The 57,671-nt window shown below is 60.8% G+C and carries 47 protein-coding genes (1 of these 47 cut by a window edge); 26 read left to right on the forward strand and 21 right to left on the reverse strand.

The genetic code is table 11. From position 1 onward, the window contains the following. The 3 genes from VH599_20945 to VH599_20955 all read right to left on the reverse strand — a co-directional run. Nucleotides 1-91: the 5' end (the start) of an ABC transporter substrate-binding protein gene (locus VH599_20945; GenBank protein HEY7350790.1), read on the reverse strand. The gene continues 1,271 nt to the left of window position 1, outside the view; the window shows 91 of its 1,362 coding nt (coding positions 1-91); its start codon is at nucleotides 89-91; the stop codon falls past the left edge of the window. A 177-nt stretch (nucleotides 92-268) separates the two neighbouring features. Next, nucleotides 269-2,731 carry a hypothetical protein gene (locus tag VH599_20950; protein ID HEY7350791.1) on the reverse strand — a complete coding sequence of 821 codons (2,463 nt, stop codon included), beginning with the start codon at nucleotides 2,729-2,731 and terminating at the stop codon, nucleotides 269-271. A gap of 109 nt (nucleotides 2,732-2,840) precedes the next feature. Beyond that, nucleotides 2,841-3,923 (reverse strand): LacI family DNA-binding transcriptional regulator, encoded by a 1,083-nt coding sequence (locus VH599_20955; GenBank protein ID HEY7350792.1) that lies wholly within the window; start codon nucleotides 3,921-3,923, stop codon nucleotides 2,841-2,843. 214 nt (nucleotides 3,924-4,137) lie between these two features. Here VH599_20955 and VH599_20960 point away from each other — a divergent pair, with 214 nt between their 5' ends. From VH599_20960 to VH599_20970, 3 genes are read left to right on the forward strand one after another with little or no spacing between them, the layout of a single operon-like run. Further along, nucleotides 4,138-5,223: a P1 family peptidase gene (locus VH599_20960; GenBank protein ID HEY7350793.1), complete on the forward strand. Its 1,086-nt coding sequence runs from the start codon at nucleotides 4,138-4,140 to the stop codon at nucleotides 5,221-5,223. A 20-nt stretch (nucleotides 5,224-5,243) separates the two neighbouring features. Further along, the gene (locus VH599_20965; GenBank protein ID HEY7350794.1) at nucleotides 5,244-5,834 is read left to right on the forward strand and encodes a nitroreductase family protein; all 591 of its coding nucleotides are present in this window, start codon (nucleotides 5,244-5,246) and stop codon (nucleotides 5,832-5,834) included. An 11-nt stretch (nucleotides 5,835-5,845) separates the two neighbouring features. Beyond that, nucleotides 5,846-6,994 (forward strand): threonine synthase, encoded by a 1,149-nt coding sequence (locus VH599_20970; protein ID HEY7350795.1) that lies wholly within the window; start codon nucleotides 5,846-5,848, stop codon nucleotides 6,992-6,994. A 15-nt stretch (nucleotides 6,995-7,009) separates the two neighbouring features. Here the strand turns inward: VH599_20970 and VH599_20975 are convergent, their stop codons facing one another. Further along, complete coding sequence (locus tag VH599_20975) at nucleotides 7,010-8,056, reverse strand: Glu/Leu/Phe/Val dehydrogenase dimerization domain-containing protein (protein HEY7350796.1); 1,047 nt, start codon at nucleotides 8,054-8,056, stop codon at nucleotides 7,010-7,012. A 158-nt stretch (nucleotides 8,057-8,214) separates the two neighbouring features. Here VH599_20975 and VH599_20980 point away from each other — a divergent pair, with 158 nt between their 5' ends. Together VH599_20980 and VH599_20985 are read left to right on the forward strand one after the other, a co-directional pair. Then, entirely contained in the window at nucleotides 8,215-9,372 is a 1,158-nt protein-coding gene (locus VH599_20980) for an SRPBCC family protein (GenBank protein HEY7350797.1), read from the forward strand. A gap of 28 nt (nucleotides 9,373-9,400) precedes the next feature. Beyond that, complete coding sequence (locus VH599_20985) at nucleotides 9,401-10,276, forward strand: LLM class F420-dependent oxidoreductase (protein ID HEY7350798.1); 876 nt, start codon at nucleotides 9,401-9,403, stop codon at nucleotides 10,274-10,276. Between the two features lie 10 nt (nucleotides 10,277-10,286). Here VH599_20985 and VH599_20990 read toward each other — a convergent pair whose 3' ends face one another. The 4 genes from VH599_20990 to VH599_21005 all read right to left on the reverse strand — a co-directional run bounded on the left by VH599_20990 (nucleotide 10,287) and on the right by VH599_21005 (nucleotide 14,183). Then, on the reverse strand, nucleotides 10,287-10,751 hold the full coding sequence (locus VH599_20990; protein ID HEY7350799.1) for an SRPBCC family protein: 465 nt from the start codon (nucleotides 10,749-10,751) through the stop codon (nucleotides 10,287-10,289). Between the two features lie 190 nt (nucleotides 10,752-10,941). Next, nucleotides 10,942-11,757 carry a PadR family transcriptional regulator gene (locus tag VH599_20995; protein HEY7350800.1) on the reverse strand — a complete coding sequence of 272 codons (816 nt, stop codon included), beginning with the start codon at nucleotides 11,755-11,757 and terminating at the stop codon, nucleotides 10,942-10,944. 299 nt (nucleotides 11,758-12,056) lie between these two features. Beyond that, nucleotides 12,057-13,076, reverse strand: coding sequence for a hypothetical protein (locus VH599_21000; protein ID HEY7350801.1), 1,020 nt, complete (start codon nucleotides 13,074-13,076; stop codon nucleotides 12,057-12,059). Nucleotides 13,077-13,235: 159 nt separating this feature from the next. Continuing rightward, nucleotides 13,236-14,183, reverse strand: a complete 948-nt coding sequence (locus VH599_21005; GenBank protein HEY7350802.1) for a hypothetical protein — start codon at nucleotides 14,181-14,183, stop codon at nucleotides 13,236-13,238. Nucleotides 14,184-14,341: 158 nt separating this feature from the next. Between VH599_21005 and VH599_21010 the strand changes: the two genes are divergently transcribed. Together VH599_21010 and VH599_21015 are read left to right on the forward strand one after the other, a co-directional pair. Then, entirely contained in the window at nucleotides 14,342-16,246 is a 1,905-nt protein-coding gene (locus VH599_21010) for a glycoside hydrolase family 15 protein (GenBank protein HEY7350803.1), read from the forward strand. 350 nt (nucleotides 16,247-16,596) lie between these two features. Next, entirely contained in the window at nucleotides 16,597-17,571 is a 975-nt protein-coding gene (locus VH599_21015; GenBank protein HEY7350804.1) for an alpha/beta hydrolase, read from the forward strand. Here VH599_21015 and VH599_21020 read toward each other — a convergent pair. Genes VH599_21020 through VH599_21030 form a run of 3 tightly spaced genes read right to left on the reverse strand, consistent with a single transcriptional unit; the run spans nucleotide 17,503 to nucleotide 18,732 of the window. Beyond that, complete coding sequence (locus VH599_21020; GenBank protein ID HEY7350805.1) at nucleotides 17,503-18,228, reverse strand: hypothetical protein; 726 nt, start codon at nucleotides 18,226-18,228, stop codon at nucleotides 17,503-17,505. The two genes, VH599_21015 and VH599_21020, sit on opposite strands and share 69 nt — an antisense overlap. Nucleotides 18,229-18,232: 4 nt before the next feature. Further along, nucleotides 18,233-18,478 carry a hypothetical protein gene (locus VH599_21025; GenBank protein ID HEY7350806.1) on the reverse strand — a complete coding sequence of 82 codons (246 nt, stop codon included), beginning with the start codon at nucleotides 18,476-18,478 and terminating at the stop codon, nucleotides 18,233-18,235. A gap of 41 nt (nucleotides 18,479-18,519) precedes the next feature. Next, nucleotides 18,520-18,732, reverse strand: coding sequence for a hypothetical protein (locus VH599_21030; GenBank protein ID HEY7350807.1), 213 nt, complete (start codon nucleotides 18,730-18,732; stop codon nucleotides 18,520-18,522). A gap of 427 nt (nucleotides 18,733-19,159) precedes the next feature. Between VH599_21030 and VH599_21035 the strand changes: the two genes are divergently transcribed. Together VH599_21035 and VH599_21040 are read left to right on the forward strand one after the other, a co-directional pair. Continuing rightward, nucleotides 19,160-19,555, forward strand: coding sequence for a hypothetical protein (locus VH599_21035; GenBank protein HEY7350808.1), 396 nt, complete (start codon nucleotides 19,160-19,162; stop codon nucleotides 19,553-19,555). A gap of 40 nt (nucleotides 19,556-19,595) precedes the next feature. Beyond that, the gene (locus VH599_21040; GenBank protein HEY7350809.1) at nucleotides 19,596-21,590 is read left to right on the forward strand and encodes an AMP-binding protein; all 1,995 of its coding nucleotides are present in this window, start codon (nucleotides 19,596-19,598) and stop codon (nucleotides 21,588-21,590) included. Nucleotides 21,591-21,740: 150 nt separating this feature from the next. Here the strand turns inward: VH599_21040 and VH599_21045 are convergent, their stop codons facing one another. From VH599_21045 to VH599_21060, 4 genes are all read right to left on the reverse strand, one after another. Continuing rightward, on the reverse strand, nucleotides 21,741-22,718 hold the full coding sequence (locus tag VH599_21045) for an SRPBCC family protein (GenBank protein ID HEY7350810.1): 978 nt from the start codon (nucleotides 22,716-22,718) through the stop codon (nucleotides 21,741-21,743). Nucleotides 22,719-22,905: 187 nt separating this feature from the next. Continuing rightward, a complete protein-coding gene (locus VH599_21050; GenBank protein ID HEY7350811.1) occupies nucleotides 22,906-23,976 on the reverse strand; it encodes a hypothetical protein in 1,071 nt (356 codons plus the stop codon). A gap of 149 nt (nucleotides 23,977-24,125) precedes the next feature. Further along, nucleotides 24,126-24,623, reverse strand: a complete 498-nt coding sequence (locus VH599_21055) for a thioredoxin family protein (protein ID HEY7350812.1) — start codon at nucleotides 24,621-24,623, stop codon at nucleotides 24,126-24,128. 1 nt (nucleotide 24,624) lies between these two features. Beyond that, nucleotides 24,625-25,116: a DUF4395 domain-containing protein gene (locus VH599_21060; GenBank protein HEY7350813.1), complete on the reverse strand. Its 492-nt coding sequence runs from the start codon at nucleotides 25,114-25,116 to the stop codon at nucleotides 24,625-24,627. 254 nt (nucleotides 25,117-25,370) lie between these two features. On the opposite strand from VH599_21060, the gene VH599_21065 reads away from it, so the two are divergent. The 6 genes from VH599_21065 (at nucleotide 25,371) to VH599_21090 (ending at nucleotide 32,072) form a co-directional block, all read left to right on the forward strand. Then, nucleotides 25,371-26,321 carry a R2-like ligand-binding oxidase gene (locus VH599_21065; protein HEY7350814.1) on the forward strand — a complete coding sequence of 317 codons (951 nt, stop codon included), beginning with the start codon at nucleotides 25,371-25,373 and terminating at the stop codon, nucleotides 26,319-26,321. 543 nt (nucleotides 26,322-26,864) lie between these two features. Next, nucleotides 26,865-27,656 carry an ABC transporter ATP-binding protein gene (locus VH599_21070; protein HEY7350815.1) on the forward strand — a complete coding sequence of 264 codons (792 nt, stop codon included), beginning with the start codon at nucleotides 26,865-26,867 and terminating at the stop codon, nucleotides 27,654-27,656. Next, the gene (locus VH599_21075) at nucleotides 27,653-28,519 is read left to right on the forward strand and encodes an ABC transporter ATP-binding protein (protein HEY7350816.1); all 867 of its coding nucleotides are present in this window, start codon (nucleotides 27,653-27,655) and stop codon (nucleotides 28,517-28,519) included. Before VH599_21070 ends, VH599_21075 begins: the two co-directional genes overlap by 4 nt. Nucleotides 28,520-28,537: 18 nt before the next feature. Continuing rightward, nucleotides 28,538-29,452, forward strand: a complete 915-nt coding sequence (locus tag VH599_21080) for a branched-chain amino acid ABC transporter permease (GenBank protein HEY7350817.1) — start codon at nucleotides 28,538-28,540, stop codon at nucleotides 29,450-29,452. Beyond that, the gene (locus tag VH599_21085) at nucleotides 29,449-30,696 is read left to right on the forward strand and encodes a branched-chain amino acid ABC transporter permease (GenBank protein HEY7350818.1); all 1,248 of its coding nucleotides are present in this window, start codon (nucleotides 29,449-29,451) and stop codon (nucleotides 30,694-30,696) included. Before VH599_21080 ends, VH599_21085 begins: the two co-directional genes overlap by 4 nt. Nucleotides 30,697-30,797: 101 nt before the next feature. Continuing rightward, nucleotides 30,798-32,072: an ABC transporter substrate-binding protein gene (locus VH599_21090; protein ID HEY7350819.1), complete on the forward strand. Its 1,275-nt coding sequence runs from the start codon at nucleotides 30,798-30,800 to the stop codon at nucleotides 32,070-32,072. A 97-nt stretch (nucleotides 32,073-32,169) separates the two neighbouring features. Here the strand turns inward: VH599_21090 and VH599_21095 are convergent, their stop codons facing one another. Together VH599_21095 and VH599_21100 are read right to left on the reverse strand one after the other, a co-directional pair. Beyond that, complete coding sequence (locus VH599_21095) at nucleotides 32,170-32,733, reverse strand: transglycosylase SLT domain-containing protein (GenBank protein HEY7350820.1); 564 nt, start codon at nucleotides 32,731-32,733, stop codon at nucleotides 32,170-32,172. 416 nt (nucleotides 32,734-33,149) lie between these two features. Further along, a complete protein-coding gene (locus VH599_21100; GenBank protein ID HEY7350821.1) occupies nucleotides 33,150-34,694 on the reverse strand; it encodes an MFS transporter in 1,545 nt (514 codons plus the stop codon). A 604-nt stretch (nucleotides 34,695-35,298) separates the two neighbouring features. Between VH599_21100 and VH599_21105 the strand changes: the two genes are divergently transcribed. The 8 genes from VH599_21105 to VH599_21140 all read left to right on the forward strand — a co-directional run bounded on the left by VH599_21105 (nucleotide 35,299) and on the right by VH599_21140 (nucleotide 49,690). After that, nucleotides 35,299-40,314 (forward strand): AAA domain-containing protein, encoded by a 5,016-nt coding sequence (locus tag VH599_21105; GenBank protein HEY7350822.1) that lies wholly within the window; start codon nucleotides 35,299-35,301, stop codon nucleotides 40,312-40,314. A gap of 161 nt (nucleotides 40,315-40,475) precedes the next feature. Then, nucleotides 40,476-41,306, forward strand: coding sequence for an IclR family transcriptional regulator (locus VH599_21110; protein HEY7350823.1), 831 nt, complete (start codon nucleotides 40,476-40,478; stop codon nucleotides 41,304-41,306). A 34-nt stretch (nucleotides 41,307-41,340) separates the two neighbouring features. Continuing rightward, a complete protein-coding gene (locus VH599_21115; GenBank protein ID HEY7350824.1) occupies nucleotides 41,341-42,660 on the forward strand; it encodes an AMP-binding protein in 1,320 nt (439 codons plus the stop codon). A 62-nt stretch (nucleotides 42,661-42,722) separates the two neighbouring features. Beyond that, nucleotides 42,723-43,235, forward strand: a complete 513-nt coding sequence (locus VH599_21120; GenBank protein ID HEY7350825.1) for a (2Fe-2S)-binding protein — start codon at nucleotides 42,723-42,725, stop codon at nucleotides 43,233-43,235. Between the two features lie 7 nt (nucleotides 43,236-43,242). Beyond that, nucleotides 43,243-45,327: a S9 family peptidase gene (locus VH599_21125; GenBank protein HEY7350826.1), complete on the forward strand. Its 2,085-nt coding sequence runs from the start codon at nucleotides 43,243-43,245 to the stop codon at nucleotides 45,325-45,327. A 10-nt stretch (nucleotides 45,328-45,337) separates the two neighbouring features. Continuing rightward, a complete protein-coding gene (locus VH599_21130) occupies nucleotides 45,338-47,653 on the forward strand; it encodes a molybdopterin cofactor-binding domain-containing protein (protein ID HEY7350827.1) in 2,316 nt (771 codons plus the stop codon). Nucleotides 47,654-47,821: 168 nt separating this feature from the next. Continuing rightward, entirely contained in the window at nucleotides 47,822-48,832 is a 1,011-nt protein-coding gene (locus VH599_21135; protein ID HEY7350828.1) for an FAD binding domain-containing protein, read from the forward strand. Nucleotides 48,833-48,889: 57 nt separating this feature from the next. Next, nucleotides 48,890-49,690: an enoyl-CoA hydratase-related protein gene (locus VH599_21140; protein HEY7350829.1), complete on the forward strand. Its 801-nt coding sequence runs from the start codon at nucleotides 48,890-48,892 to the stop codon at nucleotides 49,688-49,690. A 155-nt stretch (nucleotides 49,691-49,845) separates the two neighbouring features. Here the strand turns inward: VH599_21140 and VH599_21145 are convergent, their stop codons facing one another. Together VH599_21145 and VH599_21150 are read right to left on the reverse strand one after the other, a co-directional pair. Continuing rightward, nucleotides 49,846-50,739 carry a protein kinase gene (locus tag VH599_21145; protein HEY7350830.1) on the reverse strand — a complete coding sequence of 298 codons (894 nt, stop codon included), beginning with the start codon at nucleotides 50,737-50,739 and terminating at the stop codon, nucleotides 49,846-49,848. A gap of 23 nt (nucleotides 50,740-50,762) precedes the next feature. Continuing rightward, nucleotides 50,763-52,604, reverse strand: coding sequence for an ABC transporter ATP-binding protein (locus tag VH599_21150; protein HEY7350831.1), 1,842 nt, complete (start codon nucleotides 52,602-52,604; stop codon nucleotides 50,763-50,765). A 96-nt stretch (nucleotides 52,605-52,700) separates the two neighbouring features. Here VH599_21150 and VH599_21155 point away from each other — a divergent pair, with 96 nt between their 5' ends. From VH599_21155 to VH599_21165, 3 genes are all read left to right on the forward strand, one after another. Further along, complete coding sequence (locus VH599_21155; protein HEY7350832.1) at nucleotides 52,701-52,889, forward strand: hypothetical protein; 189 nt, start codon at nucleotides 52,701-52,703, stop codon at nucleotides 52,887-52,889. A 516-nt stretch (nucleotides 52,890-53,405) separates the two neighbouring features. Continuing rightward, nucleotides 53,406-55,223: a serine/threonine-protein kinase gene (locus VH599_21160; protein ID HEY7350833.1), complete on the forward strand. Its 1,818-nt coding sequence runs from the start codon at nucleotides 53,406-53,408 to the stop codon at nucleotides 55,221-55,223. Between the two features lie 44 nt (nucleotides 55,224-55,267). Then, complete coding sequence (locus tag VH599_21165) at nucleotides 55,268-56,167, forward strand: LLM class flavin-dependent oxidoreductase (protein HEY7350834.1); 900 nt, start codon at nucleotides 55,268-55,270, stop codon at nucleotides 56,165-56,167. Nucleotides 56,168-56,215: 48 nt separating this feature from the next. On the opposite strand, the gene VH599_21170 is transcribed toward VH599_21165, so the two are convergent. Together VH599_21170 and VH599_21175 are read right to left on the reverse strand one after the other, a co-directional pair. Beyond that, nucleotides 56,216-56,797 (reverse strand): hypothetical protein, encoded by a 582-nt coding sequence (locus VH599_21170; GenBank protein ID HEY7350835.1) that lies wholly within the window; start codon nucleotides 56,795-56,797, stop codon nucleotides 56,216-56,218. Nucleotides 56,798-56,880: 83 nt separating this feature from the next. Then, the gene (locus VH599_21175) at nucleotides 56,881-57,657 is read right to left on the reverse strand and encodes an alpha/beta hydrolase (GenBank protein HEY7350836.1); all 777 of its coding nucleotides are present in this window, start codon (nucleotides 57,655-57,657) and stop codon (nucleotides 56,881-56,883) included. Nucleotides 57,658-57,671: the final 14 nt, after the last annotated feature.

Here is a 57,671-nt window from a genome sequence, read left to right on the forward strand (position 1 = left end):
CGCCGCCACATGCTGCCAGCAGAACGACGAGGCTGAGCATGCCAATCATGCTCCATACACGCCAGAAACGCTTTTTCCGAGGCAGTCTCATGTGTTTTGCTCCTTTGTCTGGTGCGCCGCCAGCATCGCCGGGCGCTCCTGCATATGCATGTCCTTGGGATGAGTGCTAGAGCCTTGATCTTTTCGCGTGCATCACCTCTCTTCACCTCGCCCGCCTGGAACGCAGGACACCGGGCGAGCCGCTGTTGCTGGGACGACATCACAACCATCAGGAATATCTACACTGCCCATCCGCAGACCAGGAAACGCGCAGGTCATAATGAGTTGTTCTGCGCCTGGTTGGGGCGAGCCAGGTCTCCCGTCCTTCATATTCCGCCAGCCGCGCTGGCCGCAGGGCTACCGCTTCGCCATTCAACGTGGCATTGATGACAGAGGCTCCAACGGGTAAGACCGCGCCTAGAGAAACCTCCCAATCCGCCGCTCCAATCTCCAGGCGCACACGCAAGCCATCTGGCTCGGCCACAAGCTCAACATCCACCTCTGTATCCCCCAGAGGGACGGCGCTCAAACGCGCTGAGGGCCAGGCGTCCGGCAGTTGTGGTACGCACATGAGATGCCGATTCGCCACATCCGGGCGCAGCCCAAAGAAGTAATGGACAACGGGCCAGACAATACCGTAGTTCGACCAGAGCTGCAAGAAGCAGCCGCCATCGGCCCCAGCGCCCTCGTCGGTGGCATATTCGCTCAGCGTCCCTGGCATCTGCGCGCCAAACGCCGCCATCATCCGCTGCATTGTCACCAGCGCCTCATTCGCCCGCCCATAACGCGCTTCCCCAACGGCAAGCGCGCCGGTTGGCAGGGTCATGACGCGCCGGTTCGCTGCGGCATTCAAGACCACGCCATAGGTCTCTGTCCATTCCGGCGTCTCCAAACGATCAAGCAGTTCTGCGGCCTGCGCTCGATCTGGCAGCCCGGCATCTGCCGCCAGCGCCTGCGTCATATGAAACAGCAGCCAGGGTCGGCGCAGATGCGGATCGGCCTCTGGCTGGCGATCTTCTGCCAGCGCCCGACATAGTAATGCGCTGCTGCTGCGCGCTGATGAATCAAGATTCGGCAGCGACTCAAGCCGCTGCTGAAGTGTTTCTAATTCAATGCGCGAGGCGCGCACGTCGCCAAACAGCCGTTCTGTAGGCAGCAGCCAATCTTCGCGCAGATGCCGACGCAAAGCGTCTGCCTGTGCATGCAGCCGTTTCGCCGTCTCGCTCTGGCTCAGTTCATCGGCAAGTGATCCGAGCAGGTCAAGCGCCTCCACCAGATAGGCAGCCACGTCAAGCGCCTGGAAGCCAGCAGCCATTTCAGGCGTTTCAACAATGCTGGAACCCTGCGGCGCGCGCTCGCCTGGCTCCAGGCACGCGCCTAGCGCCCACTGTTCGATGCCCTGTAAACAGAACGGGAAGAGTTCTTCAAGCAGAGCGCGATTACCAGTCCAGCGGTAGGTATGGTAGAGGGCGCGCACGAAGAGCGGCGTCTCAACCAGATTGCCGCGATGCGCCACCAGCCCATGCGAAACAATCTCATGCGCCACCGCGCCGCTCTTGTTTGCCTGCTGACTGAGCGCGGCAAGCGTGCGCAGGCTGGCGTCCGCTTCGTCGGCCTGCCCGGCGGGCAGCATGGGTAGTACGCCATAGGCCAGGTCACAGCCAAACCACCAGGGAAACTCCGGCAACCCAGCCATCGCCGCGCGGCCCACGCCAGGCACGTCCAGCATCAACATCGAAGCCCAGGCTTTGGCCCAGGCAAACACAGCATTGAGATGCGCGTCGGGGGATTGAAGGAGACAGCGCGTAAAGGGCGCGTGGAAACGCTCTTTTGCTGCGCACTCCGCCTGCCTCAGCGAACGAGCGACGTCAGCGGTATCATCTGCGCTGCCTGAACTGGCAGCATTGCTGCCGGGCCACGCCAGCCTGGCGAAAACCGACGACGCAGAGGTAGTATCATTGGCAGCGCCAGCGATCACAAAACGCATCTGCTTCGGATGCGTCGGCATCATCCGACAGCGATATGAGAGCGACGCGCCAATGCCGCGACCGCTGGTGCGTTCCGGCCCCCACACGTCGGCGCCAGCTCTCCAGGCTATCGGCAGTTGTGTCGCGCCAACGCAGACCTCCCACCTGGGGTGCAGCACGTCAAGCAAGAGAACAGCGCCTGATGACGTATCATAGATCGCGGCATCACCCCCATCCGCCCAACCCAGACGCTCTTCAGCCAGCCAGGCTCCATGCAAGTCGCTGCGCATCGCCAGGCAACAAGTCAGGGTGAGCGTGTCTTTCCAGGTGGCAGTGGGCTGCCGACTCAGAGTGACATCCACGATAAGGGCAGGCTCATCAGGCACAATCCATTCGCGTCGCTCCACTGCAATGCCCAGGGCTGGCAGCGCGTAGCTGAGCGTCACGCCATCCGTAGACATCCGCCAGGTATCAGGAGCCGTGAGCCACTGCACAGTCTGCCCACGCGCCCGCAGCCCCAGCCAGTATCCATCCAGCAGCTTGAGCGGCGGCGACCAGACACCGCCCATCTCCTGGGGCTGATGCGACCCGTGATCGGGAAATCCCCCGGCCAGCGTCGCCACGCTGTACAGGCGTGTGCCGCAGACAGCGTACCAGCGCCGACTATCAACGGGCGTCTCAAGATATGGCTGAGCGGCGTCTCCGCAAAGGGACGTACCGGCCATAGTATCTCCTGCATTACTCAAGGTGCTATCGGCAGAAACAGATCGTTCGTCTTCCGGTTTCGCTGGCCCGCCACAAGGCCAAAGGGTACGCAAGAGTCTGGTTGAGCAGTCAGGAGCCTTGGGTTGAGGCTCGCACCATCAGTTCGGGTTGCAATAAAAGATGCTTTTCTGTCAGCGGCGCTCCTGCCAGCAGGTCTATGAGCAACTGCACTAACAAATGCCCGACGTAATTAATCGGCTGTCGCAAAGTCGTCAGAGGTGGCGTCAGATAGGTTCCCAGGCCCACACCGTCAAAGCCCATCACCGCAAAGTCCCGCCCAATGGTCTGGCCCGCATCGCTGGCCGCGCGCATTGCGCCGACAGCCAGCACATCGCTGATAGCGAAAACGGCTGTGGGAGGCATCTCCTGCCTCAGCAAATGCTGAATAAGCGCGTAGCCATCTTCTTGAGACAGCCCGCCGGGCAGACACAGCCCTGGATCATACGGGATATTCGCTTTTTCGAGGGCATCGCGGTAGCCAGCGCGGCGATCTTGCTCCCAGAAATAGGTATTGCCGCCCCCAATAAACGCGATGCGCCGATGGCCCAGGCTGATCAGATGCTCTGTCCCAATCAGCGCGCCCATGCGGTTATCAACCTCCACCCAGGGATGGGGATAGCGGCGCGCGTCACGCAGTTCTTCAGCAGGCCGCCCGAACAAGACATGCGGATAGCGGCGCGCGCTCAGATAGTCCAGGCGTGGGTCGCTAGGGCGCAGATCGGTCAGGATAAAGCCGTCGGCGTGATGCCCACCTAGAATGCGCTTGTAGACGTTGAGTTCAAACTCACCCTCTTCAGCGCGCGCCAGCAGCACATCATAATGGCGGCTGGCCGCCTCACTGGTAATACCTGCCAGCAGTTCAACAAGAAAAGGGTCGGTTCCCCCAGCACTCAAATTGAGGGCGCGCAAGGAAAGAGCAATGGTATCGGTCTGCGCTCGATTCAATCGCCTGGCGCTGGCATTAGGTACGTAGTTGAGCTGCGCAGCCAGCCGCTGAATGCGCTGGCTGGTCACGCTGCCGATGGCTGGATCGCCACGCAAAGCGCGAGAAGCAGTTGATTTATTCACGCCAGCGGCGTGCGCAATTTGCGCCAGGGTTGGTCGTGCAACCAGTTGCTTTGCATCTGGTGGGCTGGAGACCTTGTTTGTCATGGCGTCGCTCCTGCAAAAATGAGGGTCGCAGGGAATGACAGGGCGCATTCGTTTGTTACGGTACTTATGCAACCGGTTGCACTATTTATAACATGGCAGAGTCGTTCTGTCAAGGGGTCTTCAATCCACATGATGGCCTGGATATGGTAGGCTGATGATGCTCCTCATCCAGAAGCGAACACACACACCTGATAAGAGGAACCAGGAGGCGCCTATGGCGGAAACGCTGCGACTACGGGACATGGGCGTGAGTATTGGAAGTCTGCCAATCGGCCCATCAAACACCTTGACCGACGTGCCGGGCGTGCGCGTTGGACATCGGACACTGATCCAGGGCCAGAATGTGCGCACTGGCGTCACAGCTATCTGGCCCCATGATGGCAACTCGCTCTCTGAGAGAGTCTATGCAGGTATTCACGCGCTCAATGGCTATGGTGAAATGACCTGCCGCTCGGTCATCGAGGAATGGGGATTGCTCTCCACGCCTATTGTCCTGACCGGCACATCTGGCGTGGGCATGGCTCAGCACGCCACAACCCGCTACCTCGCGCAACGCTATCCAGAGCAAGCGCGAGATGAAATCCCTCTGGCCGTTGTGGCCGAGTGCGACGATGGCTTTCTGCATGACCACCTGACCTTCGCCGTCAGCGAAGCCGATGTCTGGTCCGCGCTGGATGAGGCCAGTACCGCTCCAGTGGTTGAGGGCTGTGTCGGCGCGGGTACGGGCATGCAGCTTTTCCAGTTCAAGGGCGGCATCGGCTCTTCTTCGCGGGTCGTCGTCACTGCGGCGGGAACGTTTACCGTTGGCGTGCTGGTGGAAACCAACTTCGGCACACGCCCGCGCCTGACTGTCGCTGGTGTGCGCGTCGGGCCGACACTCACCGATATGCTGCCAGAAACGCCAGAGGCCGATGGCTCCTGTATCGTCATTGTTGCCACCGACGCGCCCCTGCACGCCCACACGCTGCGCCGCATGGCCCAGCGCGCTGGCCTGGGTCTGGCGCGCACCGGATCGGTGGCAGGCGATGGCAGCGGCGAAATCATCCTGGCCTTCTCAACGGCCCAGCGCATCCCATACCACGTACCAGAAGGCCGCCTTCAGATCAGCGTCCTGGCCGAAGGAAGCTATGGTAACATCGGGCTGAATACTCTCTTCGGCGCGGTGGTTGATGCCACCGAGGAGGCGGTTCTCAACGCGCTGCTCATGGCAACCACCATGACCGGGCGCAGCGACCATATCGTTCACGCCGTCCCCCATGACCGTCTGCGAGGGTTGCTCAAAGGTATCACCCAGGCATAATCTTATTTTAGGAGCAAGATATGGAATTAAGTGAAGTAGTGCGCAAGCGGCGCATGGTGCGCCATTTCACCCCTGAGCCTGTCACGCCTGAAGTCATCGAGCGCATGCTCGATCTGGCGCGGCATGCTCCCAGCGCCGGGTTCACGCAAGGCCAATCGTTCATCATCGTCACGCGCCCCGAATTGAAACGCGAGATCGCCCGGCTCTGTGGCGAGGAGGGATATGTCGCGGGCGGCTTCCACCCGTTCATCTCCGAAGCGCCGGTGCTGGTGATCGCCTGCACCAGCGAGGCCACCTATCATCGGCGCTATCAGGCCGCTGATAAGCTCCAAGAGGATGGCACAGAGATCGAATGGCCTGTACCCTACTGGCATATGGACATTGGCTGCGCCGTCATGATTCTGCTGCTGGCAGCCGTCAATGAAGGGCTGGCGGCAGGCTTTGCGGGCAGCCACGACCTGGATGCCCTGCGCCGCCTGCTGGATATGCCCGCCGCAGTCACGCCAGTAGGCGTCATTCCCATCGGCCATCGCGCGCCGGATGTGCCTTCGCCCTCGCTCAAACGAGGCCGCACTCCCGACGCCGACTACATCCACCGCGAGCAGTGGTGATTGCTTGTACCATGCGTGTTCACCTGCTTTGCAGCGCCTGCGGGCGCGAACATGATCCCGCCAGCCTGATCTGGCGCTGCCCCTGCGGCGGTCTGCTCGACCTGCCGGAGTTTGAGGCGCGTTTCCTACTGGAGCGCATCCAATCGCGCCCGCCGAGCTTGTGGCGCTATCGTGAAGCCCTCCCGTTCGCGCCTGACTCTACCGGCTGGCAAGATGTAACGATGGGCGAAGGCTTCACGCCGCTGATCCCCATGACGCCCGAAACGCCAGGCGTCCTCCTGAAAGTGGAATATCAGATGCCGACGCTCTCATTCAAGGATCGCGGCGCGGCGGTGCTGGTCGCCAGAGCCAGAGAGCTAGGGGTGAAGCGGATGATAGCCGACAGCAGCGGCAACGCTGGAACCGCTATCGCCGCCTATGCTGCCCGCGCCGGAATTGCCTGCGACGTGTACGTGCCTGCCAGCGCCTCAACCAAAAAGCTCCGACAGATCGCGGCGCATGGCGCTGCCGTTCATGCCATCCCCGGTAGCCGCGAAGATACCGCAGCGGCGGCCATCGCGGCAGTGGAACGCGAGCAGGTCTTTTACGCCAGCCACGTCTATCAGCCCTTCTTCTTCCAGGGCACGAAAACCTACGCCTTCGAGATTTGGGAGCAGCTTGGCGGCAGCGCCCCCGATACGCTGGTCCTGCCAGTGGGCAACGGCACGCTCGTCCTGGGGGTGTATTACGGTTTCAGAGACTTGTTGCGCGCCGGGCTGATCGAGCGCCTGCCGCGCATTCTCGCTGTTCAGGCGGCTGGCTGCGCGCCGCTGGCGCAAGCCTTTGCGCGAGGCGAAGACACAGCCGCGCCGGTCATCAATACCGGAACCGAAGCCGAGGGCATCGCCATTGCCGCGCCCGCTCGCAGCCGCCAGATTCTGGCCGCCGTCCGCGAGACGCGCGGCCTCATCATCACCGTTTCAGACGCCGCTATCGAACAGGCCAGAAGCGCCCTGGCGCTGCGCGGCTTCTACGTCGAGCCAACCGCCGCCGCGCCCTACGCGGGCCTGGTGGAATATATCAGCAGCAATCTGCTCAGCGTGGCATCCAGCAGCAGCCTGCTCCCCAAAGGGGAGCAGGTGATCGTTCCGCTCTGCGGCGCAGGGCTGAAGACTGGTTGATATACTCAAGCGGCCTTAGCGCAGCCGGGCCTCAGCAACGCTGCGCGCAGCAGCGGCAGTACTAATGTTCTGTTCCGCTGCCAAAGCAAAGATCTGACGCAGGGCTTGCTCGATGCCCTGAATCACGCGGTCGTTGGCTTCGGCCTCGGACCAGCCCATCGTTTCCATGCCGACAATCGCCAGCGCGCCGCCCACGTTCACAACAAAATCAGGCGCGTAGAGAATCTGCCGCTCCCGCAGCAGTTCGCCGTCTTCCGGGCGGGCAAGCTGATTATTGGCCGAGCCAACCACCGCCCCACACTTCAGGCGCGGAATCGTCTGCTGATTCAGGATGCCGCCCAACGCGCAGGGGGCAAAAATATCGCAGGGCGTCTCATAGGCCGCGTCAGCAGGAACATAGGGGATATTCACCTCATCGCGGAAATGGCGAATGGCTGTCTCGTCTACATCGCTGAACAGCGCCTCTGCTCCAGCCTCGCGCAGCAGATGAATCAGCCGCCCGCCGACGCTCCCCGCGCCCTGCACCAACACGCGCCTGCCCGCCAGCGAAGCATTGCCGAAGAGCCGCTCGCAGACGACACCCATACCATGCAGCACGCCAAGGGCCGTTGCCGGTCCAGAATCGCCAGCGCCGCCTGCCTGAACAGTCCTCCCGAACACGTAGGGCGCGCCAGTTTCGGCGATGATGTCCATATCGGCTGATGATGTGCCGACATCCGGCCCTGTTACGAACATCCCTCCAAGCTGAGAAATGAGCGTTCCATAGCGCCGCAGCAGGTCTGCTCGCGCCTGCGGGGCAAGGCCCGGCGGGACAGCGATCACCGCTTTGCCGCCGCCACGCGACATATCGGCGCAGGCAAACTTGTAGCTCATCCCCCTGGCAAGCTCCAGCGCGTCAGCCAGCGCAGCTTCCATCGTGGGATACGACTTCATGCGCGTTCCGCCGCCCGCTGGCCCTCGGCGCGTCGAGTGAATCGCAATCATCATCCAGGCTCCCGTAGGCTGGTCAAACTCGATAATGACCCGCTCGCCATCCCAGGCTTTGAGCAAAGCTTCCATCATTACCTCCTATATTACTTGCTCTGTGTCGCAGAACAGGTTATATTCCCGCTGCCGCTTCAGGCAGAGCCAACCCTGTATCCGGCCCATGCTTGCCCTTGCAAGAGCCGCCAGAAAAAGATACCATACACCATAACCGGACTTTATTGGAAGGGGGAGACATGGGCCGCACACACCCTCTCATCACCAACGGCGCTCATTTACACGCCGCGCTTGAGCAAGGCTACACCCTTCCCGGCGCGTGGTATACCGACCCGAAAGTCTTCAAGCGCGAGCAGAAGCGCATCTTTCGCCGCACCTGGCAATACGTCGGGCTGGCCGAGCAGGTCGCCCGGCCAGGCGATTTCTTCACTTGTAGTATTGACGCCGTTCCGCTCGTCATCGTGCGCGACGAAGACGGCCAGCTACATGCCCATGTGAATGTCTGCCGCCATCGCGGCTCCCAGCTCGTACCCGATGGCTGCGGCAACCGCAAAACGCTGCAATGCCTCTATCACGCCTGGACCTATAATCTCGATGGCTCGCTGCGCGCCGCCCCTGGCTCCAAAGATGAGCCAGGCTTCAAGCACGATGAGCTTGGGCTGCTGCCCGTTCAGATTGAGTGTTGGGGGCCGTTCATTTTTGTCAACCTGGACCCGCAAGCCCCCCCGCTCAAAGAAATACTGGGCGAACTCCCGCAGCTTGTCGAGGCAACTGGCCTACCCCTCAACGCCATCACGCGCCGCGTCAGCCGCACCTATGACATCAAAGCTAACTGGAAGGTCGTCGTTGACAACTACCTGGAATGCTACCACTGCCCCATCGCGCACAAAGCCTTCAGCGACCTGATCGATCTAAATAACTATCAGGTAACTGAGTACGAATATTTCTCGGCCCAAACCGGGCCGGTGCGCGACTCCGCCAAAGCGGGCAAAGAGAACCTTTATGAGATCGGCGCGGGCGTGCAGGCGGGCTTTTACGCCTATCTCTGGCCGAACTTCACGCTCAACATCTATCCGGGGCCGGGCAACGTCTCGCTTAACCTCTTCATCCCCATAGACCCGCAGCGCACGCTCGCCATCTATGAATACTGCTTTGTTGATGCCGTTGGCGAAGAGGAAGAGCGCGACTTTGTGAAGTTTATCGATCAGGTACAGGAAGAAGATGTCATTCTCTGCGAATCGGTGCAGCGCGGTCTGCGCTCCGGCTATTTCAATCAGGGCAAGCTGATGCTCAGCCGCGAAAACGCGCTGCGCCACTTCCAAAAACTGGTGCATCGCTTTCTTGCCGATGACATTCATCCCAACGTATCTGCCCAGCAGCGCACAGAACGCACATAGCGTAGATGATGCAGAGTAAGGAGCATTCATGCGTATTGGAGCTATCTTTCCCCAGACAGAGTTTGGCAACGACCCCATTGCTATCCGCGACTACGCTCAGGCCGTCGAAGAGATGGGCTATCAGCACATCCTGGTCTATGACCATGTGCTGGGCGCGAGTACCGCCACGCGCCCCGACTGGCGCGGCCCCTACACCAGTGAGACGCCCTTCCACGAGCCATTCATCCTCTTTGGCTATCTGGCGGGCCTCACGCGCCAGGTTGAACTGGTCACAGGCGTCATCATCCTGCCGCAGCGGCAGACGGCGCTGGTCGCCAAGCAGACCGCTGAAGTAGATGTCCTCAGCGGCGGGCGGCTGCGCCTGGGCATTGGCGTGGGCTGGAACGAGGTTGAGTTTGAGGGGCTGAACGAAGATTTTCATAATCGCGGCGCGCGCAGCGAAGAACAGGTGGCCGTCTTGCGCGCGCTATGGACCGAGCCAGTCGTCACCTTCCAGGGGCGCTGGCATCATCTCGACGCGGCGGGCATCAATCCGCTGCCCGTCCAGCGGCCCATCCCCATCTGGTTTGGCGGCAACCCCACCGAGCAAATCCTCCGGCGCATCAGCCGCCTTGGCGATGGCTGGCTGCCCCAATTTCCCGACCCACGCAAAGACGAGCCGCGCCAGGCCATCGAACACCTGCGCGCCTATACCCAGGAGGCCGGGCGTCCACTCGAAGCCGTTGGCATCGAGGCGCGCCTGACTATCAGCCGTGCCTCCCAGGATTTGTGGGCGCCCTTCGCGGAAGGCTGGCGAAATCTCGGCGCGACACATCTCGGCGTCAACACCATGAGCGCCGGTCTGGACTCGCCCCAGGCGCACATAGATATGCTGCGCCGCGTCAAAGAAACGCTGGGATTCTAGCGGCCAGGCTTTAGCTTCTGGCCGCCGCTGTGCCGGTGAGCGCCTGCGCAAGCCGGTTCAGCATCTCGGTATAGATGCCGCGCAGCCCCATAGGCGCAAACGTGCGCTCAAAGAAGCCGCCCATACCGCTCCCGCCTTCCCAGTCGCTTGTCACCACGACCTTGCTTTGCTCAGGATTCGCCCCCTGATTCACCGTCCAGACCGTCACAAGCGATGAGTTGGCGTCGCGCTCGCGCAGCGCCCTGCCCTTCTCAGGCTCGTCAATCTCCATCTGATAGGGGCGCTCGCGCCCGCCCGCGTGCAGCCGATAGTGCATCACCGTCCCCGTGCCGACCCCTCCTTGTTCGACAGCGTAACCAAGAAAGTTTGGGGTCAGGATGATCGGGCGTTTCTCCCGATAATCCGCCAGAAACTGATACACCTCGGCTGGCGGAGCGTCAACGACACGCTCAACTTCAACATGAATATGGCTCATACTGCGCTATCCCTCCTCTTCCGGCGAACTGACTTGATCGGCGCGAGGAAGGATAACAGCAAGAGCTATTCCAGGTTTTTGACCATTCGCTGGAGGACATCCAGAACCGTCGTGTGCTCCTGTTCGCCGCTACCTTGCAGCGCCCGTCTTCTTACCGCGCTTTGCAGATTGAAGATGGTTCAGAGGCCGATCAGCCTTCTTCCACCGTTCCACCTGTGGGGGCAGCCGTTCCCCCGCCTGGGCCTGACGGAGCCTGGCCCAGAAACTCTTGCAGGTTGTTGCGCGTCCCCTCGATAATCGCCCGCAGACGCGCCAGCTTCTCAGGATCGCCGCCCGACGCCCGCACCGAAGCCATCAACAGCCGCGCTACCTCCATGCCTTCCCGCCGCAGCGCCGCCAGTTCCGGCTGCGCCTGGCGCCCGAAGGGGCCGCCGTGACCATGATGAAGGCCGCCCCAGCCGAATGGCCCACCGAACGACTGAGCGCGCTGGTTCTGCGCCTCAAGCTCCTGACGGCCCGCGTCGGTAATGGTATAAATCTTTTTCCCATCCACGACCTGGCTCGTCACCCAGCCGCGATCTTCCATCAACTGCAAGGTTGGATAGATCGCGCCAGCACTGGGGGTGTAAAACCCGCTGGCCTGCTCTTCCAACTGCTTCATCATCTCGTAGCCGTGCATAGGTCGCTCTCGCAGCAGCGAGAGCAGCACGTACTTGAGATCACCACGCCCCATAAAGCGCTCCCCCAGTGCCCCCCGACCAGGGCCAAAGGGGAAATGGCGGGCCATCCGCCAGATACCCCGGCCAAACGGCGGGCCAAAGGGGGGATGTCCATGCCCTTCCCAGGATGGGCCAAAGGGAAAATGCCCATGCCGCGCCCAGGGCGGGGCAAACGGCGGGCGCTCATGCCGCGCCCACGGCTGCCAGCCCTCTTCCGAGCCATACTGGTATCCGCTGCCCCAGGCAAACGCCGGACGCTCATCTCTAAAATGCCATCGGCCAAACATGCTGCTCACATCCTTTCAGCAGAAGCCTCTCCCGAAGCGCCGAGCCATCCTCGGCCTCTCCCTCGAAACCAGCCTCTGCATTTCGATATAATTCGATATAACAAGATATATCGTATTTTCAGAAAAATGTCAAGAGGGAATATGTGAAATGAACATCAGGATTGGGAGAGGAACGGTGGCGCATCCCGGCGAACGTCATATCACTCACCGTGAATGACGGCCACTATGGGAAACAGGCCAGACTGTTTGCTACCGTTGATCGTGGCAGCGCCAGAGTTTAACAGTGCTGGTATTGCATACTATCCGTATACCTGCTTGAGGACCGTACAGGCGCGCAGAGTCACCCACTTGCTCAGGCTCCCTTGCGGCTCAATATCGCCCCAGGTTTTGCCATTATAGGCAAACTCATTCCTCCAGCGACCAGAGGCGTCTTGCTGGCTGAGCAGCCAGGTTATGGCAGAGTGAAGACGGGCATCTTTGGCGAAGCCTAACTCGCAGAGGACACTCAGATTCTGGAGGACATCGGCGCTATAGCTTATAGGAAAGCCGGGTCTGAACCAGATTGGGCTGGGTTCTGTGTTGCCCCATCCCATCGGATAGGCAGCCGTGGCCGGGTCGCAACTGAAGAGGAAGGCCACCCCCTGCTGAATGGCGCGTTCCACCTGGGGCGTTCGCCGCTCTGGAGGAACACGCGCGAGGGCCAGCAGCGCCTTGATGGCACCCCAGGCGCAGGGAAGATGATCGTTTGACACACAACAAAATCCAGGCCCACTCGTCCCTGAGCGATAATACCGGATGCCCTTTTCTCCGGTGATCGAGCGAGCTTGCCAGTCAATCGCATGCTGCACACGCTCATCCTCCAGCCAGCCAAAACCAATCAGCGCCCGGAGCAGATTGCCATTGAGACAATGGATTACGAGAGATGGAGGCGGGGGAGCTTCTTCCCTGCTCCCTCCCTCCCAGGAGGCAAATCCCCCGGTCCTGGCCTGGCTGTGGGACAATACGTAGGCGCATGCCGCTTGTATCCTGGGGTCTTTCCCATCGGCTCCAAGCTGGTCGAGAAATGTCACCTGCCAGACTGTTCCACGAAACTTGGGAGTATATCCTGGGCCTGGCTTCACCCAGAACCCCTGGGGGTCTTGCGCGTTGAGCAGCGTAGCAATGGGGGCAGCCTGCATTGCAGCATCACAAGCCTGCCGCACCTCTGGCGCATCTGCTGGCAGATCGAGAAGCTGGCGCAAGGCCAGATGACGAACCGCAGGGGTGTTCTCTTCAAGCAACCAGGGAATCGGATCGCCCTTGAGCTGGCTGTTCCACATGGGCAAGACCCTTCCTTTCCTGCATGTGTTCCTGGCACTGGTCAATGACAGCTCTTGAAAAATGAAGAGGTTTTTCTTCCAGTATACCAGCCCATGCGGTCAGGATGCGTCCTGATTTCAGAGAAGCCGATAAGGCCCTTTAAGGTGAGGCTCCGCTGGTCAACTATCTCTCCCCAACCTCTGACGCAGCGCCAGGAGCGGCTTAGAGGCGTCGGATGCGTTGTCGGCAGGCTTTCGCTTATTGTGCCGAAGCGCCCTGGCCCGCGCGCCGAGCCTATCCAGCTCTGCCCTGCGCTCCTCTTCCTCCTCGTCAGCCAGTCTTGCCGTTGGCAACAGTTTCGTATGGGCCGATTCGATATAGAAGCTGGCAGATAACTTGCGGGCCAGCCCGGTCATGCTGACGGCGAAGAGCAGCAGGGACGGCATGATAATGAGCCGGTGCAGAATAGCCAGCGTATCGCCAGAGAGAGAAGTTTCATCGTAGAGCCAGGCTTGCAGGGGATGGGCCAGGCTGAAGATCAGCAGCCCCAGCATCGCCAGCCACAAGGAGTGCCCGACTACGCCGCCAATGCGCGCCCGCGCCAGCAGCAGGATGCACAGACCGGCAGTGATGGTAATGCTGCCATCCAGCCCAAAGAAGGCGGCGACTTCGGCCTGTGGGCTGAAGCCATAGAGAATGAAACTAAACGCGCCAATCATGACCACCACTGTCACAGCAATGGGCCAGAAGCGGGGAGTGGGGGCCACACGCCCGGAGGACGGAAGCGTCGGCAAGACATCGGCCAGGCCCGCCAGGCCAGGGATAAAGAGGACCATCGAGATCAGCACCGTCCCTTGCGTGAGGAGCAAGTTTGCTCCGGCGCTCATTAATTGCAGGCCCACAATCAACGACTCGATCAGGTGGGAGGCAGCAAAGGCCAGCGCGCCCAACCCGATCAGCCGGAAGGCGCGGTGGAGATTACCACCAAGCGGCAGCGAAATTGAGGACCAGATGGTCCAGATGCCGATAGCCAGACCCATCAGGTCCAGTGCTCCGGCCACTTGCTGGGCGATCAAGGCGGAATTGAACCCTTCGGCCAGCGGGATCAGGGTCAGCAGGTTTGGCATTGCGTTCTTTTCCTCATCGCAAGCGGTAGGCGTTCTCACTACAGCACACACAACAACGGCCAAATCCAGCAGGAAGCCCGCATAAACGATGCCAACTCTGCAAAAAGCGTGGCCTCTGGTTTGCAAAGAGATGCAATAAATCACAGAGGAGGACCGCTATGACCACACTCCCTACCACCAATCCGCCGATTGGCCGTCATACCATACGATTGCAGGGCGAGCCGCGCCTGTTCGTGTTGGACGCCGGGGCGCTGCTGGACAGCGGCCCGCGAGCCGCAGGCGAGCATGCGCTGCGTAAGCTGGCCCTGCTGGCCGAAAGCGAATCAGCGCAGGTCGTGATACGCGGCGCGAGCACCAGTGTGCAGCAGAGCCTGGCTCAGACGCTGGCCGCGCAGGGTTCGCGCCTCTCGCCGCGCTACGCCGCGCCAGAAGAGCCGCTGGAGACGCTGCTGGCGCGCCTGGGCGTCTCCGCGAACGAAACGCTGTTCTTTCTGGCGACAGACACGCCGCCGCCTGCCGGAAGCCACGCCTTTTATGTAGGCAGCGGCGAGCCACCCTCCGCAGGGGCAGTAGCCTCGCGTATGCCGGGGCCGCAAGGCACAGACGCGCTGCTGGCGCTCTATGGAACCGCGCTAACCCAGGAGAAAGCCGGAATGGCCTTTCGTGCCGCGTCCCAAGGGGCATCGGGACCGCTCACGGGCATGTTTGATGATGGCCTGTTCCGGGGGCTGATCAAGTCCTATGGACGGGCTGCTGGCGAGGCGCGAACCACCATGCCAGCACCAGAACTGGACGGCGAACTGCTGCGCGGCCTGGCGAGCAAAACAGATGCCCGCGTGCTGCGCAATACCCTGCCCAATGGGGCCATTGTCGCTTCGCCCGCGAAAGGCGAACAGCCCGGTGAGCCGAACTACTGGTTTGTCTGGCAGCGCGACGCCGGACATACCCTGCGGAGTCTGATCGCGTGGTCACGCACTTCGCCGTTTGGCCTGCCGCCAGAGCCGACACAGCGGGCTATCCAGGGCTATCTCAGCTTTCTCGCTCGCTGCCAGGCATCAGGTGATCTGGGCGCCAGCCGCTATACCGTCGAGGGGCAGCCCATCACCGGCTATGGCAACCCGCAGCTAGACGGCCCGGCCATTGGCGTGCTGGCAATGACCAGTCTGCCAGATCCCCGGCCCGTCTACGCGCAGATTCGCGCCGCGCTCATCTATCTGCTGACACCGGAGGGCCAGGGGCCATGTTATGACGCCTGGGAGTTCGTGTATGGGCGCATCTTGAACGCTCTACTGCTCAAGCGCAAAGCGTTTCGTGCGGGGGCGCGGCTGGCAATGGTTCTCACCGAGCAAGCGGATATGCGCCGCTACCAAGAGGAACAGGCGCGCCTCGAAGCGGAGATCGAAGGGTTTCTCGACCCGCAGCGCGGCTATCTGGTTAGCAGCCGCGATCCTGCCGACCCCTGGCTGGCGGAGTTGAGCGGGCTGGACGCGGCAACCCTGGGCGCTCTGCTGACCTGCTGGGACGCTAACGACGATTTCTTGAACCTGACGCATCCGGCGGTGATGGGGACGGCGCTGGCGTTAGAAGACGCCTTCGCCCCGCTGTACGCGGTCAATCGGGCCTGGCTGGCGGCTGGGCATCAGGGTATGGGCTGGGGCCGCTTCCCGGAGGATGCCAACGATGGGCTAGGTTCCACGGGCGGCAACCCCTGGCCGCTGACGACGCTCTGGGCGGCGCAGTATTGCTATCTGCTGGCAGAAAAGCTGGCGACAGGCGGGCCTTTCATCGTGACGGATGAGCGCCAGGTACGGTATTTCAATCGCCTGGTCGGCGATGAGTCTGCCCGGGTGGGCGAGCAGCTTCCCCAGGAGGCGATACTAACAGATATGCTTCCGGCGCTGCGCAGGCGCGGCGATGGGTACGCGCAGTTCGTGCTGGCGCATCAGCCATCAGACGGCTCCGTCACCGAGCAAATCAACCGCGACAGCGGCCAGCCCCAGGGCGCGCGCGATCTGACCTGGGCCATGTCCGAACTGCTCAACACACTGGCGATGAGAGGGTGATAGCTTGTCCGTTATGCTCGCTCGAAGACCCCTTCAATAACGAGCAGCGGTTGCTCTTTCAGGTTCACCAGCACATTGCGGAGTGCCTCAGCGAACCCTGGCCCGAACACACATGCTGGCCGAGCGCGGGCAATGGCTTGCCCTGCGCTGCGTAGAGCCGGGCTTTGTCGGCGATATTCATGGAACAGTGAACCACATCATAGATTACAGAACGGTCCTATGAGCTATAATACACATACGCGTGTAATACGCAGTGGTTGCATTATCCCTTTGCACAGAATGCAAGCATCGGGCTGCCTGGGGTCAGATTGAGGCGCTTCGAGAGAAGATGAAAGAGACAAAAGAAACATATGCTTGAGACGCTTCCCCCTGGCGAAGTGTCAGGCAATTTTCCCGCCGCGCCCGCGTTGCAAGAGGGCGTGGTTTCGGTTCGCGGCTATCGGATGGCCTACGTAGTGGGCGGCGCGGGCGAGCCAATCGTCTTTTTACACGGGCTGGGCCATGCCTCCAGCGTCTGGTCTGGCGTTTTGCCGCATCTGGCGCGGCGCTTTCGCGTCTTTGCCGTTGACATGCTGGGCTGTGGGCGCTCGGACAAGCCACGCATTGATTATAGCCTGGGGGCGCTGGCAGGCTATACGCGCTCTTTTATGGACGCCGTGGGCATCGAGCGAGCGCATCTGGTCGGGCATTCGCTGGGCGGCGGCGTCGCCATGCACGCGACCTGGCACTATCCAGAGCGCGTCAACCGGCTGGCCCTGGTGTCAAGCGGCGGGCTGGGGCGCGAACTGCGCCCGCTCTTGCGACTGGCGACTCTGCCAGGGGCTTCGCTGGCCCTGGCCTGCTCCACCTCTCCGGCGTGGTCGTGGGTCGTAGTGCGCGTCAGGTTTCGTAAGCTGGCGGCGCGGCTGGCGCGCGAGAACATCGGCATGTGGGCCAGGCTGGGGCGTGCCGATGATCGCCGGGTCTTTCTCCACATGCTGCGCAGCGTGTGCAACATTACCGGACAGACGGTGAGCGCGGTGGAGCGGCTGCCAGAGGTGAAACACCCCGTCTTATTGATCTGGGGCGAGCGCGACACAACGATTCCACCAGCGCATGCCCGCCGGGCCGCCGCGCTGATTCGCAACTGCCAGCTTCAGATTCTCCCCGGCTGCAAACATTATCCCCCGCTGGAGCAGCCAGAGGTGGTGGCTCCGCTGCTGGAGCAGTTTCTGCTCGCGCCAGCTGGCCTGAGCGCGGCGGTTGGGGTGGCAGGGCTAGAGCGCGCCGATCATCGGAAGACGCTGATGGATGAAGGCGGTGAACTGGCGACGGGCCTGGCTTAGTCTGGTGCTGTAATTGCGCATCTTGCTGCGCCGCCATTCCAGCGCAGCGGCCAGATCGAGCGGATGGGCGCGCTGCACTTCCTCCATCACCACCTTCCGCAGATGATGCGCGCTGTCCCCGACGCGCACATACGTTTTGAGGATTTTGCGGTCTGTGCGCGGATGGACCAGCACAAAGCGAGGGTTGAGTTGCTGGAAGAGCCGCCCGGCGCGCACCAGCGCCTCATGCTGCGCCAGGAAGATGTCCACGATCTCCGCAGCGTTTTTGTGGACGAGGCGGTGATCTTTGTTGACAAGCTTTTCCTGCTTCTTCAGCTCTTTTTTGCTGACGATGACGGCTCGTTTGCCATCGCCCTCTTCCTGCGCCTTGAAGGTTTTCTCCAGCTTCCGCTCGATCTGGCGGGCGGCCTCTTCGCGCACGAGGAGCTGCGACAGCAGGGCCGTCTCGTGCAGCAGGCGCAGTTCGCACACCTCCACTTCGCGCAGGGCGATATACGCCTGGAAGAAGGCATGCTCATCCAGCAGGTAATCGTGCCGCAGCAGAAACCGCTGGCGTTCCACCGCTTTCTCCAGCGCCCTGGCCGCGTGCTTATGCAGCTTGAGGTTAGCGCGCAGCAGGGAAAGTAATACGCGCATCGTCGCTTCTCTCCGTCCCATAGATTCATCCACCACTCCCTTTGCCCCGCCACAGCATACTAAAGCAGCGGCCTTTGCGCAAGTATTCCACTCCCAGCGCCGCCTTCCAGGCGGCCAACCACTTGTAGCGCCGCCATCTTGGCGGCCACCGCTGCGCCAGCGCGAGCGTTCGCCCGCCAGGCCAGCGTACCAGCAGGCCAGCGTCCAGCCGCCTGGAAGGGACACGCGAGCGACCAACGGGAGCGAGAGGACGGGGCAACAGCCGAGGCAAGCGGCCCTTCCCGAAGGGAGGCGGCGCTACAGGTACAATGCTTATTTAACCGCCAGCCCGCTGCCGGCCTCCAGCCACCGTTTGGCCGGGAACTCGCGCCGCGCTGAGGCAGCCCCAACCTGACGCGCCAGCGGCGGGAGGAAGAGCAATGGTGAAACGCGGAAGGGGTAGCGTTTCTCCAGCCAGCGTTTGGCTGGAAACGCGCGCGCCGGGACGTTGTACCAGGGTGTCGCGGGAGACGAAGACATAACCATCAGAGGCTCCCCTTTCTTGCAGTGAGTCTGCGCAGAAATGGAACGACCATATCGCTCGCGCCTGGCCCCACAAGGCCGGAGGGGTCGCAGCAGATATGGTCGCTGGGGGTCTCGATGGTACAATATCCCCCAGCCCCATATCTGGTGAGTCCGAATGTGGGGTCATGGCGCTGCCGGTGATAGTACACCGGCTACGCCAGCCGTTCTTCAGATGTTGCCATAACTTGGTGTCAGCTACCCTCCAGAGTGAAATGTAGGTCAAGCGAACGGGTATGCAGAGAGTGTAGCCTGCCAGGCGCCTCCCTGTCAAGCGTTTGTGCATCATTTTTGCAGCAAACAGGACTTTTGGCTAAGCAGGGTTGCTTCTCATCGCTCATGGCTGATATACTGAGTTTGCAATTTAGGCAGGCGGGAGAAATGTGCGTTCGTGGGCGAAGTTGACCAGAGTTTCAAGCGGCTCTTTCTCCTGCGCGTTGATGCCCTGCTTCAATGGCTGCTGGGCGACGTGCGCAACGACAAGCCGCTGGCGCTTGACCTGTACCGGAGGTTCTTTATGGCAAATCTGGACAACTTTGTACGCGACAATCCAGTCTTGCATGACGTGTGGGTGGAAATGACGGAGAAGGGCAAAGTTGAGGGCAGGGCTGAGGGCAAACGCGAGACGATCCTCCAGGTGCTAGAAGGGCGCTTTGGCCCGCTGAGCGAGGAGATGCTGGCCGCGCTGCAAGCCGCCGATCTCCCACGCCTGGATCACATCGCCAGCTATGCAGGCACTGATACGCTGGAGCAGGTGCGCATGCGCCTGGGCCTGAGCGCCAGCTAGCAGAGACGCGATACCTATGACTCGATGAGGAGTTTTGGCTATGACCAGCCCGTACCCCGCTTCATCTTTCGTTCCGCCCGTCGCCTGGGAAAGCGCCGCGCCCGACATCGCCTGGCGGCCCAGCCCGGCCTATTTGGAGCGCAGCAGACTCCTGCGCTTCCTGCGCGCCCAGGGCATCAGCGACTATCCCGAACTGATGCGTCGCTCGGCTCAAGACCCGGCCTGGTTCTGGGATGCCGTCTGCAACGACCTGGAACTCGAATGGTATCGCCCCTACGAGCAGGTCATGGATGCCTCGCGCGGTGTCGCCTGGACGACGTGGTTCAAGGGCGGGCGCTTCAACTACGTCCACAACGCGCTGGACAAACACGCCCTCTCCTCTCGACGCGATCAGCCCGCCGTCATCTGGGAAGGCGAAACCGGCGACACGCGCACGCTGACCTACGCCCAGCTTGCCATCGAAACGAACCGTCTGGCGCACGCGCTGCGCCACATGGGCGTGGGGCGCGGTGATCGCGTCGGCGTCTATCTGCCGATGATTCCCGCCGTCGTCATTGCCACCTTCGCCTGCTCCAAAATTGGCGCGATCTACACGCCCATCTTCTCCGGCTACGCCGCCGGGGCCGTCGCTTCCCGGCTGGAAGGCTGCGACGCCAAACTGCTCATCACCGCCAACGGCTTTCATCGGCGCGGCGCGCACATTGACATGAAGGCTGTGGCCGACGAAGCCGCCAACGCCTGCCCCAGCGTCGAGCATGTCCTCGTCTATCAGCATACCCAGCAGCCGCCTGCCGCCTGGCACGCGGGGCGCGATCTCTGGTGGCACGAAGCCATCGCAGGGCAGAGCGACGACTACGCCACCGAGCAGATGGACCCCGAAGACCCGTACATGATTATCTACACCTCCGGTACAACGGGTAAGCCCAAGGGGACCGTACATGTGCATGGCGGCTTCCCCATCAAGGGCGCGCAGGACATGGCCCACTGCTTCGACGCCCAGGCCAGAGACCGCTTCTGCTGGATGACCGACATCGGCTGGATGATGGGTCCGTGGGTCATCAGTAGTTCGCTCATCCTGGGCGGCACAGTCTTCCTCTACGATGGCGCGCCCAACTATCCCAACGCTGACCGTATCTGGGAGATGGTTGCTCGCCACCGTATCACCCATCTAGGCGTCTCGCCCACCTTGATTCGCGCGCTGATGCCCGCTGGCGATGATCTGCCTGAGCGACACGACCTCAGTTCGCTCTTCCTGCTTGGCTCCAGCGGCGAACCCTGGACGCCCGAAGCCTGGCACTGGCTCTTCGAGCGTGTCGGCAAGAGGGCGCGGCCCATCATCAACTATTCCGGCGGTACCGAGATTTCCGGCGGCATCGTCGGCTGCACCACCATTCAGCCACTCAAGCCCTGCGCCTTTTCCGGCGCGATACCAGGCGTGGCCGCCGATGTCGTTGATGAGCAGGGGCAGCCGGTGCGCGGCAGTGTTGGCGAATTGATCGTGCGCGCCGCCAATCCAGGCATGACACGCGGCTTCTGGGGCGATTCGCAGCGTTATCTCGATACCTACTGGTCGCGCCTGCCGGATACCTGGGTGCATGGCGATTGGGCCGAGATTGACGCCGACGGCTTCTGGTACATTCGAGGCCGCTCCGACGATACCATCAAGGTGGCGGGCAAACGCCTGGGGCCAGCCGAAGCCGAAGCCGCCGCCTGCGCACATCCAGCCGTCGCCCAGGCCGCCGCGATTGGCCTGCCCCATGAAATCAAAGGCGAAGAACTCGTGATCTTCGCAGTCCTGCGCCCGGAGTTCGCACCAGGCGAGAAGCTGAGCGTCGAAGTTGCTGAGCAGGTGGGCCACGAGTTGGGCAAGGCGCTGCGCCCCACCGAGGTATATTTCGTCAGCGACCTGCCACGCACACGCAGCGGCAAGATTATGCGCCGCACCATCCGCGCTATCATCCAGGCCAAAGACCCCGGCGACCTCTCCTCTCTGGAGAACCCTGCTGCGCTCGAAGAGATCAGGCGCTTGCGCTGAAGGCTCTGCCTGCGTACCGCCGCGTGTACCGCCGCCGTCCCTGGCGGCGAGACGCTTCGCCCGCGCGGACGCCGCCACCTGTAGCGCCGCCGTCTCGGCGGCCCAACGCTGGCCGCCTGGAAGGCAGCGCTACAGGTGGGTGCTGGCACGCTACCAGCGGTCAAAGAGGCGGGCAACCAGCGCCCCGGCCAGCAGGCTTGGCGCCCACTGCCCGATAAACAGCCCTTCATGGCGCGTTGAGCGCAGGTGCGCAATGGCGGAACTCAGAATCGAGCCAGTCGCCGCGCCGGTAAGCCCCCAGCTTGTCACCGAGGCCGGAAGTGTCGGATTGACGCCACGATGCCCAACCAGGCGCGCCAGCGCACTCCCGGCCAGGAACGTGGGCGCCCACTGCCCGAAAAAGAGGCCATTTACCGGATCGCGCCGGGCGCGGAAGGCTGCCGAGGCGGCAATGCTGCCAGCGGCTGCTGCCGCCAGCGCAATGCTGGCGGTTTGGGCAGAATCATCTATCGGGTCTAACAGGAGCTGGCGAACCATCGGAATCTTGGTGGCGCTGGGCTTTTTGTTGCGCTCGGTCAGATACGCAACCGTAGCCCCAACAGCGCCCGCCGCCACTGGAATCGCCATCGCGCTCATCACATTGAGAAAGCCTGGCTCCTCCTCACTCACTTTCTTCTCGCCGCTCATCACACGGCGGAAGTTCTCCAGGTCTTTCTTGACTTCGCGCTGAGTAGAACGGGTCAGCTTATCCAGTTGATGGCCGACAATGCCCCCAGGCGGGGTATACTCCATGCGCAAACCCACCTTTGTCCGGTTGTTGGGCAAAGGCTGCAACGTCACGGTCCCTTTGTTGGGCGCGCCGTCGGTACTGCGCCAGGAGATGTGATGGTTCTCTAGCTGGTCTGTCACCTCGGCGTCCCACTCCCGTTTCGCGCCAAGGATGCGGGCGACCCAGTGATAGCGTCCACCGCCAAGCGGTCGCACCTCCTGTACGTTGTCCATAAATTCGGGGAAGCGCACAAAGTCGGTCCACCGGCGGTAGACCTCCGAAGCAGGCGCGGGAATCTCGATACTGTGGTCAAAGGCGATGACGCCGGTAGCCGCGCGCTCGCCAGTGCTGGTTTGCATACGTCTCCTCCCAATGGTGGTGTGGATGGTTTTACACACATCGTAAGCGGCCCTGGCTGTTCGCGCCTTTTGTGGCCTGGCTTGTCGGCATCTGCCACAAATGAAGACCGCACAGGGAGCAATGCACTGCAAACTAAATGCCAGCCACTCTTCCCGCCTGCTTCGGAGTTCTGTAACTTCACCTACGTTAATCGAGGCGGTAGAGGTTAAAATTCTTCATAATCTTCAGCAAAGCGGAGCCTGGATCCTCTGCCCCGCCATAATGTCCGGCATCCCAGGGCGATTTCCCCAACGCCAGCGCCGTTGCATCCGGGCCGCGCGAGGAAGCCGCGCGCACACCATCGTAATAGTGCAGGTGCGCGGTATACACATACTGCCGCAGCCCTTCCGACGGCGTGTTGGCGTAACAGAAGCGGGAACCATGATAGGGGCAGCCGGGAGCATACGTGGTGTTGCCCCAGTTGTACCCCTGGGCATCGGGTACATGCCAGCCATGCTCCAGCCCCCACTGCGCCAGAAACACGCTGGTGTGCCAGCCAAGCTCCTCATGCGCCTGGACGGCATAGGGCAGGGCGATGACCACAAAGTTATGCACATTGGCGGGCAGATCATTCGGGATGGCGGGCAGCCCTGGGGGCGCGGCAGGCTTCGCCGGTTTCGACGTCGGAGAGATGGCTACAGAATTAGCCAGCGTCGGGAAACGGAGGCTACGGGCCAGGCAATTCTCCTGGCTCTGGCGCATCCGGGCGCCCACACAGTCGCTGGCAACATGGACGAGGAGGCTCTGCGCCCCCAGCAGCACGAAAAGCGGCAGCATCAGAAGGACCAGCCTGGCACGCAGCTTGAACGAACGAGCCGCATCGGGGTTTCCTGGCCCGCGCGACCCAGGAATAAACCAGAGATCAGCGCCAGAAGGCGCTTGCTGAAGATGAACCCCCTCGGCAGGCCCCGGCTGCCCCAACGCCGGGAGACGCGGCGGGGTCTCGCGGGTGTGAAAGTCCTCTGAGGGAGTAATTGCCGGAAGACGCAGCGTGGTCGAGCGCCTGCGGAAGCCCTCTGTTTGAGGGATCGCTGGAAGACGCCCCGTAGTCGAGCGCCTACGGAAGTTCTCTGTTTGAGAAAGAGGCTCCAGACGTGGGCGAGAAAAATGTTTCTGAAAAGGCGCTGATCGGCGAGGATCAGGAGTTTGGCGATTAGTGGAATCAAGAGTGTCGAAGAACTCATGCTGATCTTGCGGGTCGCGTGAGCGACTCGGCATAGGAGCATCCTGTTCCAGGGTCCGCCAAGGGGTCGGCGGACCGGTAGCACAACAGTTTCTGGCAGGATACTCTAACTGATTTCTATCTCATCTGTCGTGAAAAAGGCCGATTTTGGCCTGAAAGTACCATCAGCGGCCAGCGTTACCGATCAGGGCGATGGAAAAGCGGCTGGCTCTACGAGCGGCGTCACATCCTCTGGATCGCCTTCAGCCAGGACAGCATCTACCTGCTCCAGCAGACGCTCAGTAGAGGCGAAGCCAAAGTTCACCGCCCGCGCCTGCCCTGTCGCGTCCAGCACAACCGTCGTAGGCACTGTGAGAACCTGATAGCGCCTGGTCAATTCCGGGGTGCTGGGAGCGTCCACATGCAGGACGGTCACGGCGTCCTGGCGGGCTTCCAACAGGCGGCGCAGGGCAGGCTCTTGCAGCCGGAAACACTGCGAGCAATCGGGGCTGCTGAAGTTCAGGATTTGCACAGGCGCGCTCGAAGCATCCTCCCGGCCAGGGACGGAAGGCAGATCGCCAGGCGCTCCGCTCAGCACCGCCCGGCGTCTGGACTCCACAAAGCGTCGGCCAGACCAGATGATCAGCCAGAGCGCCAGGCTGACCAGTGCCAGCACGCCTACACGCAGCAAGGAATCGAGCATCTCAGGCTCCCCGCCAGCGGAACCCTCCGCTGTAGCGCACGCGGGGCATCAGGCCCAGCCGTCCCAGGTGATAATAGACGAAGCAGCCCGCGCAAAACCCCACCGTCAGGTTGAGAGCGGCCAGGAAGAACACGATGAGATCGAGGGTCCAGCCAGCGACGGACGCTTGCGCCAGCAAGAGGAGAAAGCTGGCGGCCAGCAGAAACGCCGCCCCGACGCCCTGCGCGAAGCGATGGGGAGCAGGATCATCTTCCACCATACGTGGCTTCAACAGGTTGAGTGGGCGCACGACCCAGCGATACAGAAGTCGAAACGGCCCGACAGCCGGAACCGCCGCGCTCAGCGCCAGGATGATAGCCGTAATTAACGCGATGAGCGGCTGATTGAGCAAGAACGCGAGCGCCGACAGCAGCACAACGCAGGCTTGTGAAAACTTGAGAAGATGGGCATCCAGGCGTGGAACAGTGGTGGACGCCGCAGAAACAGCCTCCATACGATTCAGCCCCTCCTGCTTGAAAGTTGACAAATACCAGCAACAAAATCAACTTACTCCTTATAGTGTAGGAGATAGCAGAGGCCGATGTCAAGCCTGTCTGATCCCAAAAACCTTTCGGTTGTTAGCCAGATATATTGTCATTCATCGCTCAGTTAGGGTAGAATCAAAGAGATGAATGGGGTTCAGTAGACCCCGGCTGAGCGGAACAAGACAAGAGTGCGCCTGGCGCTACGTTATGGCAGGAGGCAAGAATGGCGAGCATTACCACCAAACGCGAAGGCTATGCAACCATTTCCACGCGCGGATTAGACTTTTCCAGTGTGCCCATGCGGCTCTTCCAGAAGGCCAAAAAGCTGGGAACCTGGGATCCCTTCGACATTGATCTGACCAGAGACAAGGCCGACTGGCCCACCCTCGATGAACTGCATTATGAGAACATCCTCTCGCTCAGCACGCTTTTTCAGGCGGGCGAAGAGGCCGTCACCCTCGACCTGCTGCCGCTGGTGATGCGCGTCTCTCATAATGGCTGGCTGGAAGACGAAATCTACCTGACCTCCTTCCTTTGGGAAGAGGCCAAGCACACCGAGTTCTTCCGCCGCTGGTTCACAGAAGTACCCCAGGTAGATTATGACCTGCACGACTACCTTGGCCCCAACTATCGGACCATCTTCTTCGAGGAATTGCCCGCCGCCATGAACCGCCTGCTGAGTGACGACTCGCCGGAGGCGCTGGTCAACGCGCTGGTGACGTATAACATGGTTGTGGAGGGTACGCTGGCCGAAACCGGCTATTGGAGCTACGCCCGCATGCTGGAACGTGACCGCTACTTGCCCGGACTGGCCCAGGGCATCCGGCTCATCCAGCGCGACGAGAGCCGCCATATTCGCTTCGGCATCTATATGCTACAGCGGCTGGTCAACGCCAACCCGGCCCTGTGGGACACCCTCCAGGCGAAAATGTTCGAGCTGCTCCCTATTGCTATCGGCCTCACCACCGATAACAGGGAACGCTTTGAGGATCGCTTCGGCGAGGGCAACGAACTGATTCCCCCCGAAGAAACCCAGGAGTATCTCTCCACCCAGTTCCAGAAGCGCATGCACGCCCTGGAACGCGCCAGACAGCAGACGCGCGAAGAACTGGAGCAGGAAGTGGCCGCTGAAATCGAGCAGGACGAGGCCGATCAGGCTTCCGCGCCAGCCTAGCTGGCGGTACACACAGGCGAAATACAACCGCGAAGGCCAATAGCCGCAGATATGGGAATCTGTGGGCTGTTGGCCTTCGCCTTTTGGAAACGAACAGAAAGATAGGCGGAAGGCGCTGGAATCCGTCGTAAAGATCAAAGAACCCTGAGCGGCAGCAGGCATGCAACTGCGCCAGCAGCGCCTGTTGCTATAAAGAAATCCTATAACTTTATAAAGGAATACATATACAACAGGCAGAGTATAGCTGATGAGCGGTCTGAGTGCCAGCGAACAGCATGCTGGCGACGTTCCAATCTGCGCATTTTTGCTTAGATACCAGCAGAAGGCTTGACAGAAAGCGCTGAGTATATTAGTATTTTGGCAATAGCCAAACCTGACTGACTCGTCATATTTCTTGATGTCCAGACGAGCAGTTGAGAACATCCCGCGAGTACCCCATCCATCTGAGAGTCTTTGTCACTGCTCAGCGTAATGTAAGTAGCAAAGACTCGTGCAGACCTCAACACTCATCGCCTCAGAGGAGAGGCGCCAGGAGGGTCTGGAATGCTGGTTGTCCAGAATATCGAGGTCACGTATCACAACGTCATTACCGCAGTGCGCGGGGTCTCGCTGGAAGTCCCCGACAGCGGCGTGGTTGCGTTGCTGGGGGCGAATGGCGCAGGCAAAACGACCATCCTGCGGGCCATCGCCGGGATGCTGCGCTTCCACAGCGCGCGCCTGACACGCGGCTCCATCACCTTCGATGGCAAACGCATTGATCACCTGAACGCCACGCAGATTGTCCGGCACGGTATCGCCCAGGTGCTGGAAGGCCGCCGCCTCTTCGCTGACCTGACTGTCGAAGAAAATCTGCACACGGGCGCGCTGGCGACCAGTAACGCTGCCGCAGAGCGGCGGGCCTATGATCGGGTGATGGACCTTTTTCCGGCGCTGCGGGAGCGCCGCCGCCTGGCGGCTGGCTATCTCTCCGGTGGCGAACAGCAGATGCTTGCCATCGGGCGAGGGCTGATGGCGAATCCGAAACTGCTATTATTAGATGAACCCTCGCTGGGCCTGGCGCCTTTCATGGTCCAGCAAATCCGCAACATCATCGCCGAAATTAGCGCCAGCGGTACCTCTGTGCTGCTGGTGGAGCAAAACGCGCAGATGGCGCTCTCCATCGCTCACTCAGGGTACGTCATTGAAACCGGCAAGGTGGCGCTGGCGCAGTCTGCTGCCCAACTCTTACAAGATGAGAGCGTGCGTAAGTTCTACCTTGGCCTGCACGAAGGCGAAGAACTGAGTGGCTTCGCCCAGCTACGCCAGCGCCGACCAGAGAGGAGTTGGGCATTATGAGCGACCCCTCCCCCGATGATCTGAAAACGCAGGCCACGACTGGGAATGGGCCGCCCCTGCTTTCCGTTGAGGGTCTCACGGTACGCTTTGCGGGCCTCACCGCGCTCTCGGAGGTCTCCTTCGAGGTAAAACCAGGCGAATTGTACGCCGTGATCGGCCCCAATGGCGCGGGCAAAACGTCGCTGTTCAACGTCCTGTCGCGGGTCTATCAGCCTGCCGCTGGGCGCATCACCTTCGATGACCGCGATTTGCTGCGCCTGAAAACGCACCAGGTCGCCCGCGAAGGCATCGCCCGCACCTTCCAGAGCCTGGGGCAGTTCCCGCTTCACACCGTTCTCGACTATCTGCTGCTGGGCCGCCACACGCGGATGCGCAGCGGCGTGCTGCTTGGCGGCATTTATTTTGGCCCAACGCGCAGCGAAGAAAAGCAGAACCGCGCCTATTGCCTCAAGCTCATGAGCCTGCTCGGCCTCGCGCGCTACCAGAGCCACCCACTGGGCAGCCTGCCCTTTGGCCTGCAAAAGCGCGCCGACCTGGCGCGGGCGCTGGCAATGCAACCCAGGCTGCTGCTGTTGGATGAGCCAGTGGCTGGCATGGGCCTGGAAGAGAGCGAAGACATTGCTGCCGCCATTCTCGATATTAAAGAGCAGCTTGGCATCACCCAGGTTCTGGTCGAGCATGATATGGCGATGGTGATGGGCATCGCCGACCGCGTGCTGGTGCTGGATTTTGGACGAGTGATCGCCGAGGGTCTGCCAGCCGATATTCAGACCAACCCGGAGGTGATTAAAGCCTATCTAGGCGAAGGCGGAGAGCAGCCAGCAAACGCTCCTGCCTCAGCCGAAACCAGCCGCGAACAATGAACCTTGCCAGGAGGAGCTATGGCGTTCTTTATCCAACTCTGCTTCAATGGAATCGCGCTGGGCTGCATCTACGCGCTCATCGCGCTGGGCTTCACTATCATCTTCAAGGCCAGTGAGGTCATCAACTTCGCCCAGGGTGAGTTCCTGCTGGTCGGCGCGTACATCGTCTCGGCAGGGGTCTTTGATTGGGGCCTGGGCTTCGTTCCGGCGGTTTTGCTTGGCCTGGCAGCCACCATCCTCATCGGTATCCTCTTTGAGCGTTTTGTCCTGCGCCGGATGATCGGGCGGCCTGTCTTCTCGATTTTGATGATTACGATTGGCCTGGATATTGTCTTGCGTACCGGCGTCATCGTCAAATGGGGAGACGCCATCCGCGCCCCGGCTTCACCGTTCCAGTTCAGCAGCGGCTTTGATGTGGGCAACGTGCATGCGGACCATGTGCATTTTGGCGCGAGCGAGCTATGGATCATCGCCGTCACCATTGCGGTCTGCGTGCTGCTCTTCATCTTCTTCCGCTTCACCAAATACGGGCTGGCGATGCGCGCCACCTCTCTTGACCAGGAAGCGGCGCTGGCAATCGGCATCAATATCCGCAGCGTCTACGCGCTGGCCTGGGGCATCGCCGGGGCTATCGCCACAATTGGCGGCATCTTCCTGGCGATCCAGTCGGGCGCGTTCGATTCAACGCTGGGACAGACCGCGCTGCTGGCTTTCCCGGCGCTTATCCTTGGAGGGTTGGATTCGGTGGTGGGCGCGGTGGTTGGCGGCATTTTGATTGGCCTGACACAAGACATTACCGCTGGCTATGAAAGTCATTTTGCTAATGTCCTGGGCGCGGGCTTTCATGGCATCACCCCGTATATCCTGATGATTATCATCCTGTTCATCCGGCCTTATGGCCTCTTTGGCACACGAAAGGTGGAGCGGGTATGAGCGCCTCCGAAACCGTCGCCAGCGCGCCTCCCATCGCCGAGCCGCCCAGGCTGCTGCGCGCCTCCATCCGCCGCTTTGCGTGGGCGCTTGGGCTGGTTCTGCTCGTCCTCTACTTTCTGATCGCCAGCGATCAATGGCTCAGTGTCGCCAACTATACCATGCTTGCCGCCATCGCGGCGCTCAGCCTGAACGTCCTGTCTGGCTACGCGGGCCAGATTTCGCTGGGCATCGCGTTCTTTATGGCGGTTGGAGCCTATATCGCGGTCTGGCTGGGCGGAGACCCGGCAACCACCTTCTTTGTCAACGCCCAGCGCGTACATGCCCTGGGCCTGAATCTTCCGTTTTGGATCTGGGTACCCGCAGCGGGCATCGGCGCTGCCCTTGTCGGCGCGTTGATCGGCCCAACCGCCCTGCGGCTCAAAGGCTTCTATCTTGGTATTGTGTCGCTGGCGCTGATCTTCATCGGCCAGCATATCTTCTTCAACGCCGTCCTGCTGACCGGCGGGCCATCGGGGCGCAGCTTCCCATCGCCCACCTTTGGCGCGTTCGACTTCAGCCAGCAAAACGAGATTCTTGGTATCGCCGTGACCAAAGAGCAGGAATATTTCCTGCTGATCCTGGTGGTTCTGGTCATCTTCGCTATCTTTGTCGCCAATGTAATGCGTTCGCGGGCCGGGCGCGCCTTTCAGGCGGTGCGCGATAACGAAACCGGCGCGGCCATCATCGGTGTCAATCTCTTCCAGGCCAAGATGGGCGCGTTCATCTTCTCCTCGTTCATCGCCGGGGTTGGGGGCGCGCTCTTTGCTTCGTATAGCGGCTACACCAGGCCCGATTATTGGGGCTTGCTGCTCTCCATTCAATATGTCGCTGCCATCATCGTAGGAGGCATTGCCAGCGTCTGGGGGTCAATCCTGGGGGCGGTCTTCGTTTTTGCACTCCCCCAGATACTCGACGTGTTCACGCCGCCACAAAGCAGCACCTCTGCCGGACTCTTTGGCATCGCTGCTGGCGATCTCAATGCCGCCATCTACGGTTTGCTCATTGTCATCTTCCTGCTCTTTGAGCCATTCGGCGTCATCGGGCTTATCCGCCGAGGCCAACTGTTGGCCCAGCGTCTCAGCCATCGCGCGCCCAAAGGAGGTGAACCTGCCAAAGCCTTGCCCGATTCCATGCCCGACTCCCAATTTGAAGTTGAGAGCAGCGCGCTCTCAACCGGCGATGGCGCGCAGCCATTCGCCGGGTAAGACAGCCCGCAGAGCGCATAAGACAGCTTTCCCAGGCTGCCGCGTCTGCGCTCCGCTCAGGCGCTTGACTAATTGTTCATCACGAGGAGGGGGATTTTTCTATGGGACTCAAAGCTCTGCTCCGCGCAAGAGCAGTCGTCTTCCTTGCGCTCTTGAGCCTGGTCATTGCTGGATGCGCCAGCGGTAACACCGGGAACAATGGGGGATACAAAACCGATTTTGGGGTTGATGTCGCCAACAAAACGATCACTCTTGGTATCCTGACCCCACTTTCTGGAGCAGCCGCCAACCCCATTGGCAAGCCGCTGACACGCGGCATTGAAGTCTTCTTTGCTGGCGTCAATGCCAACGGCGGCATTGACGGCTTCGAGGTCAGACTGGTTACGAAGGACAACAAGTATCCCGACACTCAGGAGCAGGTTGTCCAGTATAACGCGCTTCGCAATCAGATCTTGATGATTGCCGAGAGCCTGGGGACGCCGACGACCTTTGCCATCAAAGACCTGGCGACCAAAGACCATATGCTGGTGGCGGCGGCCACGTTGTCTTCGGCCTTGGCGCGTGAAAAGTATCTGGTTCTTGAGGGAACGCCCTACCGGCTTCAGGTAGAGAACGCCTTTGACTATGTGGTCAACAAGGTTGGTGACAAGGCGCCCAAGACGGGCATCATCTACCAGAATGACGACTACGGCCAGGACGGCCTCACCGGCTACAAAGAGGCGGTTGCCGCTTATGGACTACAAGACGCCGGCCAACAAGCCTTTAACGCGGGCGATAAAGATGTCAGCGCGCAGGTGCTGGCGCTGAAGAATGCCGGGGCCAAGTATGTCTTCATGACCAGCATCCCCAGCGATACGGCGACGATCCTGGTGACTGCTGCCAAGGTGGGCTATAGCCCGCAGTGGATTCTGCAAAGCCCGGCCTATTCCACCCTGCTGCTGGGTGTTCCCGCGCTGGTGCCGCTGCTGACGCACAACCTCTGGGTTATGGGCCAGGGCGCTATCTGGGGCGATACCAGCAAGCCTGGCATGGTGAAGATGCTGGCAGACGTGCAGAAATATGCTCCCGACCAGAAGCCGGACGGGTTCTTTGAGGCTGGCTATGCCTATTCTCAGGCCATCTACGCGATTCTGAAGAAGGCGGCAGACAGCAAAGACCTATCCCGCGATGGGGTTTACAAAGCCTTCTCGACCATCGGTACGGTTGACCTTGGAGGAATCTATCCGCCGATAACCTATGGCTCTTCCGGCAATCCCAACGACCGCGTACCCAGCCGGGATAGCCAGATCTTTGAGATTGACCCGACTCAGCCAACAACGGTGAAGCCGGTGAGCGACGATTTCACCGGCACTGCCGCAGCGGCGTCGAACTTCTAGCAGCGTCACGCTTCTGGAAGCTTGATCGTTCCCTGAAAAGCGATTCCCCCGCCTGGGTGAACATCCAGGCGGGGGAACGTCTTCTACCAGTGAACTCTCACGGCTGGCAGGACCATTCGTGCCAGTTATACCCATCGCGCTTGAAGATTTCATACGCCGCCTGCGTGTTCGCCTGGGCATCGTAGGGCGAACGACCCGCCAGCGAGGTCGTGCGCCAGGTTGAGGGGTAGAGAATCTGGAACAGCCCGGTGGCGTGGCTGCCGCCAATCGAGGTCGGATTCACCGCCGACGGATTCAGCCCGGACTCACAGCGCGCCACAGCAATCGCGGCATTGGCATAGCTGCCAAAAACGGAGCGAATGATACTCACCACCTGGTCGCTGCCAGGCGGTGGTGGAGGCTGGGGCCTGGGGGTGGGCGTGTGGGTCGGGGTGGGTGTGGGCAGCAGGAAGCTGCCCCCTGGTCCCGTCCGAAAGACCAGAAATGCTTGCTGTCCAGGATGCAATCCCGCCACATGGAACAGCGAGACGAACATTGCCAGGGCCAGCAAGCCCAAACCGACTAACCGGACAGCGGTTGATCGTTCGCCAATCGGGGGCTTGCGGGCGCTTTTATTCTCGCGCGCGGGCGCTCCTGGGATGAGGAGCAGCCCAGGCCGCACAGGCGGGCGCTGGCTGGTACGCCGCGCCTCTGGTGGGGATGATTGGCTCTGTTGCCGTGAGCCGTTCGTGAGATGCCTCCCAGCGGCGCGTCTTCAATGAGCAGCCTGTCGTTCGAGGCAAGGCGCTGGCCCGTCCCTCTGGTATTCCTCCGCTCCCTGCCCGCGCGCTCGTTCTAAGAGCGGCTGGCAGCATCGTAATCTCGGTTTGACGCGCACGAGGGTGAGTATGCCATATCTCTCTTGCGCTTCGCCAGCGGCTGGCCCAAAAGTCACCCTTCCTTAATAGAAAGGCGAACTGATCGCCCGCTCTTGACGGATATGACCAGTTTGCCTGAAAGGTGGGGCGCCAGCCCCGACCATGTAGTCGTTTGGCGCTACCAGACGAAACACGGACCGAAGAGAGAAAGCTCCTCTGGCTATGGGGAAACTTCATCCAGGCGCTTCTGCCTGGTTGACGTGCCGAATTGGGCAATGATAGCCGCCGCCACAATCCCGATACAAATGATCAGGAAGATGACGATTGGCCCCGAACTCGTCCCAAAATTGTCGAGCAGGTTGGTGATGTTGGCTGCTATCAGGAGAATGCCCACGCCCCCCCCGAGATGCCCGATGCCATCCACCAACGCAAACCCGGTAGCGCGTGCGCGGGTGGGATAGCTTTCAGTGGACCAGGTGTAGGTCATGGGTACCCACAGGTTGAAGCCAAAGAAAGTGATTATGGCCCCAATCGCGGCCAAGGTGAAATTGTCGGAGGTGATGAACACCGCCATCAGGATCCCCCCGATGACCGTCAGCACGGCTGAAATCGGCAGCCACAGCTTGCGCTCCAGGCGTTCCCCATAGTAGTACGCGAAGACGGCGGCGGCGATGAACCCGAGCGTGCCTAAGGCGGCCAGCATGCCAGCTTTCCCTGCCGCTATTGGCGGCTCCGCAGCCTTTGTCTGTATCAAAACTTCTGACAGCAGGGTGGTGAGTCCCTGGGCAATCGCATAGATGGTGATGTAGCCCAGGAACCAGACCACGACCAACAGGAGCGTGCGACGCAGGTAGAGGGGGTTGGTGAAGATTTCGGTATAGGGAACCTTGGTCGGACCCGCCTGCACTGGAAGTTCACCAGCAGGCGCGGGCAAGTCGGACACGCGCTGGCGGGCGCGCTCCTCCATCCCGCTGACGATCTTATCGGCCTGGTCTACCCGTCCGCGCGAAATCAGCCAGCGCGGCGACTCAGGCAACTGGAAGCGCAGCAAGATGCCGATGAGCGCCAGGGCCGCCCCGATGCCATACATATAGCGCCACCCGTTGCCCATAAACTCAGGAGCCTGAGCAAAGGGCAGACCAGCGGGGAAATCGCCCGGCGGGGTGGTGAGCCAGAGACCCAACCAGATGCCAACGAAGGCGCCCAACGCGGACATGATAAAGATGAGCGACGTATATCTGGCGCGACTGCCCCTGGGAGCCACCTCGTTGATATAGGTATTGACGATTGCCAGGTCGGCGCCGATGCCAATGCCGGTGATGACACGCGCGATGATAAAGTTGGTATAGTCGGTGACAAAGGCGTTATACAGCGAGCCTAGACCCGTCAGGAGCAAGGTAAACAAGAGCATGTCGCGTCTGCCGAATCGGTCAGCCAGGGGCGACAAAATCAGCGCCCCAATGACATAGCCCGCCAGATTCAACTCGACCGGCAGACCGAGCTTATCGGCTGCGGTAATAGAACCCGGCGGCCCTCCAGGCACACATTTGGGGACGATCTGCGTGCAGGTTTGGATGAAGGAAACGGTGATGTCAAAGATGTCGTAGAAGGTGAAGAGAAAGCCGACGCCAATGATCCCGATGAAGAGGTAAGAGAGCGCCCAGATGGGAATACGATCCTGCCGCGCAATAATCGCTGCGGCGCTGGCGCTGGTCGTTCCCGCACCGGATGAAGAGGCTGACGCGCTACCTTGATCGGATGCCATAGGATACCCCTTTCACACGCCTCTCTCAGTCGAAGAAAAGAAGCGTGACTCGCAGGCCGCCTGCCGCTAATGAGGCGGGGCAGGCGCCCACTTACATCGTTGGCTTCTGTCTTGAAGGATAGTTTCCATGCCGCGTACCGTGCTGATTGCTCCAACGTTGGAAACAAGCGCCAAACGACCAGATACTGTATCTCTGGGATAAGCCTCCTTTCTGCTCCATCTGGATTCCTCATATGGGGGCGAGCAAGCTAACCCGGCAAGCCAGCCTGGCGAGCCTCTCTGGATAGAATACATGCGCTTTGCTCGCTCGCTTCTTGAGTGAAGAGTTCATTATGTTGAACATATCGTTCTGAGTTGAGAACTATATACCTGATAAATGCTGTGCTGTCAAGGGCCAGCCCTCATTTCTCTCTTCTTGCAATCTGCTCCAAATGCTGATAAGATACAAGAAATAGATGACTGACCACCCACCCATTATAAGCGTGGTGTCCTGCCCTTGCCAGATCGCCTGGTCTATCATAGCCGTTGCCTGTGTATAGCGAATCGTTGTAGTTCTCGGCCTCTGTAATGACTACCAGCCTGGTTATTAAGAAATGAGGTTAAGATGATTGAAGCAAGTGTGACCGAGGCGCACCACCTGGCGCGCGCCAAACTTATGCAAGTATTCCGCTATCTTCAAGCCCTGCATCAACTCCGCAATCCCATTCAACGCGAGATTGCAAACCAGCCCTGGGTACTCTGGCTGCACGATTTGCCCGATCATCCCTGCGTTCGCCGGGGTTTGGGAATGGCTGCCGCCAGCATGCAAGATGACAACGATGCAGAAAGCCTGGAGGACGCTACCAGGGAGCGCGCAGGCGCTGCCGACGAGTTTATTCTGAAGGTGAGTCGGCCTCGCCTGACCGATCCCCCTGAACCGCCATCCGAGATTCTTCCCTGGCTCCTGCCTGGCTGGCGGCAGGTGGATGGCAAGGTAATAGTCCAGCCAGCGATTGCTGACCCGCAGGACACCCTTGAGCCTGATGGAGAGGTCCGCTCGCTCCCCTTCGATGCTGACCCACAGCGGCAGCATCTGCTGGAGCGATGGAAGGCCGGGCGCGATGCCTGGGCCGAGGCGGAGCGTCCTGCGCGGCGGGCGATGACCATCTTTGAGCGGCTCTATACGCTGCATGCGCAGTTGGGGCGCGAGGCGGAGCGCCTGGAACTGCTGCTGGGGGATGGGCTGCTGACCTGGCCGCACAGCAGCGGTGTGCAGGTGCGTCACCCGGTCTTGCTGCTGCGCCTGCAACTGCGCTTCAATCCCGACATTCCTGAGTTTACTCTGGCCGAGGCCGAGTATCCTCCTGAATTGTACACTGCCCTGTTCCGCTCCCTGTCCGATATTCAAGCGGAGGCCATTGCCTCCTGCCGCGAAGACCTGGAGCGCGGGGGCTGGCATCCGCTCGGCGGCGAAGAGACTGATAGCTTCCTGCGGCGGTTGGTCACGCAGCTTTCACCCTATGGGCGCTTTGCCGACGAAAGCATTCCCGATGATGTGGAGCATATCCCATCCATCAGCCGCGACCCGGTGCTGTTCCTGCGTCACCGCACACTCGGCTTTGGCGTCGCGCTTGAAGCGATCCTTGAGGATGTACCCACGCAGGAAGACCTGCCTTTCTCGCTGACCAGTATCGTTGGCATAGATGCTCAGAGGCCGGAAGAACCAGAGAACCTTGCCGTGGTATCTGCGCTGGAGGCTCCCAATGGCGAAGATGATGAGGTTCTGCTGAGCAAATCGGCGAACGCCGAGCAGGTTGATATTGCCAGGCGGCTGGAACACTATGGAGCGGTGCTGGTACAGGGGCCGCCAGGCACCGGAAAAACTCATACCATTGCGAACATGGTGGGACACCTGCTGGCACAGGGCAAGAGCATCCTCGTCACCAGCCACACGGCCAAAGCCCTCAAGGTCTTGCGCGATCAGGTCGTTGAGCCGCTGCAAGCACTGTGTGTCAGCGTGCTTGACGATGAGAGCAAGCAGATGGAAAACGCCGTTGATGAGATCACGGAGCGGCTGGCCTTTTCCGATGCCGAAGCCCTGGAGCGTGAAGCTGCCGCCCTCCTGTGCCAGCGCGCCGACCTGCTGCGCGAACTGCGCGAGACGCGCGAGCGCCTGAAAGCGGCGCGCTATGATGAATACTGCCCCGTTCTTCTGGACGGAGAGGAGTATACGCCATCTCAGGCCGCCCGGCAGATTGGGGAAAGCCGAGCGCAGGCCGGTTGGATTCCAGCGCCGGTAACGGCTGGCGCCGCGCTGCCGCTTACGGCTGGCGAACTGACCGAACTGTATCGCTCGAATGCGCTCGTCAGCGCCGCTGATGAAAAAGAACTGGCGCTGGCGCTGCCTGATCCCCAGCAGCTTCTGCCGCCCAGCGATTTCGCGCGCTTTGTCGCTGAACGCGAACGCTTGCGCCAGCAGGATGTGTCTCATCGGCGCGAACTCTGGAACGAGACACCCGCCGATCAGCCGCCAGAGGAGCTTGAAACGCTCCAACATCAACTACTTCAGGCGATTGAGCCGCTGCGCGACGAGACGCGCTGGCGTCTGGCGGCCTTGACAGCAGGCCGCGACGGTGGTCCTGCCCGCCGCGCCTGGGACGATCTGCTGACCGAGATAGAGCAGGTCTATATGCTGGCGGCGCAGGCGCAGCCGCTGGTGTTGGAATATACGCCGATGGTCCCGGCAGATTGTCTGCCAGACCGCATAGGGCAGGTTCTCGATGATCTTTGGGGCCACCTGAAAGCCGGTGGGAAGCTCAGCTCCGTCAAATTGATGACCCACCGCGACTGGAAGATCGTAGTCGAGTGTACCCAGGTGAAGCGGCGTCCACCCGAACTGCCGGTGCATTTTGAGGCGCTGCGCGCACTGGTATGGCTCCAGTCTGGTCGCGCTGACCTGATAGATCGCTGGCAGCGCCAGATGACACCGCTGGATGGGCCAGACCCGGCGGCGCTTGGAGCCGAACCCGAAAAAGCCTTCCATCAATATGTCCCGCTGCTGCGCCAATGTCTGGATTGGTTCCCCACTGTTTGGGGGCCGCTGGAAGAGGCGCTGATTCAGCAGGGCTTTCACCTCGATGCCTTTCTGGCCGAGATGCCGGTCAATCTGGTTGAGCATGGCGACCTGCTGCGCTTGCGCGAGGCCGCGCTTGAACGGCTCCCGGCCATTCTTGCCGCTGAGGTCAATCGCCGCTCACAAGCGTATAGCGAGGCCCAACTGCTGGAACTTCGGCGCTGCCTGGAACGCTTCGGCGGGAGCGCCGCTCAATCCGAGGTCGTCCGGCAGGCGCAGGCCGCTGTCGCTCTGCTTGATACGTCGGCCTATCGGGAGGCGTTTGAGCGCCTGGCCGATCTGCATACACGGCGCGAGGCGCTGGCGCGCCGCCAGACACTCTTGACAAAGCTGGAGACGAACGCGCCGACCTGGGCCTCAGCAATCCGTAATCGCGTCGGCATCCACAGCGAGCCGGAGTTGCCTGGCGATCCGGCTGAAGCCTGGACCTGGAGACAGCTTGATGATGAACTGGAGCGCCGGGCGAAGCGCTCGCTCGAAGAACTCCAGGCGCGCATCGCACAACTCAGCAGCAGTTTGCAGCGGACCACCGCGCTGCTGGTTGAGCAAAAAGCCTGGGCTGCGCAGGTCCGACGCACCACGCCAGAACAACAGCGGGCGCTTCAGGGCTGGAAACAATTGATGCAAAAAGCAGGCAAAGGCAAGGGCAAGCGTGCGCCGCGCCTGCTTGCCGAGGCGCGCAGGCTTATGCCAATCTGCCAGAGTGCTGTACCCGTCTGGATTATGCCGCTGAGCCGCGTCGTCGAAAACTTCGACCCCAAGCGCAACCGTTTCGATGTCATCATCATTGACGAAGCGAGCCAGGCAGACCTCATGGCGTTGGCCGCCGTCTATATGAGCCGTCAGGTCATCGTCGTGGGCGATCACGAGCAGGTCAATCCGGTAGCCGTCGGGCAGCGGCTCGATGAGGTCCAGCAGTTGATTGACGAGCATCTTGCTGGTATCCCCAATGCGATGCTTTACGACGGCCAGTGTTCCATCTATGATCTGGCGCAGACGACTTTCAAGCCGGTCTGCTTGCGCGAGCATTTCCGCTGCGTCTCGCCGATCATCGCTTTTAGTAATGGCCTTTCCTATGATGGCAAGATCAAACCCCTGCGCGACGCCAGCGAGATCAAACGCCGCCCACATGTGCTGGCCTATCGGGTGGAGCAGGCGGTCTCCAGTGATAAAGTCAATGACGAAGAGGCGCGCGCCATCGCCTCTTTGTTGGTGGCAGCCACAGAACAGCCAGAGTACGACGGGGCCACGTTCGGTGTGATTTCTATGGTCGGGGAAGAGCAAGCCATTCGCATAGATACCCTCCTTCAGCGCCATCTTGCCCCAGGAGAGTATACCCGCCGCCGCATTCAGTGCGGCAACGCGGCCCAATTTCAGGGTGATGAGCGCGATGTGATCTTCCTTTCAATGGTAGATACACCAGCAGAGGATGGGCCGCTGCCGGTGCGCATGGATGGGCCAGGCAAGCTCTTTAAGAAACGCTTTAACGTGGCGACCAGCCGGGCGCGCGATCAGCTTTGGGTAGTGTATTCCCTCGACCCCGATACTGACCTGAAGCCAGATGACATCCGGCGTCGGCTTATCCAGTATGCCAGGAACGCGGAAACGCGCCAGCGCCTGGCGAGCGATGCAGAGCAACCTGTCGAATCTGAGCTTAAGAAGCGCGTAATGCAGATGCTGGCGCAGGCAGGATACCGGGTGAAGTCTCAATGGCCGGTTGGCACAAATCACATTGATCTGGTAGTGGAGGGCGCTGGCAAACGCCTGGCGCTTGAGTGTGATGGTGATCGCTGGTGTCCTCAAGAGCAGCTAGCTGAGGATATGACGCGCCAGGCGATTCTTGAGCGCCTGGGGTGGCGCTTCTCGCGCATTCGTGGCAGCCAGTTTTTCCGCGATCCCGAACGCACGTTGGAGGCGCTGCTTGCCCGATTGCGCCTGCTGGACATCCCACCGGAGGATAGAGAGTCTGGCGCAGCCCCCACAGAAGAGGAAACCGCCTTGCAGGATCGCATCATCCTCCGCGCCGCCGAACTCCGCCAGGAGTGGGCAGCGCACAGCGACGAGGAGGATAGCCAGCCAAAGCCAGGAGCGGCGCGTTCCTGGGGACAGCCCTGGCGGCGCACTGTGGTGGTAGAGGAGCCGACGCTGGTTCCAGCGCAGGACGGGCTGATAGACCTCGATCATTGGGCGCCGCCACCGCCTATGGGGAACGCTTCCCTGACGGTCCACGCCCAGCCCGCAGTGCTTGCGCCACCCATTCCTTCCTTCTCGACGGCCACCATGCCGCCAGAAGAGGCGCTTCCTGCTACCGAGGGAGCTTTCTCGGAGCCGCTGTTTTTCCCCGGCGATTATGCCAGGCACGAGCGGTATGGCGTGGGCAGGGTCGTAAGCAGCCGGATGGTCGGTGATTTCGAGCTGGTGGAGGTGGACTTTGCCAACTCGTTTGGCCGGAAGACGCTTGAAGCCAAACTGACGCGCCTGGAAAAAGTACCCAACAGCCAGGCTTGATAACGCAAAGCCAGGAGCTTCTTGAACCCCCACAACACAACAGGCCAGAGAAGAAATAATTTCTTCTCTGGCCTGTTGTGTTGTGGGTTTAGACCGCCTCAAACCTGCCAGCGAGCTTTTTAGGGCTTGACAGCGCGCCCACAGCAAGGTATAGTGTTCGTATGGCAGAACAGCATGTTCAGCATGACGTACAACAGTACGAGACGCAGCAGCCCGACGCGGCAGCCTCCACTGTCGCCGCGCCGATGGTCGAGCGCGCCTTCCGCCTGCTTGAGTTGCTCAGCGTCTCCGAGGAGGGCTTGACCCTTTCAGATCTGGCTCGCACGCTGGGGATGAGCAAAAGCAGTGTACACGGCCTGCTCAAAACGCTAGAGAGCAATCGGGTCGTTGAACAGTCCGAAGACCGCCGCTATATCCTGGGACCGCGCATCTTCGACCTGGCGCAAGCGAGTGGACAGCGCCCTGACCTGCGGCGCTTCGCCTTGCCGGTGATGCGCCGTCTGGCCGCCAATATCGGCCAGACCGTTTTTTTGGGACGGGTCGAAGAAGACCGTATCCACATTCTGGAATGTATTGAGAATGAGAGCGAGCATCCGTCGCTGCGTATCTCTGCCCGACGCGGCGGGCGCATACCACTGCTGGCGGGGGCAACCGCTCGCGTGGCGCTGGCGGCCTGGCCGGTGGCAAAACGCTCGGCGTTTTTGCGCGCGCATTCGCTGCCCGCATTTACGGCGCGCTCGATTACCGATCCCGACCAGTTTTTGGCGGCTGTAGAGGAGACGGCTCGTACCGGCATTGGCGAAGACCACGAGGAATACCTGACGGGTATCAACGCCGTAGCCGCGCCGATCTATGGCCCAGGCAGCATGCTGGTGGCTTTGCTCTGGGTAGTAGGCTTCGCCTCGCACTTTGGCGGGGAGGCGTTGCAGCGCGCCCGGCAGCAGTTGCGCGCGGAAGCGGAGGCCATCTCTCAATCGTTAGGAGCCAGATAGCGTTTCTCATTACTCGTCAAAGGAGCTACCAGCTATGCACCCTAGACCAGCAGCGCCGCTGACCGAGACTCAGACCCTGCAAGCTGCCCTTCAGACGGCCAGCCGCGAGGCCATAGCGGCCCACCAGCTTGAGCGCGTGCAGGCTGGTTTGCAGCACATCCTGGCAAGCAATGGCTTCTATCAGCGCAAGTTCGCTGGCCTCTACCCCCAGAGCATTCGTGATGAGGCAGCTTTTCGACAACTGCCCTTCACGACCAAGGGCGAACTGATCGCCGATCAGCTTGAGCATCCGGTGTATGGCACAAACCTCACCTATCCCCTGCGCAGCTATTTGCGGCTGCATCAAACCTCCGGGACCACCGGCCAGCCGCTCAAGATTCTGGACACGCCCGCAAGCTGGGACTGGTGGGCCGACTGCTGGAGCGTGATTTATCAGGCGGCAGGCGTCACCGATGAAGATATTCTCTTCCTGGCCTTTTCATTTGGCCCCTTTATTGGCTTCTGGTCGGCGTATGAGGGCGCGAAGCGCGTGGGCGCGCTGATCGTGCCGGGCGGCGGCCAGACCTCTGTACAGCGCCTCCAGACCATGCTGGCGACGAAGGCAACCGTCCTGGTCTGCACGCCAACATACGCCCTGCACCTGGCGGAAGTGGCCCAGGCCGAGGGCATTGATATTGCTGGCTCCGATGTGCGCCTGACGATTCACGCGGGGGAGCCGGGCGCGTCAATTCCAAACACGCGACGGCGCATCGAAACGGCCTGGGGCGCGCGCACCTACGATCACCTGGGCATGACAGAGATGGGCGCGTATGGGTTCACCTGTCTGAATCAGGATGCTGTTCATGTGAATGAGGCCGAGTTTATTGCCGAGATTATGGACCCGCTGACAGGCCAGCCAGTTGCCGAGGGAGAACGCGGCGAACTGGTGCTGACGAATCTAGGCCGCTGGGGTACGCCCGCCATTCGCTATCGCACCGGCGATCTGGTGCAGCGCGGCCCAACAACGTGCGCATGCGGCTGCGCTTATCTGACCTTACCCGGCGGCGTGCTGGGGCGGTTAGATGGTATGCTGATTGTGCGCGGCGTGAATGTCTATCCAGCCAGCATCGAAGATGTGCTGCGCGGTTTCCCTGAAGTAGAAGAGTTTCGTATCACTGTCACCAAAGCCGACGAACTTGATGAGATTGCGCTGGACCTGGAATGCCCGGAAGAGATTGTATCGCGGGTGGAGATGGCGCTGCGTCAGGGGCTGAGCCTGCGCGTGCCGGTACGCGCTGTGCCATCCGGCACGCTGCCCCGCTTTGAACTCAAAGCCCGGCGCGTCGTTGATCTTCGTAGTAAAGCAGGCAGTTGATAGAGTTTTACGCAGACGAGGCCAACCGAACAGATAGGTTACACTACGAAAGAGGGCTTGTCGTGGAAAAGCAGTTAATGACGTTTCGTGTCAACGGGGAAACGTCACAAGTAGCAGTGTCTCCGCTGAAGACCTTGCTGGAGGCGCTGCGCGAGGAGCTTGACCTGACTGGAACCAAGCATGGCTGCGAACTTGGACACTGCGGGGCTTGCACCGTGCTGGTCAATGGCGCGCCGGTCCTCTCGTGCCTGATGCTGGCGGTTGAGGCGCAGGGCGAAGAGATTACGACGGTTGAAGGTCTGGCGCGCGAAAACCGCCTGCACCCCTTGCAGCAGACGTTCGCAGAGCGCGGCGCGGCGCAGTGTGGCTACTGCACGCCCGGCTTCCTGATGAGCGGCGCGGCCCTGCTCGATCACAACACCAGCCCAACCCGCGATGAGATCAAAGCGGCGCTGGCCGGAAATCTCTGCCGCTGTACGGGGTATACTAAAATTATTGAAGCAGTAGAGTTGGCCGCTGAGCGCATGCGCGAGTCGCCAACCATAGAGGCAGCAGCCGCACAGGCAGGAGGATAACAGAGACATGGCAAAACGCCCGCTCACCCTGGAGGATTTCTGGTCGCTCAAGCTGGTAAGCGAGCCGCAGGTCTCGCCCGACGGGGCCAGCGTTGCCTACGTAGTGGGCGGCTACGATGAGACGCACAATACGCTCCATTCGGCTATCTGGCTGGCGGCATTGCCGGACGGCCAGACACGCCAGTTCACCAGCGGCGAAACCCAGGACATGCAGCCAGCCTGGTCGCCCGACGGCAAGCGCCTGGCCTTCGTCTCCGCCCGCCACGAAAGCAAACCACAGATTTTCGTGATGGACGTAAGCGGGGGCGAAGCCCGCCGCCTGACCACCGCGCCCGATGGCGCGACCTCGCCGGTCTGGTCCCCCGATGGCAAGCGCCTCTGCTATAGTTCCGGCCCGGAAACCGACGAGCAGCAAATCCCCCAGGAAGTGGACTGGCTCAAAGCACACGCCGATCTGGAAAAGAGTGCGCCACGCCTGCGCCTCCAGCGCGCGCTCCAGACGCGCTTTGATGGGCGCGGCTTCCTGGATCGGCGCAGCCACCTGTTCCTCATCGCGGTAGACGAGCCAGGAGCCGAGCCGCGCCAGTTGACAACCGGAAATTACGATGATGGACAGGCGGTCTGGTCGCCCGACGGCGCGCTGATCGCTTTTGTCGCCAATCGCCAGAAAGACGCCGAGCATACGTTCGCCGCCGACATCTGGACAGTAGACGTAGAGAGCGGCGAACTGAAGCGCCTCACCGATGGCAGCCTGAGCGCCTCCTTCCCCGCCTGGTCGCCCAACGGGCAGACGCTCGCCTTTTATGCCGACCTCGACATGACCAGACACCCCTACTATGACACCCAGGTCTGGATTGTCTCGCGGGCGGGCGGCGATCAGCGCAATCTCACCGCGTCACTAGACCGGGGCTGGGGCGGGATTCAGCCAGACTACCTGTTTCCTGATCCAGCGGCTCCCGCCTGGGCGCCCGATGGAAAAAGCCTCTATTTTACTGTCGGCGATCAGGGCAGCAGCGTCATCTTCGCTCTTTCGCTGGAGTCGGGAGAAACGCGGCGCGTCTCAAACGACGCGGTGGATGTGGCAAGGGTATCCTGCGCGGCTGACGGTAAAACGCTCGTCTGTCTTGCCGCCACAGCTACCCAGCCCTACGAGGTCTGCGTCGTGCCTGCCAGCGGCGGTTCGCTGCGGTTCATCACCGAAACCAACCGCGCCCTGCTGGAAGAGGTCACACTGGCTGCGCCGGAGCGCATCAGCTTCACCGGCCCCGACGACTGGGAGATCGAAGGCTGGCTCTACAAACCGAATGACGCGGAGCGCCGACGCCCCTATCCGCTGATTCTGCACGTTCACGGCGGGCCGAATGGCTCCTGGGGCCACAGCTTTTTCTTCCAGGCGCAGGCGCTTGCCGGAGCAGGCTACGCCTCGCTCTATCTCAATCCGCGTGGCAGCAATGGCTATGGCGTGCAGTTCGCCCGCGCCGCCGATTGGGGCAAAAAAGATTATCTCGATCTGATGGCGGGCGTTGATGCTGTACTGGCCGGGGGCGAAGTAGACCCGGCGCGGCTGGGCGTCACCGGCATCTCTTACGGCGGCTACATGACAAACTGGATCGTGGGGCATACGACACGCTTTGCCGCTGCCGTCTCGGTCAATGGGATTTCCAACCTGACCAGCTTTTACGGCGTCAGCGACATCGGCGCGCTCTGGTTCCCGCCGAAGTTTGGCGACTTCTGGGCCAGCGAAGAAAGCTGGCGGCTCTACCGCGAGCATTCGCCCATCACCTACGTGGCGAATATCGCCACGCCGCTGCTGCTGCTTCAGGCGGAAAACGATTATCGCTGCCCCATCGAGCAGGGCGAGCAGATGCTCAGCGCGCTGCGGGTACGGCGTCAAACGGTGGAACTCATTCGCTTCCCCGGCGCCAGCCATATCATTGCCGCGAGCGCCGCGCCGCTCCATCGCTACTTCCAGTGGAAACTGACGCTGGATTGGTTCGAGCGTTATCTGAAGGGTGAGCAAAGTAAAGCAGCCGAAGAGGCCGCGCCTGTTGGCGCAGCCGTCGAGGGGACCGTTCAGGCTCCGCACGAGTAGGGAGTTTCCGATGATTGGCAAATCGCTTCCCAAGATTGATAGCTACGCGAAAGTGACCGGGGCGGCGCGCTACGCCGACGATATGAAGCTCCCGCGCATGGCCTCGGGGCGCATTCTGCGCAGCCCCCACCCGCACGCGCTGATTACGCGGTTGGATACCTCGCGGGCGCGTGCCCTGCCTGGCGTCCTCGATGTCATCACCGGGCATGATCTGCCCAACCTGTTCGGCATCATGCCCACCACCCAGGACGAGTACCCCTTCGCCATCGAGAGAGTGCGCTACGTGGGCGAGCCGGTTGCGGCTGTCTGCGCGATAGACGAAGAAACCGCCGAAGAGGCGCTGGACCTGATCGAAGTTGACTATACGATACTTCCGGCGGTGCTCTCCATTGAAGAGGCGCTGGCCCACGAAGACCTCAAGATTCACGAAGAGATGAAGCGCGGCAATGTCATGAAAGAGGTTCACCTGGACTTTGGCAGCGTGCAAGAGGGCTTCGAGGAAGCTGATCTGGTCCGCGAAGATACGTTCTTCTTCGAGGGGACGACACACGCGCCTATGGAAGAACACTCATGCGTGGCCGATTGCAACGCCGACGGCAAGATCACGCTCTGGACCTCGACGCAAACGCCGCACTACGTTCACCGCGAAGTCGCCAAGGTTCTGGAGATACCGCGCAGCCATCTGCGTGTGATTGTGCCGCCGGTTGGTGGCGGCTTCGGCGGCAAGTGCGAGCCGTTCGCGCATGACTTCGCGGCCTGCCTCTTCGCTAAGAGACATGGGCGGCCCATCAAGTTCACGCTCAGCCGCGAAGAAGTCTTTTACTGCCATCGCGGGCGGCATCCCGTCAAGATGATTCTGAAGACGGGTGTCAAGCAGGACGGCACGATTACCGCCGTCCATCTGCAAACGTTTTTGGATGGCGGCGCGTATGCCAGCTATGGCCTCGCCACCGTCTATTATACCGGCGCATTGCTCACCGTCACCTACAAGATTCCGCGTTACAAGTTCGACGGCATGCGCCTCTATACCAACAAGCCCGCCTGCGGCCCCAAGCGCGGACACGGCTCGACCCAGCCACGCTACGCCTTCGAGTGCCAGCTTGATAAGATCGCTGAGCAGCTTGGCCTCGATCCAGCGGCCTATCGCCAGCAGATCGCTATCGAGCCGTACTCCGCAACAGTCAACGGCCTGCGCGTCACAAGCTGCGGGCTGGTCGAATGTGTGGACAAAGTTGTCGCGGCCTCGGACTGGAAGGCGCGCCGCCATCGTCTGCCGCCGGGGCGCGGGCTAGGTGTCGCTATCAGTTCCTATGTGACGGGCGCGGGCAAAGCCATCTACTGGAACGATATGCCGCACTCCGGCGTGATCGTCACCATTGATCGCGGCGGCGGCGTGGCCGTCCTGTGCGGCTCCTCCGACATCGGCCAGGGGTCCGATACCATGTTGGCAACCGTCGTCGCTGAAGAGCTTGGCGTCGAACTTTCCGACATTCGCGTCTATACCGGCGACACCGATCTGACGCCAGTAGACCTGGGCAGCTACTCGTCGCGCGTCACCTTCATGGCGGGCAACGCCGCGCGCGAGGGAGCGTTGAAGCTGCGCGCCTGGCTGCTGGAGGCCGCCAGCGAACTGCTGCACGTTCCGGCTGAGCGCCTGACCGCCGCTGACCGCGCTATCTTCTGTACCGACGACCCTGAAAAGCGCGTCTCCTTCGCCGAAGCGGCGGAGAAAGCCGAATCAGTACACGGCACGCTCAGCGCCGTTGGCTCGTACAAGCCGCCCAAGCTCGGCGGCCAGTTCAAGGGTTCGGGCGTGGGCATCTCGCCAGCTTACAGCTATACCGCCTGCGTGGCCGAGGTGCAGGTAGACCCGGAGACCTACGACATCAAGGTCGAAAAGCTGTGGGTCGCGCACGACTGTGGGCGGGCGCTCAATCCCACGCTGGTTGAGGGGCAGATCGAGGGCAGCGCCTATATGGGCTTTGGCGAAGCTGTCCTGGAAGAGCAGGTGTTCCGCAAGGGGCTGCACAAGATTCCATCGCTGCTGGAATACAAGCTGCCGACGATCTACGACACGCCAGAAATCGTGGCGATGCACGTCGAAACGCACGACCTGGAAGGCCCGTATGGCGCGAAAGAGGCCGGTGAAGGGCCGCTCAACCCGATCATTCCGGCGATTGCCAACGCCGTCTATGACGCCATCGGCGCGCGCGTGGACAGCACGCCGATCACGCCCGACAAGATCGCCCAAGCCCTGAAGGCGCAGCAGCGCCAGAAAGCCAGCAGCCCGCGCCCACAGCCGAAAGCGCCTGCTGTGCCAGTGTAACTCGTACCGCCGCCGTCTCGGCGGCCAACCGAACGCCTGAGCGAACGCGACGCTTCAGTGAGCAACGTTCGCGTTTGCGCAGCGTTGCGCCGCCAGGGACGGCGGCGGTACACGCGGGGGTTCATTCTAAAAACTACGATTGCAATTAAAGAAGGGGGTGATGCCGCGATGATGCGACTACCCAGGTTTGCATATCGCTCGGCGCGAACGGTAGAAGAGGCGCTGGGCTGGCTGAGCGAGTTTGAGGGCGGCATTGATAAAGACCCGGAGGCCCGCGCCATGTTGATGGCCGGGGGAACGGATGTGCTGCCCAACATGAAGCACCGCATCTTCACGCCGCAAGTCGTCGTCGGCTTGCGGGCCGTCTCTGCCCTGCGCGGCATCACTTACCATCCTGAGCATGGCCTGCGCATCGGCGCGGGCGTCACGCTCACCGAAGTGGCGCGTTCGCCGCTGGTTCAGCAGCATTATGCGGCGCTGGCCCAAGCAGCGGATAGCATTTCCACGCCGCAGCTTCGCCAGATGGGCACGATTGGCGGCAACCTCTGCCTGGACACGCGCTGCAACTATTACAACCAATCGGCGTTCTGGCGCAAGGCCCGCGATGGCTGCCTGAAGAAAGGCTCGGAGATTTGCCGCGTCGCGCCCAACGGCGAAGGCTGCTATGCCGTCTCGTCCTGCGACACCGCGCCCGCGCTCATGGCCTTTGGGGCAACCGTGCGCATCGCCTCGAGGGCGGGTGATCGCATCAGGCCCATTGCCGAACTGTATCACGATGATGGCATTCACCCGGTACGCCTGCACGACGGCGAAGTACTGACCGATATTTACCTGCCAGCCTCAAGCGCGGGCTGGCGCTCAGTCTACGAAAAGTATCGCGTGCGCGGCTCGTTCGACTTCCCCATTGCTAGCGTGGCCGCCGCTGCTCGTTTCGACGGCGATACCTGCGCCGACGTGCGCGTGGTGCTTCAGGCGGTGGCGACCCAACCATTACCCCTGCCAGAGGTCGAAACGATGCTGCGCGGGCAGCGATGGACGCCGGAACTGATCGAAAGCGCCGCAGAAAGCGCCTATCGCCTGGCCCATCCGATGGACAACACCCCTGGCACGATTGCCCTGCGCCGCCGGATGGTAAAATCATATACGCGCCGCGCGCTGGAGGCGCTCCTGGCACAGTAAGTACCATACATAGCAGCAGCGTCGCTCCTCTTGTTGAAAGGAAAAGGAAAGGGAACCATGAGTACAACCGCAGAACGAACCCTGGTCAACTATACCGCCACCGAAGGCATTGGCGTCATCGAGCTTACCAATCCCCCGGCCAACACCTACAGCTTCGAGATGATGAGTCAACTTGACGCGGCCATCTTGCAGGCTCGTTTCGATGAAAGCGTACATGTCTTGCTGGTGCGCGGCTCTGGCGAGAAGTTCTTCAGCGCGGGCGCGGAGATCAGCATGCTCAACGCGGTCACGCCGACTTTCAAGTATTATTTCTGCCTGCACGCCAACGAGACGCTGACGCGCCTGGAGCAGACGCCCAAGCTGGTCATCGCGGCGCTCAACGGGCACACTGTTGGCGGCGGCCTGGAGATCGCTCTGGCCTGCGACATTCGCATTGCGCGGCGGGGCGGCGGCAAAGTTGGCTTGCCGGAAGTCAATCTGGGCGTGCTGCCCGGCACCGGCGGCACCCAGCGGCTGGCGCGTGCGCTGCCCAAGAACAAAGCCATCGAACTGATGATCGAAGGCAAACTCATCAGCTTCGAGGATGCCCAGGAGTTGGGGCTGATCAACTATATTTATGAGTCGGAAGGCTACTGGGATCGGGTCATGGACTTCGCGCGCGGCTTCTGCCCCCCCAACAAAGCCGCCAAAGCCGTCGGGCGCATCAAGCGTTCGGTCCAGTCAGGGTCGGAAGTCGCCTTCTCCGAGGCGCTGGCGATTGAGCGAGAGTTGCAGCAGCTCCTCTTCCAGAGCGAAGACGCCAAAGAAGGCATTGCCGCTTATGTCGAAAAGCGGCAGGCGCAGTTCCAGGGTCGCTAGCCGACGGCTAAAGACCGCGCCTGGGGAGTGTGCAGGCGCGGTCTTACCCTTCTGCCTAAAATAACACGGGAGCAGCCTCATGACCATGCTGAGCCGTCTTGTCGGTCTACCACGACCCCGATCATCCTTCGGCGATTGCCCTCTCTGTAGCCAATTCATAACACCAGCCGCTGCAACATGTCAGAGAGTTCATCAACGGCGGGACGACGCGCAGGATCAGGCTCAAGACAGCCATCAACAGCCTGTGCGAACAGCGCCGGGACACGGCGATGCGAGCGAATTGACACCGCCCGGCGCTCCAGTTGGGGATACTTCATGCGCTTGTCATAGCCAGCAAACGGGCGCAAGCCGCTGGCAGCCTCAAAAAGAACCGCCCCTATCCCCCATACATCAGTGGCCGCGCTCACCAGATCGCCACGCGCCTGCTCCGGGGCCATGTAGATACGTGTCCCCGCGCCCCGGTGTCCCCGTCCAGGCGGGCGAGCAAGGCTCAGATCAAGCACTTTCGCCACTCCACAGGTAGAGATGATATTGGAAGGTTTCAGGTCCAGATGCAGCAGCCGGTGCAAGTGAAGATAACGCACCGCCGAACAGAGATGCAGGCCCAGGTACACCACATCCGAAAGTGGGAGCCGACGCCGCCTCTCATCCAGCAGCGCCTCAAGCGTGTCCCCTGTCAGCGTCTCCAGAATCATCATGGGATGTGGGGCTTCAATCACCTCATATGCGCGAACCAGATGCGGATGGCAGAACCGCTGGAGGAGCCGCCCTTCGCGGCGAAGCCTGCGCCGATCATCCAGGTCGTCCAGGCAATCCGCCCTCAGCGCCTTGGCGACACAGCTACAATGCCGCTCGTGGCTCCACACATCGTAAATATCGTAGGTGCGCGTGCGACGGAGATGGTCAACAACGCTGTAGCCAGGCGCAAGGAGCGTCCCCGCTGCCAGTGGCGGGATGTCCTCGCCAGCGTCATGCCTGTCATCGCTGCTTTTGTCTCTTAGGGAAGCCACCGGCGCCGCTGGCGCTTCCTGCTGCTCTTGTAGAAGCATTGTATCCCTCATAAGACTCTCACTCAGATGCTGCTAACCAGCGAAATTGACGTATCAGCGTGATGGAGTTTATAGAGTTTCGCGTAAGCGCCGTCTTGCTCTAGCAGTTCTTGATGGGTACCCCGTTCGATGATGCGCCCATGATCCAGCACCACAATCGCGCTCGCATCACGCACCATCATAAGCTGATGGGAAATTATGATCGTCGTCCTTCCGCTCATCAAGCGCCGGAGCAGTTCCAGAATATGCTGCCCCGACTCGACATCCAGGCCAGTGGTCGGCTCATCCAGCAGCAGAATGGGAGCATTCCGTATCAGCGCGCGAGCAATAGCGATCCGCTGGCGCTGCCCCCCGGAAAGGCGGCGGCCCTTCTGCCCCACGATGGTGTTGTACCCATCCGGCAGAGCGGTGATAAACTCATGCGCGTCGGCTGCCTGCGCCGCGCTGACAATCTCCTCATCTGTCGCCCCTGGTCGCCCATAGGCAATATTTTCCCGAATCGTGCCATCGAAGACCAGCGTCTCCTGAAGAAGAACGGCAACGTTCTCACGCAGCGCGTGCAGACTCAGGTCACACAGATCATGACTATCGAGCAGGATATGGCCCGTCGCTGGATCATAGAAGCGCAGCAGCAGCTTAGTCAGCGTTGATTTGCCCGCGCCGCTCGGCCCCACAAGCGCCAGAATCTCCCCTGGCTTGATCTGCAACGAGATCTCTGAAACCGCCTCATACTCCGTCCCTGGATAGCGAAATGACACCCCATCGAACCTGATAGTCCCTTCCGCTCGTTCCAGCGGCGTCGGGTCCGGGCGCTCTGTCACTCCAGGCTTCTGGTCAAGGAACTCGATGATTCGCTCGGCGCTGGCCGAAGCGGAAGAGAAAGAGTTGGCCTGGCTGGTAAGGCTGCGAATAGGGCTGTAGAGCTGGCTGATGTAGGCGATGAAGATAAGCAGACCGCCAATGGAAAGCTGCCCTCTGGTGAGTTCCCAGGTGCCCAGGCCCACAACGGCAAGCACACCGCCCAGTTCGATAATATCAACCAGCGGCCTATAGACCGCTTTGAGGCGGGTCGAGGCCATCTGCACAGCTACACGGCCCAGGTTCCCTTGATAGAAGCGATCAACCTCCTCGTCCTGGCGATTGTATGCCTGGACAAGCTGAGCATTGGAAAGGCTCTCCTCAGCAACAGCACTGATCGATCCACTCAAACGCCGCTGCTCGCGCGAGACGCGCTTAATCTTGCGCGAGAAATAGCGGGCAGCAAGCCAGAACAGCGGCGCGACACACAGCGTAATCAGCGCAAGCTCCCATTGGAGATAGAACAGCGCCCCAATAAAGAAGATAATCTGGAACAGGTAGGTAAGGATCGAGACAATCCCTGAAAGGACAAACTCCTCCACTGCTGAGCTATCACTGGTTAGCCGCGCAAGAATATCACCGAGTTGGCGCTGCTCGAAAAAATCGAGCGACAGCGTGTGCAGATGGCGAAAGAAGTTGGTGCGCAGTGACAGCAAAAAACGCTCCGCAACCCAGGTGGAAAGATACTGATCGCAAAAACTCACCAGGCCGTCCAGAAGGAGCAGGCTAAGATAAGCAAGTGCTATCCAACCAAAGAGTTCCAGATCGCGTGGCAGCAGTACCTCGTCCACCAGCAGCTTATACATCCAGATAGTAACCGTTTCTATGGCCGGGGCGAGGATCACAAAAAGCAAGATGGGCAAGAACCAGCGGCGGTATCCCCGCGTGTAGGGCCAGAAGCGCCGGAAGATTTGCCACACCGACAGCGCGGGCGCTGGAGCCACAGGTGATTGATCTGCCACTGCCTTTGCAGCGGCCCTGCCGCGCGTTACCCGAAATCCAGCCATCCATCCATCCCTTCAGGCAAGGAGTGATAGCAAGCCATTCGGCAGTGCTATCACTCCCTGTTTCTCGCAGAACGGTGTTACAGAAGCTTACCAGCGGTGCTTCTTCTTGTTCCTGGATTTCTTGCTGCTGCTGCTGCTGCTGCTACTGCTGCTGCTGTGGTGGACGCGATGTTTCTTATGTCTTTTCTTTTTGGGGTGGAAGTTGCAAAAGCTGCTCATATTTTTCTCCTTGATTCTAGAAATTGGTATAGTGTTTTATCTGGTAGATCACTTATCAGCATGTAAAGGGTCATTCTTGAGAAGAGACTCTCGGTTTTCATACCTCCTTTTCTGTTAAACTACTTTCTTCCGGCGCGTCAACCTGTGCGCCTATCTTCTCAGAGCCAGTCCTCCAGGCCATTGGCAGAAGCGCCTGTCCAGCAAGAACCACCTTTTCCAACGACCTGGAGTATCAGCAACCCGGCAGAACAGCCGTTCGGGCTGGGGATGGTGTGGCAACTTTTGTGCCAGATTTTAACAGTGTTTTAACAGCGCCCCCACAAGACCCCGATAGCGGGATAGAACGCTGCACTCTAACACTTGCTACGTTCACTCCTCTTGTATATAATCCCTTGCGTTTGGAAGACTCTGACACCAACCGTTCCATTTCCAGGCAATAAAGAGTATAATACTGGTCGTATCGTCCATGTAGTTAAGAAATAGGCTGGTTATGATAATACTGGTTCAGCTTAAATACTGCGTTCTTGCTACCTGCATCGCACGCCCCTGGCGTACCAGGACTTTTGGATGAGGGGGCCGGTCATGCTCGACTACGTGGGGCAGCAGCTTGGCAATTATCATCTGCTTCGCCTCCTCGGAGAAGGCGGCTACGCCAAGGTCTACCTGGGCCAGCACCACTATCTGAAGACCGAAGCAGCCATCAAAATCTTTCCCGTCTTCCTCACCGAGCAGGACCGACATGCCTTTCTCAGCGAGGCGCAAGTCATGGCCCGGCTCATCCATCCTCATATTGTCCGTATCTTGGAAGGCAGTATTGAGCAAGGTACCCCTTTTTTGGTCATGGATTATGCCCCCAACGGCACCCTCAGAGATCGCCACCCCGCAGGTGAGCAACTCCCGCCTGAAATGGTGTTGGATTATGTCAAACATGTCGCCGCCGCCTTGCGCTACGCGCATCAGCAGCAGTTGATTCACCGCGACATCAAGCCAGGAAATCTTCTGCTCGGACGACATCAAGAGGTGCTGCTCAGCGATTTTGGGCTGGCCGTAGCCATCCAACGCTCACACACCCAGCCGCGCTCTGCGGTAGCAGGCACTGTAGCCTACATGGCCCCTGAACAGATTGACGGCAGACCTTGCCCGCCAAGCGACCAATACTCCTTGGGCATCGTCATTTATGAATGGCTGAGCGGCACGTGGCCCTTTCTCGGCACAGTGAGTGATATTGTAGCTCAGCACTTGAAGCGACCTCCGCCTTCGCTGCGTGCCAGAGCGCCTCATCTCACCGAAGCTATCGAGCAGGTCGTTCTACGCTCTCTGGCAAAAAATCCGCAGGACCGCTTTCCTTCTGTCCAGGAGTTCTCAAGCGCCCTGGAGCGGGCTATCCTGCAAGATAGGCCGCGCCGTTTAATCAAGCGCCCCTCTTTTTCAAGCACGCAGCCCAAAGTGACGCCAAACCTGCTTCCTCTGTATCGAAACCCTGCCCCCTCTGATGATGCAGCGAGTGCCGCATCCGACCAATCCGCTCCAGCAGCGCCCGCAAGGAAGCCGCGTTCACCCACTCCTCCCACCACGCCCGCGCCCCAGGAATCCAGGGCATCAGCCGCGCTGCACCCTCCGCCGGAGGTCAAACCTGCGCCAGGGACAACCCTGCTCATCTATCGCGGGCATACCAACACAGTGACATCGCTGGCCTGGTCGCCCAAGGGAAAACATCTGGCCTCCGGCTCCTGGGACGCCACCGTCCAGGTGTGGGACATAGCAACCGGCAGCCGCATCGTGAAATATCAGGGACACACCTCAAGGGTCACAGCCGTCTCCTGGTCGCTCGATAAAAAGCATCTGGCATCTGGAAGTGATGATGGCCTGGTGCAGGTGTGGGATGCGGTGAGCGGGCAAACCCTCCACACCTATCGCGGGCACACGCGCGCTATTACGGCTCTTGCCTGGTCACTCGATGGAACCTACCTGGCTTCAGCAGGCGCCGATCAGACCGTTCACCTCTGGAAGCCGACTTCCCAGCGAAAGCCGCTGATCTACAAAGGCCACCACGCCATCGTGGAGATCATATTGTGGTCGGCTGATCGGAAGCGTATTACTACTGTGGGCCGCGATCAGACGGTACAGAATTGGGATGCTGCCAGCGGCGGCAATGTCTTTATGTCCCCTCACAATCCCGACGCCCCCGCCCGCGCCACCGCCTGGTCGCCCGACGGGAAAATGCTTGCCAGCGGCAGCGAAGACGGACGTGTCACCATGCGAGCCGCCATCTCCAACATGCTCCTGTTCACCTACCGTGAACACACGCAGAAGGTGCTGGTGGTTGGATGGTCTCCTGATGGCGCCTGTGTCGCCTCCGGCAGCGCCGATCAAACAGTACACGTCTGGCAGGCGCAATAAATACTTCATCAGAGCGATCTGGCAACGAGAAAGGCGGAGCACCCGTGAGCGATTTCCATCAAGAGGTGCGTTTTGGCGGGAACGTCGATCCTACCGCGAACGATCCAGGCTGGCCCTTGCTGCTGACTCGCGCGATTGAGCAAGCGGGGTTGGAATACATCGGCATTCAGGACCACCCCTACAACACGGGCTTTCTGGACACCTGGACCTTGATCGCCACGCTCCTCCAGGCCACGGAGCGAGTACATATCTTCCCCAATGTCGCTAATCTGCCTCTGCGCCCTCCCGCTATGCTGGCGAAGGCGGCGGCAACGCTGGATGTCCTCAGCGGCGGGCGCGTGGAGCTTGGCCTGGGCGCGGGCGCGTTTCTGGCTGGCATAGAAGCGATGGGAGGGCCAGGCCGCAGCAAAGGCGAGTCCATCGAGGCTTTGGAAGAGGCCGCGCAGATCATCAAGGGTTTCTGGAGCGGCAGCCCTGGCCTGCGCTTCGCGGGCAGGCACTATACCATCAAAGGCGCGCGCCCTGGTCCACGCCCGGCGCATCCCATCGGTCTCTGGCTGGGCGTCTATGGCCCGCGTGGGCTGGGGCTGACGGGACGCCTGGCTGATGGCTGGCTTCCCAGCAGCTCCTACGCCCCACCGGAACGCCTGCCAGAGATGCAGCAGCGCATCACCGACGCCGCCCTGTCCGCTGGCCGCCAGCCCCAGGCGGTTCGCCGACTCTACAACATCATGGGCCTTATCACCGATGGCCCCAGGCAAGGGTTCCTCACTGGCCCTGTAGACTATTGGGTTGACGAACTCACGCGCCTGGCCGTTGAGGTCGGGATGGACACCTTCATCTATTGGCCCGCCGATGACCGCCTGCGCCAGTTGGAGCGTTTCGCCGCCGAGGTAGCGCCTGCCGCGCGAACGCAGATCGCCCAGGCACGCGCCACCTCCTGAAAACCTCGCGTGTACTGCCGCCGAGACGGCGTTCAGCGGGATACGATATTATCCGTGTCTCTTGGCCTCGACAGATTCTGCTGTCTTCTGGCTTGCAGGCGCGCCCCTCATCAATGCTTTTCGCTCACGCAGTTCTTGCAGCCATTCCTCTGGCGCATCTGTGACACCGACAGCCCCGCCGATGGGTTCATCCAGATCCCACAGGAAGAGGGCTGTAGTAATGACCAGAAATCCCATACCGAACTGCGTCTCAATCGTGACCAGCGAGTTTCCCATGTGAAATAAGTGGAACGACAAGAGCACAAGCGCCGAGATCGCAAAATAGAGGATGCGAATACTCAGGGCAATCTGCTTGGGAGCCTCGACTAGAAAGGTTTCCTTATCGCCTTTATGGACCGCCTCCTCCACCTTTTTCAACTCATCATCGGCCCTGGCTAAAAACCAGGCGGAAAAAAAGACCCACCCGACAAACAAATTGAGGACATAGGTGCTGACGGCTACCTCATCCTCTTTTCCTCCCTCTGTCAGCGGATTCATCACAAAGATGAACAGCAGGACATTGGCAATACCAGCAGCCAGGCCAATCAACAGCATGACCGAGAGAGGACGCCAGGAATCTCGAAATTTCATGTAAAAAAACCTCCCCTTCATAATACAGAGACGGCGTCCATAGTATATAAGGAACTGAGCTTTCCAACAAGAGGGTATTTCGGCTAGCTGGCGGGCGCGTAGCGCGCGATAAAGTTCAGAAGCAGTTGGATCAGGCTGGCGCCATTTTCCGTCCCGAAAATGGCGGTCCCATGCGCCACTCCAGGATACATCCGAAGCTGCTTTGGCTCTGTGGCAATCGTATACATGTGGGTGGTCTGGTCAGCGTAATCGTCGTACTCGCTGTTCACAAAAAGTTTAGGGGCGCTGATCGCCTGCACATCGCTATCGCTGAGCGGGAAAGGCGACCACTGCTGCGGAGCAGAGAGGGTAATCAGGGCGGTGACTGGCTCGGTGGCGGCCACTTTGAGCGAAGCTGATCCGCCCATGCTCGAACCCATCAGGACGATCTTCGTCGCTCCTTGCTGACGCGCAAACCCTACCGCCGCGCGCAGGTCCACATCCAGAACGCTCAGATCGCTCACCCCCAACGAATCGCCATAGCCGCGAAAGTCATAGGCCAGCGCCAGATACCCAAGCTGGGCCAGGCGCTGTGGCATGCCGCTGTCGCGCCAGATAGCCTTCGTGGTGAACAACTCGTGCGAGCAGATGATTGCCGTTTTGCCCCGCCCATAGAGCAGGCCGGCAAGCCGAACATGGTCCGAGGTCATGAAATGCACCAGGCGCGCGGCGACGGTGGGAATGGTTGGCGTCGGCGTGATGCCCGGCGTCGGCGTTGGCGTTGGGCTGAGCGCCGCCACAGACCCGGCAGGCGTCCCTGAACCGCAAGCGGCAAGCAGAAACAGAAAGATCAGCAGCGGCCATCGGCTGGTACGATTCATGTGGGCATCCTCCT

The sequence above is a fragment of the Ktedonobacterales bacterium genome (assembly GCA_036557285.1).
In the GTDB taxonomy this organism is placed as follows: Bacteria; Chloroflexota; Ktedonobacteria; order Ktedonobacterales; family DATBGS01; genus DATBHW01.

Bases quoted from the DNA above. Each gene is read 5' to 3' on its own strand.
- VH599_21145 (HEY7350830.1), bottom strand. From the start codon at position 50,739: ATGCTTCTACAAGAGCAGCAGGAAGCGCCAGCGGCGCCGGTGGCTTCC.
- VH599_21150 (HEY7350831.1), bottom strand. From the start codon at position 52,604: ATGGCTGGATTTCGGGTAACGCGCGGCAGGGCCGCTGCAAAGGCAGTG.
- VH599_21055 (HEY7350812.1), bottom strand. From the start codon at position 24,623: ATGCTCGATTCCTTGCTGCGTGTAGGCGTGCTGGCACTGGTCAGCCTG.
- VH599_21060 (HEY7350813.1), bottom strand. From the start codon at position 25,116: ATGGAGGCTGTTTCTGCGGCGTCCACCACTGTTCCACGCCTGGATGCC.
- VH599_20995 (HEY7350800.1), bottom strand. From the start codon at position 11,757: ATGTTTGGCCGATGGCATTTTAGAGATGAGCGTCCGGCGTTTGCCTGG.
- VH599_20975 (HEY7350796.1), bottom strand. From the start codon at position 8,056: ATGATGGAAGCTTTGCTCAAAGCCTGGGATGGCGAGCGGGTCATTATC.
- VH599_21015 (HEY7350804.1), top strand. From the start codon at position 16,597: ATGCTTGAGACGCTTCCCCCTGGCGAAGTGTCAGGCAATTTTCCCGCC.
- VH599_21040 (HEY7350809.1), top strand. From the start codon at position 19,596: ATGACCAGCCCGTACCCCGCTTCATCTTTCGTTCCGCCCGTCGCCTGG.
- VH599_21100 (HEY7350821.1), bottom strand. From the start codon at position 34,694: ATGGCATCCGATCAAGGTAGCGCGTCAGCCTCTTCATCCGGTGCGGGA.
- VH599_21125 (HEY7350826.1), top strand. From the start codon at position 43,243: ATGGCAAAACGCCCGCTCACCCTGGAGGATTTCTGGTCGCTCAAGCTG.
- VH599_21005 (HEY7350802.1), bottom strand. From the start codon at position 14,183: ATGCCAAACCTGCTGACCCTGATCCCGCTGGCCGAAGGGTTCAATTCC.
- VH599_21050 (HEY7350811.1), bottom strand. From the start codon at position 23,976: ATGCCGAGTCGCTCACGCGACCCGCAAGATCAGCATGAGTTCTTCGAC.
- VH599_20980 (HEY7350797.1), top strand. From the start codon at position 8,215: ATGGGCCGCACACACCCTCTCATCACCAACGGCGCTCATTTACACGCC.
- VH599_21045 (HEY7350810.1), bottom strand. From the start codon at position 22,718: ATGCAAACCAGCACTGGCGAGCGCGCGGCTACCGGCGTCATCGCCTTT.
- VH599_20985 (HEY7350798.1), top strand. From the start codon at position 9,401: ATGCGTATTGGAGCTATCTTTCCCCAGACAGAGTTTGGCAACGACCCC.
- VH599_20970 (HEY7350795.1), top strand. From the start codon at position 5,846: ATGCGTGTTCACCTGCTTTGCAGCGCCTGCGGGCGCGAACATGATCCC.
- VH599_21090 (HEY7350819.1), top strand. From the start codon at position 30,798: ATGGGACTCAAAGCTCTGCTCCGCGCAAGAGCAGTCGTCTTCCTTGCG.
- VH599_21170 (HEY7350835.1), bottom strand. From the start codon at position 56,797: ATGAAATTTCGAGATTCCTGGCGTCCTCTCTCGGTCATGCTGTTGATT.
- VH599_21115 (HEY7350824.1), top strand. From the start codon at position 41,341: ATGCACCCTAGACCAGCAGCGCCGCTGACCGAGACTCAGACCCTGCAA.
- VH599_20960 (HEY7350793.1), top strand. From the start codon at position 4,138: ATGGCGGAAACGCTGCGACTACGGGACATGGGCGTGAGTATTGGAAGT.
- VH599_21010 (HEY7350803.1), top strand. From the start codon at position 14,342: ATGACCACACTCCCTACCACCAATCCGCCGATTGGCCGTCATACCATA.
- VH599_21160 (HEY7350833.1), top strand. From the start codon at position 53,406: ATGCTCGACTACGTGGGGCAGCAGCTTGGCAATTATCATCTGCTTCGC.
- VH599_21110 (HEY7350823.1), top strand. From the start codon at position 40,476: ATGGCAGAACAGCATGTTCAGCATGACGTACAACAGTACGAGACGCAG.
- VH599_21030 (HEY7350807.1), bottom strand. From the start codon at position 18,732: ATGGTTATGTCTTCGTCTCCCGCGACACCCTGGTACAACGTCCCGGCG.
- VH599_21000 (HEY7350801.1), bottom strand. From the start codon at position 13,076: ATGTGGAACAGCCAGCTCAAGGGCGATCCGATTCCCTGGTTGCTTGAA.
- VH599_20965 (HEY7350794.1), top strand. From the start codon at position 5,244: ATGGAATTAAGTGAAGTAGTGCGCAAGCGGCGCATGGTGCGCCATTTC.
- VH599_21130 (HEY7350827.1), top strand. From the start codon at position 45,338: ATGATTGGCAAATCGCTTCCCAAGATTGATAGCTACGCGAAAGTGACC.
- VH599_21105 (HEY7350822.1), top strand. From the start codon at position 35,299: ATGATTGAAGCAAGTGTGACCGAGGCGCACCACCTGGCGCGCGCCAAA.
- VH599_20955 (HEY7350792.1), bottom strand. From the start codon at position 3,923: ATGACAAACAAGGTCTCCAGCCCACCAGATGCAAAGCAACTGGTTGCA.
- VH599_21140 (HEY7350829.1), top strand. From the start codon at position 48,890: ATGAGTACAACCGCAGAACGAACCCTGGTCAACTATACCGCCACCGAA.
- VH599_21070 (HEY7350815.1), top strand. From the start codon at position 26,865: ATGCTGGTTGTCCAGAATATCGAGGTCACGTATCACAACGTCATTACC.
- VH599_21135 (HEY7350828.1), top strand. From the start codon at position 47,822: ATGATGCGACTACCCAGGTTTGCATATCGCTCGGCGCGAACGGTAGAA.
- VH599_21175 (HEY7350836.1), bottom strand. From the start codon at position 57,657: ATGAATCGTACCAGCCGATGGCCGCTGCTGATCTTTCTGTTTCTGCTT.
- VH599_21075 (HEY7350816.1), top strand. From the start codon at position 27,653: ATGAGCGACCCCTCCCCCGATGATCTGAAAACGCAGGCCACGACTGGG.
- VH599_21080 (HEY7350817.1), top strand. From the start codon at position 28,538: ATGGCGTTCTTTATCCAACTCTGCTTCAATGGAATCGCGCTGGGCTGC.
- VH599_21020 (HEY7350805.1), bottom strand. From the start codon at position 18,228: ATGGGACGGAGAGAAGCGACGATGCGCGTATTACTTTCCCTGCTGCGC.
- VH599_21085 (HEY7350818.1), top strand. From the start codon at position 29,449: ATGAGCGCCTCCGAAACCGTCGCCAGCGCGCCTCCCATCGCCGAGCCG.
- VH599_20990 (HEY7350799.1), bottom strand. From the start codon at position 10,751: ATGAGCCATATTCATGTTGAAGTTGAGCGTGTCGTTGACGCTCCGCCA.
- VH599_21065 (HEY7350814.1), top strand. From the start codon at position 25,371: ATGGCGAGCATTACCACCAAACGCGAAGGCTATGCAACCATTTCCACG.
- VH599_20950 (HEY7350791.1), bottom strand. From the start codon at position 2,731: ATGGCCGGTACGTCCCTTTGCGGAGACGCCGCTCAGCCATATCTTGAG.